This is a genomic window from Arthrobacter oryzae, from assembly GCF_030812315.1.
GTDB classification, from domain to species: Bacteria; Actinomycetota; Actinomycetes; order Actinomycetales; family Micrococcaceae; genus Arthrobacter; species Arthrobacter oryzae_B.
The window spans coordinates 1-55851 of record NZ_JAUSSM010000017.1; the positions used below are offsets into that span (position 1 = coordinate 1).

Consider the following 55851-nt stretch of genomic DNA (forward strand, 5'->3'; position numbering starts at 1 on the left):
CGCCCCCGCGGGCGCCCACCCCCCGCCCCCCCCCCCCAGCCAAAACCCCCCCCCCGCGGGCCCACACCCCCCGGGGGGGGCCCGCCGGCGGCCATTCCCCCCCGCCGGGCCCCTCTCCTTTTGTGCACTGCTGTTTTGTGCGCCCGGCTTTTGTGCTGCCGGCTAGGCCGTCTGGCCGGCGTGCTCGCCTTCTTCGATCTCTTCGAGCAGTTTGTCGTTGAAGGCCTTGAGATCGCCGGGGTGCCTGCTGGTCACGAAGCCCTGGTCCACCACCACTTCCTCGTCACGCCAGTCCGCGCCCGCATTCTTCAGGTCGGTCTGGAGCGTGTGGTACGAGGTCAGCTTGCGGCCGCGGACCACACCGGCATCGATGAGGATCCAGGGCCCATGGCAGATGGACGCCACCGGCTTGTGCTGTTCGAAAAAGCTGCGGGCGAACGCCTGGGCGTCCTTGTCCACGCGCAGGTGGTCGGCATTGACCACTCCGCCGGGGATGACCAGCGCGTGGAAATCGGAGGCGTCGGCCTCAGCCGCAGTGATGTCGACGTCGAACTTCTCGCCCTTTTCGGTGCCGTCGTAGCCCTGCAGTTTGCCGGCCTTGGGCGCCACCAGGGTGGGCTCACCGCCAGCTTCCTTGACGGCGTTCCAGGGGCTGGTCAGCTCCACCTGCTCCACGCCGTTGGTCAGCAGGAACGCAACCTTCTTGCCTGCAATATTGTGCGCTGACATGTGTCCTCCTCATACCGGAGCGGGGTGCGTGTAGAGCCGTTACGCCGGCCGCGTATCCCCGCCGAGAGTTGATGCCTTACGCATTCAACACTATGAAGCCCGGAAATAATAAGCAAGCTGATTATGCCTGACGGATGCTCGAAGCCGTGCCGCTGCAAACCACGCCGCTACAAACCGGACCGCCGCAAACAGTGCTAGCACGGAAGTCACGGGCAGGACCCCGCGCGCACCATGGAGACACCGGATCAGGAGAGCATTCCGGAACCGGAAACCACCCACCCCAATAGGAGCAAAAACCCATGTCCATGACCGCCGGAACAAAGAAGTCCCGTCCTTCCCGTGCGAAGATCGCGCTCGTCTCAGCTATGACGCTGGGGCTTGCGGCGGGTGGCGTGGCCCTGGCCGCACCGGCCCAGGCCGCCGCCACCAACTATGCCTGCACCGTGGTGCCCCTGAAGCCCATCTTTGCGGGCTTCAACTCGTCAGGCACCAAGCTGGTGGATTACCGGATCAATGTCTACTGCGGAGCCAACCGTTCCGTCTACATCGAGCAGCAGCGCTGGGAGAGCGACGACTGGCCCAACGGCGATGACCACCTTGGCAACTCGGCGTTCAGCCGCTACCTCGGCCCCACCAACGGCTGGCACACCATCCACAATGTCCGCACACTGACCAACACCGAGATCGGCAACGAGGAGGTTTACCACAAGGTCCGCCACCAGGAGGGGGCAGCCGGCGTCTGGTCACCGTTCACCGGCTGGACAGGCAGCGGCACCACCTCGATGTCCAACTAGCTCCGTCCAACTAGGCAGTTGTCCAACTTAGCCGGCATCCGGCTAGCCAGTAATAGCGAACCGGCGGCAGCCCCGAAAGGGGTCTGCCGCCGGTTCGCTATTGCTGCCGCAGATAGGTGAGCACGGCAAGGACCCGGCGGTGGTCCTCGGGTTCCGGCCGCAGCCCGAGCTTTAGGAAGATGCTCCGGATGTGGGCTTCCACCGTCCGCTCCCCCAGGAACAGGGTCTTGCCGATTGCCTGGTTGGTGCGCCCTTCGGCCATCAGCTCCAGGACGTCCCGCTCCCGGCTGCTGAGCTCGTCCTCCCGCTGCCGGCCGTTGTGCGGCCGGGCCACCATACGGGCCACGAGTTCAGGATCGACGGCGGTGCCGCCGGCCGCCACGCGGTGCAGGGCGTCAATGAAGTCGTCGATGTCGGACACACGCTCCTTGAGGAGGTAACCCAGCCCTTTCGCTCCGTTCCCGAAGAGCGACATGGCGTTTTCCGTTTCGACGTATTGGGACAGCAGCAGGACCCCCGTTTCAGGCTGGTCGCGCCGGATGGCCGTGGCGGCCTGGATGCCTTCAGTGGTGAAGGTGGGCGGCATGCGGATGTCGACGACGGCGACATCCGGCCGCGCGGCCGCAACGCACTCCAGCAGTTCCCGGGCATCCGCGGCCTCGCAGACCACCTCCAGCCCCTCGGAACTGAGCAGGGCGGCGAGTCCGCGTCGCAGCAGCGCCGAGTCGTCCGCGATGGCTACGCGAAGTGTCATGGCATGTCCTCCGTTGGATCTGCCGAGAAGGGCAGCGTTGCGGCCACGGTGGTGCCGCGGCCTTCCGGGCTGGTGACGGTAAGGGAGCCGCCCAGCGCCGCGGCCCGGTCGGCCAGCCCCACCAGTCCGCCGTCGGCGCCGGCGCTGGCTCCGCCAATCCCGTTGTCCGTGACGTGCAGGGCGAGTTCGGCGTTCGTGCCTTTGACGCCCATGAGCAGGGTAGAGGCACGGGCGTGTTTGGCCGCATTGGTCACGGCCTCGGCGCAGATGAAGTAGGCCGCGAGTTCCACCTGCGGCGGAGGCCTGTGCGGCAGGTCGATTTCCAGCTGGATGGGCAGTGCGGAGCGCTCCGCGAGTGCCGTGAGCGAGCCGGCCAGGCCCCTTTCCCGCAGAGACGGCGGATAAACGCCCCTGGCCAGTTCGCGGAGTTCAGCGAGGGCAACGCCAAGCTCGTCACTGGCGTGGTCCACCAGCTCCTTCATCTCCGCAGGGCTCGCGGCACGCCGCGCCCTTGCCAGCTCCATGGACACGGCGACCAAACGCTGCTGCGCACCGTCGTGGAGGTCCCGTTCCAGCTCCCGACGCCGGGCGTCCCCGGCAGTGACGATCCGCTCCCGGGAGCGGCGGACTTCGACCAGCTGGTCCCGCAGCTGCTGCTCCATGTTCTGGTTGTCCAGGGCCAGCGACGTGGCGCTCCGCACGGCGGCCAGCAGCTGCGGCTGGTCCCTCAGGGCTTCGTCGAAGACCAGGGCCCCGACGGGCGTTCCGTTGCGTTCCAGCACCATGGCCGCCCGCCCGGAACCGTCCTCCGGGACGGCGCGGGGCACGCCGTCGTCGTCCACGAATCCCGACAACGCCGGCGACCACCGCCACAGGCTGAGGGTGGGGTCGCGGACCGATCTGCGCAGGGCGCGGATGAGCCGGTCGCTGACCGGCGCCATGCCGATCTCCACCATCAGCTCACTCAGGGCGCCGCGGGCGAACCGGTAACGCCACAGGCCGAGCAGGACGGCGAGGGGGACGATGGCGGTCGCCGGGTACTGCCAGAGCAGGGCCTCGTTGGAGAGTGAGCCGGTCAGCTGGACCACGGCAAGGGACACCCAGACGGTGGAGGCCGTTTTGATGATCACGGCCAGCCACAGTGGCAGGAACGCGGCCCGGTACGCGGACGAACCGGACCGCCAGCGGGATACCAGGACGGCCACAATGGCCAGGCCGACGCCCACCTGGACGATCCTGGCCATGTCCCCGATGACGTTGGTGAGCTGCGGGCTGTCCCACAGGAGCAGCAGGTTTTGGGACGTGGACTGCCCGGCGGCGATGTGCAGCCGCGGATCAAAAAACGCCCAGCTCGCGGCTGCGATGACTGCCCAGGCAGCAAAGAAGAAGACCACTGCACCGCGTTCCGCCCGCGAGCGCAGCACTCCCGACGGGAAGCTCAGGGCCAGCTGCAGCAGCGGCGGCTGGTACATCAGCGTCAGCCCCACGCCCACCGTAAACAGGACCGGATCACTGGACCGCCGCACGCCGGCCGCCAGCCACAGCAGCCCGGCGACCACCAGGAGCAGGCCAGGATTCCGGTTAGGCCGGGTCTGCCACGCCGTCACTCCCGCCAGGACAAAGGCCAGCCCCACTGCGATGAACAGGGAGAGCTCGAAGACGGAGAAGGGCGCCCGGTCCGGATTCTCGCCCCAGCGGATGACACCCTGGGCGTTGAGGACTCCCAGCGTCCGGGCGGGATCCTGCAGGGCCACCGGCCGCCAGTCAATCGAGATCAGCACCAGGGCCAGGACGCCCCCGGTGGCAGTCATTACAAGTACCAGTTGCTTGGGAGTCACGGTGCTTCCCTCCGCCAAGCTTAAGAATCCCACTTCGACCGGCGGCGGGCCATAGCGGGAGTGCTACCCCAGCAGCCGCCTTTCGTAGGCAAAGGCAACAAGCTGAAGCCTGGTGCGGAGCCCCAGCTTGTCCAGCACGCTGCGCAGATGCGTCTTGATGGTGGCCTCGGAGACGAACAGGCTGTCGGCCATTTCGGCGTTGGCCAGCCCCTTGGCCGCCAGGAGGAAGACGTCGCGTTCACGCGCTGACAGCACCTCGAGGACGGAGAGGTCCGGCCCCGCGGAGGGCAACGTGCGGGCGGCATGCCGGAACAGCTCATGGACGGAGCCGGGCGCAATCACGGAGTAGCCGGAATGGACCGTGCGGATGGCCGCCAGGAGGAATTCAGGTTCCGCGCTCTTGAGCAGGTATCCGCTGGCCCCGGCCTGGACGGCCTCCACCACCGCCTGGTCGCGGTTGAAGGTGGTCAGGGCGATGATCTTTGGTTTGCTCCCGCCCTCGGGGTCCGCCTGCTGCAGGATGCGCTCCGTGGCGGTGACCCCGTCGAGCACCGGCATCCGGAGGTCCATCAGCATCACGTCAGGGTTCCGTTCCGAGGCGAGCGCCACTGCCTGTTCGCCGTCGCCCGCCTCCCACGAAAGCTCCATGTCTGACTGGCTCTCGATGAGCATCCGGATCCCTGCACGGAAGAGCGGTTGGTCGTCTACCAGCGCCACCGAGATGCGCCCTGCGGCATCAGCCACGGACGGCCGCTTCCGGCCGGGCGCCTTCGGGTTCCGCCGCTTCGAGTGGCGCTGCTTCCAGTGCCGCTGCTTCCAGTGGCGCTGCTTCCAGTGGCTCCGCCGACGGTTCCACGTTCTCCACCGCGCCTGCTGCGCCTGCCTCTGTTCCGCCTGCCGCTGTTCCGCCGGCCTCGGCGTGCAGCCCGTACGGGACGAAGGCTGTCACCCGGAACTGCTCGCCGTCCGGCCCGGCCGTTAACCAGCCCCCGGCCAAGTGCGCCCGCTCCCGCATACCGGGTATACCCCTACCCACCCGCTCGGGGCCGCCGGCTTCACCTGGCGCCCCGGCGTCCGCCAACGCTGACGCCGCATGCAGCGCCAGCCCGGGGCCGCTCCAGTCAAAATGAAGCCGGACAGCGGTGCCGCGGCCGCCGTGCTTCAGTGCGTTGGTGAGGCACTCCTGGACGATGCGGAACACGGCAAGCTCCTGGCCGGCGGTCAGCTCAACCGGCGTGCCCGATTCGCTGCGGCGGATCGCCAGGCTGCCTTGCCGCATCCTGTCCACCAGTGGGCCCACATCACTGAGCCGCGGCTGCGGCGCAACCATTCCGTCGTCGCGCACTCCTTCGATGACGCGCTGCGCGTCCACGAGGGCACGTCGGGCGGAGCCGGCGATATTCTCGAGGGCGTTGAGCACGGCCCTGGGCTGGTCCGAACTCAGGTAGCGCGTGCCGTCAGCCTGCGCCGCGATGACTGCCAGGGAGTGGGCCAGGACATCATGGAGGTCCCGGGCAATGCGCGTCCGTTCCTGCTCCACGATGAGGTCGATTTCCGCTTCCTTCAGGCCCGCCTGCGCAATGTTCCGGGCGTGGAACAGGCTGCCGCGTTCCTGGTAGAGCTTCAGCGCGAGGCCGACGGCGGCGCAGCCCGCCGCGATGAGCGTCAGGACGGAGAAGAGCTGCCAGCCGTGGACCTGCAGGGCCATTCGGTCACCGCCGTACAAGGGATAGAACCAGCCCACCCCGTGGCTGTACCGCCAGGAGATCATCAGGAAGGTCATGGCCACGATAAAGACCGCGTTGGCCGAAACGGCCACTACTGCCGTCCGCTTGGCCGCGGTCCACAGGATGAACGCCAGCGCGATGAACGATCCGATGTAGATGGCCCAGTGGTTCGCGTACATCGCCGGGATGACGTAGAAGAACTGGCCAATCAGCAGGACGGCCGTCAGGGCGAGTGAAACGATGGGCTGCCACACCGAGACGGCGATGGCAACCGTCATCAGCACGAGCGGCACCGTTCCCGACCACACGTTGAGTCCGGGCCACGGACCCATCCTTCCTGCTTCGCCCACGCACCACAGTGCGAAGAAAAGAACGGCCGCCACAGGGGCGCCCCAATGCCGCATGAATTTCAGAAGTGGTTCCATGCCTGTCACCCTATCCACGCGCCGCGGCGCACCAGTGCCAACGGCGCCATTTCCGCCTGAGCTCAACCTCAAAGCCAGCAGATTCATCCTTCGGGCCAGTGCCCATGCAACCTGAGCGAAAGGGAACTTGAGCCAAAATTGCGCCAACCCCGCGGCGTCCCTGATTCTTTCATTCCACCCTTGAGTCATAACATCCAGGCGGGAACCCAGCACCCGTGAGAAGAAAGCATCACAGGCTGCAAGGAAGCAGGACTAGCCATGAAAAAGGCTCCAGCTGATAACGAGGTCACCGCCATCCACGGCGTCATCACCGATCAGAGTCCGGTGGATTTCCACGCCCTCGGGCTCGCCGGCTGCATAGACCGTCTCGCCGCTCCGCTCCGGGAACAAGGCACCACTGTCCGGTGGGAGACACCGCACCACGGTGTTGAGATACCGGCCGGCAGTGCCGTGCTGCTCTATCACGTTGCCCAGGAGGCCCTGAGCAACGCCTTCAAATACGCCGGCGCCACTGAACTGACCGTCCGGCTCGCGGCAGTGCATCACGGCATCCGGCTGACAGTGGCCGACAACGGCGCCGGTTTCGACAGCAACGACCACGCCGGCAACCGGCCGCAGGGCTTCGGACTGTTCCTGATGTCGATCGCGGTCCACGAAGCCGGCGGCACCGCAACCGTCGACACAGCCCCCGGCAAGGGCACCTGCGTCACTGTCACGCTTCCGCTGGACTAACCACACGATTCTCTGGGGGGATCACAATGCATCTCAGCCCGGGCCGCTGCGCCCACGGAACCAACTACCGGCTCCAGTATCATTTTGCTCATGACCAGGCCTGCGGTGAAGGTCCCTGTCGCGGGCGTAGCGCGCACCGCACTGGATACCGTATGGGACAGGATCTTCTTCCTGGTCGGTGGTGTCGCCGCCGTCTGGTTGACCTATCTTCTCGTTGAGCTCAGCTTCCAGTGGGGCTGGGGCCAGATCTGGTTCACGTTCATCTTCTGGGCGATGCTCGCCTACCTCGTCCTGCCCCGGCTCCACTCAATCCTGACCCGCGTCTATGTGCCCGATTACTTCATCGGACGCGCCCGCACCAGCGACGGCCTGCTCGGGGATCCCGTCAACGTTGCCCTGCTCGGTTCCGAAGGACAGCTCCACCGGGTCATGCGGCTGGCGGGCTGGACCGTTGCCGATGACGTGACCCTGGCAAGCAGCTGGCGGATCATCACGTCCACCGTCCTGCGTCGCAGCTACCTCGAGGCCCCGGTCAGCCCCCTCTTCCTGTTCGGCCGCCAGCAGGACTTCGCGTACCAGCAGGAAGTGGACGGAAGCCCCGGCAAGCGCCACCATGTCCGCTTCTGGCACTGCCCGCCCGGCTGGCTGCTCCCCGGCGGGGTCGCCGTGGACTGGCTGGCCGCCGGCACCTACGACCGCAGCGTCGGCTTCTCGCTGTTCACGCTCCAGATCACCCACAAAATAGACGAACACACGGACGACGAGCGGGACCATATCGTCAAGTCCATTTCCGACGCCGACCCGTCGGCATCCGTCCGGGTGGTCCGGGACTTCTCCACCGGCTACCACACCCGCAACGGCGGCGGTGATGAAATTGCCACGGACGGCGACCTGCCCATCGTTGACCTGCGCGGAACACCGGCGCCCGGCGTGGCCGTTCCGCGGCTCCCTAGCGACAGCCGGAACAGGCGCCCCGCACCCACCATCATCGGCGCGGCCCTCGTCGCCGGCCGCGCACTGGCGGCGGCCGCCCTGGCCATGTCCATCGTGCTCTTCCCCGCCGAACACCTGGAACCGCTCCTGCAGCCCGGTGGCGGCTCCGGCAACGGTTCCGGCGCCCGGCTGACCGCCGACCAGGCGCAGCTGGTGCTCTATGCCGGCCTGGCGGTGGTGGTGCTCTTTGCGCTCGCCGAACTGCTACTGGCCTGGCTCGTTTTCCTGGGACGCAACTGGGCGCGCACGCTCACCATGGCCGTGAGCACCGCCGCGATCGGCCTGCAGGTCATTGACGTGGCGAACGGAGGTCCCGGCATCACCCTGCAGACCAACCTCCCCGGCCTGACACTGGACATTTTGCTCATCCTCGCCCTGTCCAGCCAGCGGTCCCGCATTTACGCCCGGAGGCAACGCAAGGAACCGAAGCGGATCTCGGCCCGGCCCGGGGGCCGCGCAGCGATCTGACCGCCCAGGTTGGAGTTGGGAGGTCAGACGGTGGACGGGTCAGTGTTGGCCCCGCACAGGATCACGGCAACGCGTTCTCCGTCTGCCGGGACATAGGCCCCCGAGGTCAGGGCGGCAAAAGCGGCCGCCGCGCCGTGCTCCACGACCATCCGGTAGTCGGCCCACAACAGCGAGCGCGCGGCGACAATCTCGTCGTCGGACACCAGCACGCTCTTCACGCCGGTCCTGACCGCGACCTCAAAGCCGATCTGTCCGATCCGCCGCGCCCCGAGTGAGTCCGCGGCAACCCCGGCAACAGCAACATCCACCGGTTCTCCCGCCTTCAGCGCGGCGTGGAGCGTGGGAGCCGCGGCGGGCTCCACGCCCACCACATGGGCCAGGCCTTCGACGGCGGCCGCGATCCCGGCCATCAGTCCCCCGCCGCCCACGGCCACCAGCACGGTGTCCACGCCTTCCAGCTGTTCCAGCAGTTCCGAACCGACGGTGCCGGCACCTGCGGCGATTTCCGGCTGGTCGTAGGCGTGGCAGTACACGGCTCCGGTTTCGGCGGCATAGGCGATGGCGGCGTCGTAGGCGACGGCATATTCGGCGCCGCGCTGGATGACGGAGGCCCCGGATTCCTGGAGCTTCTTCACCTTCATGGCGGGGGCGGTCTCGGGGACAAAGACGGCGGCCGGCACCCCGGCCCGGGCCGCGGCGTAAGCGTTGGCGAGGCCGGCGTTGCCGCCGGAGGCCACCACGATGCCCACGTCCTCCTTCAGCTCCCCCCGCTCGCGGCAGGCAAGCACGCGGTTGAACGCACCCCTGGCCTTGAAGGTTCCGGTGTGCTGCATGAACTCGCACTTCAGCCAGACGTTCCCTGGAAAGCTTCCCTGGTCCGCTTCGATGACGGGTGTGCGGCGCACCAGCCCGGCAATCCTGGCAGCAGCTTCATCGACGTCAGTGCGTGTGATCATTTCATCCCCGGGTAGCGGTGTTGCGTGGTTCGGTGGAGCGGCCGCCGTAGTCATGGCCGATCTGCCGCGCGGCGTCCTGCAGGAGCGGCACCACCGTTTTTTCGATGGCTTCCGCGGGCGCCCTGTGGGTCTGCAGGGAAACGTTGACCGCGGCGACAACGTCGTTTCCGCGCCGGACCGGGACAGCGACGCCTCGAAGGCCTTCCTCCAGCTCCTGCGAAACCATGGACCATCCCTTTGCCCGGGCCTGTTCCACTTCGGTCTGCAGCTGCTCGAGGCTTCCGATTGAGCGCTCAGTGAACCGCTGCAATTGGACGGAATTGAAGTAGGTTTTCAGCTCGGCGTCGGACAGTGCACCCAGCAGCACCCGCCCCATGGACGTTGCCCAGGCGGGGAACCTGGTGCCCACGCTGATGGAGACGCTCAGGAGACGTGGTGACGGGACGCACGCGACGTAGACAATGTCCGTGCCGTCGAGGATGCACAGCGACGTTGTCTCGTTGAGGTCAGCGGCAAGCGACTTGAGGTGCGGCTCCGCGATCCTGGGGAGCGCCAGGTTTGCCAGGAAGGACTGTCCGATGTCCAGCGACCTGGGCGTCAGTTCGAAATAGGTGCCGTCGGCGCGAAGGTAGCCCAGGTCCGTCAGCGTCAGCAGGAACCTCCGTGCGGAGGCCCTGGTCATGTCCGACTTTGCGGCGACCCGGGAGACGGTCAGGCGCGGTTCGTCCGGGGCGAAGGCGCGCAGCACGTCAAAGGTCTTCTCCACCGACTTCACGAAGTACGCGGGTTGCTCCGCCATGGAATCGCTTGCCCTCCCTGAAGCTCACTTCCGGCTCCCGCAGGCGCTCGGCCGCAGGCTTATTCCGATCATATCCGGATAACCGCGACGGAATCGGCGGCACCCTGAAAGACCGGAAGCGGCGTGGGTCAGTTCCCCGCCCGCGTTCGGTCTTTCAGGGTGCCGCCCTTCAGCCGGGAGGCATTGTGAGACACCTCACGCTGGGGTACGCTGTTCCTTAGTCGCATATCGCACAGCTGTTCGTAATGCGCACAAATTTCATCGCATCAATGCACCGGAGCAACTGTCTTTCAGTGTGGAAGGACCATCAGAATGACCAACCTTGCAACCACGGCCGAGACCGCAGAGGCGCAGCGCCGGCTCAAGCGGGCCAAGAAGGCCGCGCTGGCCGCATTCCTCGGCGGCGCCCTTGAGTACTACGACTTCTTCATCTACGCCACGGCAGCATCGCTGATCTTTTCGAAGATCTTCTTCCCGTCGGGTGACGCCACCGTGGCGCTGCTCGCTTCCTTCGCCACCTTCGGCGTGGCCTATGTAGCCCGCCCCTTTGGCGCAGTCTTCTTTGGCCACCTCGGCGACAAGATCGGCCGCAAGGCAACCCTGGTCCTCACCCTCGTTCTCATGGGTGCTGCCACGTTCCTGATCGGTGTCCTGCCGGACTTCAACACCGCCGGTTACTGGGCGCCTGCCCTGCTGGTGCTGCTCCGCCTCATGCAGGGCCTCTCGGCGGGCGCAGAAACCGCGGGAGCCTCGGCCCTGACCACGGAGGAAGCCCCCGCCGGCCGGCGCGGCTTCTTTGCCAGCTTTGCCATGAGCGGCATTTCCTTCGGCATCGTGCTGGCCTCCCTGGCCTTCCTGCCGGTGGCCGCCATGAACGAGGCCGATCGGCTCGCATGGGGCTGGCGCATTCCGTTCTGGCTCTCCGTCATCGTGCTCTTCGTGGCGTACATGGTCCGCCGTTCACTCGAGGAACCAGAGGTCTTCGAGGAGAAGCACGATCACGGTGAACTCGTGAAGCTGCCCTTCGCCAAAATGTTCAAGACGCACCCTGCCCAGTTCTTCCAGGTGGCCCTGATGTCCTTCGAAACCGTCACCAACACCTTTATGCAGTCCTTCGGCCTGGCCTACGCCGTCTCAGTCGGCGTCCCTGCCTCCACCATGCTCTGGGTCAGCATCCTCGGCAACGTCATCGCCATCGCCACCCAGCCCCTCATGGCTGCACTGTCGGATAAGTTCGGCCGGCGTCCTGTCTTTATCGCCGGAGTCCTCGGATCCGGTGCCATGATCTTCGTGTACTTCTCGGTCATCTCCACCGGCAACATTCCCATGATCTTCCTGGCCAGCACCCTGATCACCGCCGGCACCTACGCCATGTCCAACGCGATCTACCCTGCGTGGTTCTCCGAGCTGTTCAACGTGAAGGTCCGCTATTCGGGCATGGCCATCGGGCTGCAGGTCGGCATCCTGTGCGCCGGTTTCACACCGTTGCTGGGAACCGCCCTTGTGGGTGCCGCCAAGGCCAACTGGGGCCCGGCGGCGTGGATCGTCGCGGCGTCGTCACTGCTGGCAGTCGCCGGTGCACTGTGGGCCCGCGAAACCCACAAGACGCCGCTGCGCGAACTGGGCAACCCAGTCCCCTAAGTCACCGCCGCCTGAGCCGGGCCAGCAGCGTGGCGGCGAGCAGCGCCGTCGTAATTTCCAGGGCAATGACGGCCAGCAGCCCGCCGGCGGCAGAATTGGCCGCGGATCCGGCAACTGCCGCCGGAAGCGCGGCCGCCCCGTGGCTGTGGCCGGATGCCCCGCTCCCGGAACCGGCCGATCCCAGCAGCAGGACGGCGTGCAGCACCGTCATCCCCAGCCCGCCTGCCATCACCTGCCGCAGGGAACCAACCCGGCCGTCGCGCCAGATATGCACGGCACACGGCAGGCAGACTCCCACCATCGCGAGCATCAGCAGGTTCAGCCAGGACCCGTGGTGGTTGCCCGCGACGAGCCAGAGATGCACCAGGCAGGAGGCAGCAGTCGCCGCGGCAACCATGCGCGGATGGAAGACGGGCCGCGGCCGGAGGACAGGTTTTGGCCGGAGGGGCGGCCCGGGGATGGGGCGGGCAGCGTCCCATCCCCGCAGGGCTGTCATGTCGCCGGCCTATCCGTGGCAGTGTCCGCCGGCGGCCGGCTGCGAACCCGCCGGTACATCCAGCACGGGGCTGCGGTCGAAGAAGCCTTCCGGGCGCAGCTTGAAGCCGACGGTGTCCACCGGCATGATGGGCCAGTCCTCGATCCGCGGGAAGTGGGTCAGCCCGAAGGTGTGCCACACCACGATGTCCTGGCCGTCAATCTCCCGGTCCTGGGCGATGTACGCCGGCAGGCCGGCACCGCCGGAGTGCTGGTTCACGAAATCCCCGGTGGGGTAACGCTCGTCCTCCGCAAACCGGGTGACCCACAGGTCCTTGGTTGCGAACGCCGCCCGGCGGGCGATGGAGGACTCCGGATCGGCAAGGAGCGTGGGCTGGCCCTGCGCATGCAGCTTGTAGCCCACGGGTTCGCCCAGCCTGTTGCGCGATTCCGGGTTGGAAATGATCCAGGTCCGGCCGCTCCGCGCGTCGGCTTCCCGGGCGGCTTCGGACTCGCGGGCCAGGACAGTCCGCTTCCGTGAGAACGCGTTGCCGCGTTCGTTCCCTTCTCCCATGGGCTGCCGGACCACGTCCTCCTCCTCAACCCGGTTGGTGAAGCCGTCGATGGCCATGTCCAGCCGCGCGCTGAACAGGTGCTGGTGGAACGGCGCCCCCAGCCCGGGGGCGAGCTGGGAAATATTGTCTGAACCGCCTTCGGGGAAGGCGCTGGTGAACACGACACCGGTGGCTTTGGCTTCGAACTCGATGGTGCCGTCGAGGTAGAGGTACCAGTAGAAGCCGTAGTCGTAGTTGCCGATGGTGGTGAAGAAGGAGATTACGAGGCGGCGGTTGCGGCGGGTGTAGTTGACGCCGGACCAGAGGTCGCTGTGCTTGGCCAGGATGCCCCAGTCCTCTTCGTGCATGCAGATGCCGTTGCGGATTTCACGCGGATTGCCGAAGGCGTCGCTGATCACCGGGCTGAGGTAGGTGATCTCGCCGAGGCAGTCGCAGCCCAGTTCGAGCGAGTTGGCGTACTGGCCCACCAGGTACTCGCCGGTGTCGAAGTAGTTTTGCCAGGACCGGACCGGAGACGGGTCGCCGTAGGGAACCACCATTTCCGCAATGGAAGCGCGGTTGATGATGGGGCGCTTCCGCTCGCCGTCCTGGAAGGCGAGATTGTGCAGCACCACGCCCTCACGCACGTCGAAGCCGACGTCCACGCTCCACTTTTCCCACTCAACGCGGTTGCCGCCCGTCACCGTGAAGCTGGGTCCTTCGGGCTGGGTGATGCTGATGGGCTTCTGGGTGGTGCGCAGCGGGCCGGTGAGCTCCGGATCAGTGTAGTTGCCGTGCTCCGCGGGGACCGGGACGGCCCCCAGGTCCAGGACCTGCGTGACTTCCTTGCTGACGACGTCGACGTACGCCACGAGGCCGTCCACCGGGTGCGCCCAGGCGCTGTCCTCGGGAAACTCCTGCACGAAGGCCAGTCCGCGGAGGATGCGGCGGCCCTTCTCCTCGGGGTATTCGAAGACACCGGCGGACAGCGGCGCAACGCGGACCTTGCCGACGTCCAGCCCGCGGTCCGCGAGGGCCTTGAGCCAGCGTTCGTCGCACGCCAGCAGTGTCTCGACGACTTCAAATTCCTCTTCCAGGACGGGCAGCTCGCCGGTGGCGGCGGTGTCGAGTTCGACGGCGGAAGTCACCGCGCCGCTCGTGGCGGAGACAGTCACGTCCAGGGGGCGACCGCCGGACACGTCGTGGATGAACACCCGGAAGCGCCGGTCTTCGCCATCCGCTGCGGCGTCCCGGGCCGGGTCCAGCAGGCCGAGGTAGGCGATCCGCTTGTCCGGGCCAAGCAATCCTGCGGCGCGAAGAACGCCCTGGACGTCGGTGATTTCAGCGCCCGTTGCAAGGCGGTACGGCGTAAGCGTGTCAGTTATGGAGGGTGTCATGACGGCCTTTTGTCCGGGACCTTGGCAGGTCGGATTTTTATTTTCTATAGTTGTAGAGAATAAACCGTCCGTAAGATGGATCACAAGGGTTCGACACAAAAAGTTCCGGGGGGAGCGCCAGCGTGCCAAAGATTGTTGACCATGACGAGCGTCGACTGGAACTGGTGGATGCGACCTGGCGGATCATCGCCAGGCTGGGTATCGAGGGCGCCACGATGCGGGAGATCGCACTCGAGGCCGGCTTCGCCAACGGCGCCCTGAAGCCGTACTTCCCCACCAAGGACACGCTGCTGACGTTTGCCTTCGGGCACGTCTTCAACCGGACCAACGAGCGCATCAGGGAAGTGACTGCGGGCAAGGCCGGGATTCCGGCACTGAAGGCGTTTTGCGTCGAGGTGCTGCCGCTGGACTCCGAGCGCGTCAATGAAGCGCGGATAGTCGTTCCGTTCTGGCAGAAGGCCATCAACGATCCGGGGAAGGCTGCCATCCACCGCGAGTCCATGGAACAGTGGCACGCCTCCATCCTCGGGTACCTGACCGAGGCAAGGGAGCACGGGACCGTCCGCGCCGAGGTGGACGACTCCGCCGTCGCCGGCCACCTGCTGAACATGCTGCTCGGCGCGCAGATTGCCGCAGCCCTCGCCCCCGAGGGCCAGGCAGATCCAGGCCTGGGCGATCAGCTGGACGCGTTCCTGACGCTGCTCGCAACCGGTAGCTGATCTTTTTTCGACATCTGTGGAAAAAAGATGACACCGCGAAAGTTCGGCGCTAACCTGAAATGACTGTGTCCCAGGACACATCCTGGGGGACTACGTACAGATGGCCGTCCGGCGTCAGGAACATCCATGTCTGCAATTACCGCCCCCCCGCGGGCCAGGACCTCACCTCCAACGTGGCCACCTCATTTGACCACTGGAGGCACCTCGTGGCGGAGTCCTTTGTGCCGCTGGCGGCGGAGACCGACCACCCGGACACTTTCCGTGGCCGGATGCGGTCCAGGGTGCTTGACCGGATGTGCATCGTGGAGGTCTCGGCCACGTCCCACAGCGTCCACCGCACACCGGCCCTGCTTGCGCAATCGGACCAGCGCTATTTCAAGCTCAATCTTCAGCTGGAGGGCACCGGGCTCCTCATCCAGGACCACCGCGAGGCCGTGCTGCGCCCCGGCGATCTCGCCATCTACGACACCAACAGGCCGTACACGCTCGCCTTCGAAGAGCAGGCCCGGATGATGGTGGTGATGTTTCCGCACGACGCACTGACCCTGCCGCCGGACTATGTGGGCCAGCTTTCCGCGGTCTGCCTGGCAGGCGGCAGTGGCCTGACCGGCATCGTTGGCCCGTTCATTTCACAGCTTGCGGCCAATCCCGAGCTACTCAGCGGCCCCAGCGGATCCCGGCTGGCCGCCAACGCCCTTGATCTTGTCTCAACAATGCTGCACGCGGAACTGGACATGGCGCCGGACAGCATGAAGCCCCAGGTGCTACTTGCAACATCGGTCCGCGAATACATCGAGGCCAACCTGGCCGATCCGCAGCTCTCACCCGCCAGCATTGCGGCTGCCCACTTCATCTCCACGCGGCACCTGCACAACGTCTTCCATGAGTCCGGCGCCACCGTGGCCAGCTGGATCCGGACCCAGCGGCTCGAACGCATCCGGCGGGACCTGCGGGACCCGCTGCACACCGGCACGTCCGTCGGTGCCGTCGCCGCCCGCTGGGGATTTTTGGACGCGGCGCATTTCAGCCGCTCTTTCCGGGACGCTTTCGGCGAATCCCCCAGCGACTGGCGGCGCGGCGCCTAAGTTCAGGTCCGGGATCAGGGCGCCTGGGCGCGGCGCCTAGATCAGGCCCTGGGCGAGCATGGCGTCGGCAACCTTGACGAAGCCGCCGATGTTGGCGCCCAGCACGTAGTTGCCGGGCTCGCCGTATTCGTCGGCGGTCTGGGCGCAGAGGTCGTGGATGCCCACCATGATGTCCGTGAGCCGCTGTTCCGTGTGCTCGAATGACCAGGAGTCCCGGCTCGCGTTCTGCTGCATCTCGAGGGCTGATGTGGCCACCCCGCCGGCGTTCGCGGCCTTGCCCGGGGCGAACAGCACACCGGCATCCTGGAACACCGCCACGGCTTCCCGGGTGGACGGCATGTTCGCACCTTCACCGACAGCGAGCAGGCCGTTGCGGACCAGCCGGGCGGCAGCATCGCCGTCGAGCTCGTTCTGCGTGGCGCACGGCAGCGCCACTGCGGCGTCGACGTCCCACACCGAGCCGCCGTCGACATAGGAGACGCCGGGGCGGCGGACCCCATAGTCCTTGAGGCGTCCGCGTTCCACTTCCTTGATCCGGCGAAGCAGGCCGACGTCGATTCCCGCCTCGTCCACGATGTAGCCGGAGGAATCGGAGCAGGCCACTACGGTGGCGCCGAGCGCCTGGGCTTTCGCAATGGCGTTGATGGCCACATTGCCGGAACCGGAGACCACCACGCGCTGCCCGTCGAAGGATGAGCCCCTGGTCTTCAGCATCTCCTCGGTGAAGATCACCGTGCCGAAGCCGGTGGCTTCGGGTCGCACCAGCGAGCCGCCCCAGGAGATGCCCTTGCCTGTCAGGACGCCGGATTCGTAACGGTTGGTGATGCGCTTGTACTGGCCAAAGAGGTAGCCGATTTCGCGGCCACCCACCCCGATGTCGCCCGCCGGCACGTCAGTGTATTCGCCGATGTGGCGGTAGAGCTCGGTCATGAACGACTGGCAGAAACGCATCACCTCGGCGTCGCTGCGGCCGCGGGGATCGAAGTCGGAGCCGCCCTTGCCGCCGCCGATAGGCATGCCGGTGAGGGCGTTCTTGAAGATCTGCTCGAAGCCGAGGAATTTCACGATGCCCAGGTACACGGACGGGTGGAACCGCAAGCCGCCCTTGTAGGGGCCCAGGGCTGAGTTGAACTCCACCCGGAAGCCGCGGTTGATCTGCACCCGGCCGGAATCGTCCGTCCAGGGCACCCGGAAGATGATTTGCCGTTCGGGCTCGCACAGCCGCTCCAGCACGGCACCTTCAAGGAATTCGGGGTGCCGGTCGTGGACAGGGCCGAGGCTTTCGAACACCTCGGTCACAGCCTGGTGGAACTCGGCCTCTCCCGGATTCCGCGCCAGCACCGTGTTCCGGATAGCTTCCAGCCGTGCGTCCATGATGATTCCTTACGTCGAACCGGGCGCGCAAAGTCTCCGGCAATACACCGCACCGGCACCCTTTTATTGAAACTTCAACTTACCCAATTGTGACTGCGCGGGTCACGCATGGCCAATCGGCCTTCCGCTAACCTCCGTATTGTGACATTTAATTTCCATGAAACGAAAGTTACGGCCTCGGTTCCGGCTCCGGCGAGGGACTCCTGATGGCCTACATTTGCCTGCTTCTCTCCGGAGCTGCGCTCCTGCTCAACGGCCTCGCGGCGCTGGACCTCCTCCCCCGCAAGGATGCGGCCGTGTTCAGCCTGGTTATCGGCAGCATCCAGCTGGCCCTTGGTGTCACGTATCTGAGTGTCAGTTCTCCGGGCGTTGGCGGCGGCCCGCAGCTGCTCCTCGGGGCCTCGGGGATGTTCCTGTTTGGCCTGACCTATGTCTATGTGGGGCTGGATTACCTGCTGGCACTCGGTTCCAGGGGACTCGGCTGGTTCTGCGGACTGGTGGGCGCGTGCGGAGTCCTGCTCGCTGTGGCCTGGTCCGGGGAGGATCCGCTCCTGGCCGTCCTTTGGCTCTGCTGGACGTACCTGTGGATGCTGTTCTTCTTTCAGCTGGCCTTGGGCTTCGCGCGCCTGGCGCCGCTGGTCGGCTGGTCCCTTGTCCTCACCAGCCAGGCCTCGGCCACGGTGCCGGCGTTTCTGGGATTGACCGGCCGGTGGCCCGGCGAACCGGAGATCGCCGCGGCAGCCGCGGTAGCCCTGCTGGCACTGTTGCTGGTCGCCGGCAGCCTCGCCTGGCGCGGGCGGCACCAGACCGCCCGCGCCGCCACGGTCGCCGCCGCCTCAGGCGGCGCCGTCGAAAGCCCGTTACCCGGCGAACTCAGGGTCTAGGATCCGGGCCCGCTTCTCCACCCGCATCTCCACCAGCACACCGGCCAGGAAAATCACGGGGACGGCCACCAGCAGCCCCACGGCCGTTTCGGCGCTTCCGCCGATGAGGGACGTGAAGTTGCTGACCACCAGGAAGAGAACCCACGCCAGCAGCACGGCGGCCAGCACCGGGGCGATGAAGGTCTGCCACTGCTGCCCCGTCACCCGTTCCCTGCGGAAATAGCCGACGACGGCGAGGGAGGACAGCATGTACAGGACCAGCAGTGCCGCGACGGCAAGGCCGCTGAACCAGGAGAAGAGCGTCAGCACCGGGTCCAGTCCCAGCACCGCAAACGGCGCCACGAGCAGGACGGCGACCGCCGTCTGGATCCAGGCCGCGGCGGCCGGGGCGCGGTGCTTGTTGGTCCGGGCGACGACGGCGGGCAGGGAGCCACGCAGCGCCAGTGAGTGAAGGTAGCGGTTGATGCCGTTGTGGAACGCAATGATGCCGGCCAGCAGGGACGTCACGAGGAGGACGCCGGCGGTGACCCCTGCCCATGGTCCGAACATCTCAACGATCGGGCCGATGACGAACGAGGTCGCGTCGCCGGATTCGAGGGCTGCCCCTGCGGCATCGACGACGTGGGACGGACCGTAGAAGCTGACCAGCATCCAGGTGATGAAGGAGAAGAAGACGGCGATGATGCCCACGGAGAGATAGGTGGCCCGCGCAACGGTCCGGTGCGGGTCCTTGGCCTCGGCGGAGTAGATCGCCGTCGATTCGAAACCGAACATGGAGGCCACCGCGAACATGATGGCAACGCCGGGGGCTCCGCTGGCGATGGCTTCCGGTGCGAACGAGGCGGCGAAGTCCAGCCCTTCGGGGCCACCGCCCTTGAGCAGGACCGAGAAACCGAACATCAGGAGAATGGCCACTTCGAGGCCCACCAGGACCGCAAGGACGCGGGCGCCGAGCTCGATGTTCATGGAACCCAGGATTTGGACACCGGCCATGGTGACCAGCGCGAGCAGCCACCACGGAACCGTCAGTCCGGCGGATGCCAGCAGGCCGGAGAACGCGGCACCGTACAGGCCGTACATTGCCGCCTGCACCGTGCTGTAGGCGAGCAGGGCAAGCCACGCCGCCCCGGCGCCGACCTTCCGTCCGAACGCTGCCGTGACGTAGGCGTAAAAGGCGCCGTTGGTCTGCACCTTCCGGCTCATCGCCACAAAGCCGACGGCGAAGATCACGATGATGATGCCTACGACGAGGTATGCGCCCGGGGCGCCGGCACCGTTGCCGAGCGCGGCCGCCAGGGGTGCTGCTCCGACGATTCCGGTCAGCGGCGCCTGCGCGGACAGGACAAAGAACAGGATGCCCAGGACTCCGATGCTGCCTGCGCGCAGTGCAGTGGAGTGTTCCTGGCGGGAACCGGGTTCTGCGGTCCGGGATTCGGGATTCGAAATACTCATTGGGTCCTTCTTAACGGTCATGAGTGCTGGGAAATGTGCTGGGGAGAAGTGCGTGAAATCCAGCATGGCAGCGGCCTCCGGATGCGCTTTGTCGTACAGCGATCAGTTGTTGTTCCTGAGCGCAGTCACCCCCGCAGGCTCCGGTTCCGTTCGCTCCCGCACAACAGCTCTTCACGGAAAGACAAGACCCGGGACGCCCGCCGGAGCACGCTTGAAGCAGTGCTGTTGGGCCACACCGGCCTGCGGTCCCTGACCTACTCGAAGTGGAGTACCCCATGGAAACTTACGACGCCCTGCTGGCCTCGATCACCCCGGACACCGGCGATACCCGGACCATCTTTGACCCCGCCACCGGGACCGCCGTCGGCGAAGCACCCGTGCACACCGTTGCGGACCTGGAAGAGGCCATTGCCGCCGCGGCGGCCGCGCAGCCGGCGTGGGCTGCCCTGGGCCACGACGCCCGGTCCGCTGCACTCCTCAAGGCGGCCGACGCCGTCGAACGCTCCGCCGAGGAACTCGCCCGGCTGCTCTCCCGCGAGCAGGGCAAACCGCTCAACGGCCCCAACGCCCGCTTCGAAGTCGGCGCTTGCGCCGCCTGGCTCCGCGCCGCCGCCACCACGCCCCTGGAGCCGGAAGTCGTGGTGGACGACGGTGAAACCTACGCCGAACTGCACTACAAGCCCATCGGCGTCGTCGGCGCCATCGGCCCCTGGAACTGGCCCATGATGATCACCATCTGGCAGATCGCCCCCGCCCTCCGGATGGGCAACGCCGTGGTGGTCAAACCCTCCAAGATGACCCCGCTGTCCGTCCTGGCCCTCGCCAAGGTCCTCAACGAGGAACTCCCCGAGGGCCTCCTGACCGTCGTCTCCGGGGACCGCGAGGTCGGTGCCCGCCTGGCCGAACACCCCGGGATCGGCAAGGTCATGTTCACCGGGTCCACCGCTGCCGGCCGGTCCATCATCAAGTCCTCCGCGGACACCATCAAACGGCTGACCTTGGAACTGGGCGGGAACGACGCCGGCATCGTCCTGCCCGACGCCGACCCGAAGGCGATCGCCGAGGGCCTCTTCTGGGGCGCCTTCATCAACACCGGCCAGACTTGCGCTGCGCTCAAGCGCCTCTACGTCCACGACGACATCTACGACGCCGTCTGCACCGAACTCACCGCCGTCGCTGGCTCGATGCCCATGGGCGTCGGACTCGACGAGAACAACGTCCTGGGCCCGCTGCAGAACAGGGCGCAGTACGACATCGTGGCCGGGCTCGTGGACGCAGCCAGGGAATCCGGCGCCCGGATCCTGATCGGCGGCAACCCGGATTTGGATCAGCCCGGCCACTTCTACCCCGCCACCCTCGTGGCCGACATTGACAACGGCAACCCGCTGGTGGCCGAGGAACAGTTCGGCCCCGCCCTGCCGATCATCCGCTACAGCACCATCGACGAGGCGGTCGCCATGGCGAACGCGCTCGACGTCGGACTCGGCGCCTCCGTCTGGTCCCCCGACCTCGCCGCAGCCCGCAAGGTCGCCGCCCGGATCGAAGCCGGCACCGTCTGGATCAACAAGCACGGCGCCGTGGACCCCCGCGTCCCGTTCGGCGGCGCCAAGCAGTCCGGCTACGGCCTGGAATTCGGCGTCGAAGGCCTTAAGGCCGTGGGAGTTCCGCAGGTCATCAACGGCTAGGCGGAACCCCGCGCGGATCTGGCCGACGGCGCCCCGGCCATGACGCACAAAATCCGAGGCTTGTCCGCTGCACCGCACCTTGTAGGTACGGAATCGCGGACAAGCCTCGGATTCGTTGGTGTCCTGCCGGCTCAGCCCTGCTGGACCAGCGGCTGCCGCAGCCAGGGCCGGGTGGGCGTTTGGCCCAGCCGGTCGTTGAATTCCTGGGCGTCCCGGTAATAGTCCAGCAGGCTCAGGCCGGATGCGGCGGCGGGGTCCAGGATGACCACGGCCCGGCGGTGCATCTGCAGCACCGAGGCAGGGCAGTGTGCGCTGACCGGTCCTTCCACCATGGCCTGGACAGCGTCAGCTTTGTTCTCCCCCATCGCCACGAGCACCGCCAGTTTGGCTTCGCGGATGGTCCCCAGTCCCTGAGTCAGGCATAGCCGCGGAACGTCGTCCTCCGGGAAGAAACGGGCGTTGTCCGCCCGGGTGGCCCCGGCCAGGGTCTTCACCCTGGTGCGCGAGACCAGGGATGAGGTGGGTTCATTGAAGCCGATATGGCCGTTGGCACCGATGCCGAGGATCTGGATGTCCACGCCGCCGGCGGCCGTGATGGCCTCGTCGTAGCGGTCGGCCTCGGCCACGAGGTCCGCGGCGTCCCCGTGAGGGGTCATGAGCTGCCCCAGCGGCAGGTCCACGTGGTCGGCAAATTCCCGCCGGATAGTGGAGTAGTAGCTCTGCTCGTGCTCCGGCGGCAGCCCGGCATATTCGTCCAGGGTGAAGGCCGTGACCTGGCTGAAGCTGAGGTGCTCTTCGCGGTGCCGCCGGATGAGTTCCTGGTACGTCGATTTCGGCGAACCTCCCGTGGCCAGCCCCAGGACGGCCGGGCCCTGCCGCACCCGGGCGTCGATGATGTCGGCGGCTCTGCCCCCTACCTGTTCGGCGGACTCACACAGAATAATCTGCACGCGCATTCCTTTCCTGCGTTAGTGGTGTGCCTGCCCGGTAGGCCTGCAACAGTTCAAGTTCTTCAGTAGTGACGAGCACGTCCGCGCGGTACCCCGCAGCCAGCACCCCGACTTTGTCGGAATCCGGCTTGTCCAGGCCCATGAGCCTGGCCGGGGCGGCCGAAGCTGCGGTGACGGCGTCAGCCAGTGGTATGCCCCAGTCGACGCAGCGGCGGACGTTTTCCAGCAGCAGGCTCGTTGCCCCGGCGATCGCCCCGGGCTGGGCATCCTGCCCTGCGGGGACAAGCCGGGCCACGCGGTCCTGGACCAGCACGTCCAAACTGCCCAGCGTGTACTGGCCGTCGGACATCCCTGCCGCGGCCATGGCATCCGTGATCAGGGCAATCGAGTCCGGCCCCACCAGGCTGAAGACCATGCGGACGATCTCCGGGTCTAGGTGCACACCGTCGGCAATCAGTTCCAGGACCATCCGGTCCGGTGACTGCCGGGCGGCCTGCAGCAGGACAGGGATTGGTCCCGGCGTCCGATGGCCCAGCGCCGGCATCCTGTTGAACAGGTGCGTGGCCGACCACGGAGCCCCGCCGGCACTCGTCCCTGCCGTACCGCCGGCCCCTCCCGTCAGGGCTTCCCGCGTCACGGCCGCCGTGGCGTCGGTGTGGCCGAGCGACGGGACCACGCGGTAGTCCCGGCACAGGGCAACCAGCTCCGCAAAGTAGGCGGTTTCCGGTGCCAGCGTGATGGACCGGACCGTGCCCTGTCCCGCCTCGAACCACTGCTTCAGGAGTTCCGGGTCGCCGTCGATGATGGCCGCCGGGTCCTGCGCCCCGCACATGCTCTCGGTGATGAACGGTCCTTCCAGGTGCAGGCCGGCCAGTGTGCCGTCCTGCACCAGCTCCCGCAGCACCGCGATCTGCTCCAGCAGCACATCCGACGGCGCCGAAACGAGCGAGGCGAGGACCGACGTCGTGCCCTGCACTGCGTGGTAACCCGCAGCCCGGCGGGCTCCCTCCGCGTCCGCGGAGAAGGTGTGCCCCACTGCGCCGTGGCAGTGCACGTCCACCAGCCCGGGCAGAATGAGCGGCACTTGTGTTGTTTCGACGTCGACGCCGGCGGGCAGCTCCGCCGTCGGGCCGCACCAAAGGATGCTGCTCCCGGCGATCACTACGGTTCCGTCGTCGATTACGCCGTCGCCGGTCCGGCCGGTGACGAGGCGCCCCCGCAGCCCCAACCCGCCGCCGTCGCTGTTTCCCAAGGGCTGGGCAGGCCCATTCACGCCGGGATTAGCTCGCATCGGCTTTGGCCATCGAACCGTTCTCGTCAGTCTCGTCTTCGCGTCCCATGGTCCGCAGGTTCCAGCGCCGGATCACGAAGCGGAACACCACGTAGTACACCGCTGCGTAGCCCAGCCCGATGGGAATCAGCCACAGCGGATTTTGGGCGATGCCAAAGTTGAGGACGTAGTCAATGGCACCTGCGGAAAAGCCGAAGCCGTGGTGGATGCCCAGGAAGTTGACCAGCATCATGGACGTGCCTGTCAGGACGGCGTGGACGACGTACAGCGGCCAGGCCACGAACATGAACGAGAATTCCAGCGGTTCGGTGATTCCCGTGAGGAAGGCGGTGAGGCCGGTGGAGAGCATGACGCCGCCGACGATCTTCTTCTGGGAAGGCTTGGCTTCATGCCAGATGGCAAGGGCGGCCGCGGGCAGGGCGAACATCATGATGGGGAAGAATCCCGTCATGAACACACCCGCTGAGGGGTCGCCGGCGAAGAACCGGTTCAGGTCGCCGTGGGCGCCGTTGTAGTCGCCGATGATGAACCAGACGATGGAGTTCAGGATGTGGTGCAGGCCCAGCGGAATGAGCAGCCGGTTGAGGGTGCCGTAGATTCCGCTGCCCACAACGGTGTTATCCGCGACGGCATTGCCCACGGCCGTCAGACCGGTGTTGAAGAAGGGGTAGATGAGGGCCATGACCACGCCAATGACTATCGCGGCGAAGGAAGTCAGGATGGGCACCAGCCGGCGGCCGGCGAAGAATCCGAGCCAGTCCGGCAGGGTGGTCCGGTGGAATTTCTGCCACAGCCACGCGGTGGTCAGGCCCATCACGATGCCAGCGAGCACGCCGTAGTTGATGACGGGATCCTCGCCGCCTTCCGGGGCGGCGCCCAGCACCAGTGGTGCCATGACCTTGAAGACGTTGATCAGGACCAGGAAGCCGACGACGGCGGCCAGCGCCGTGGACCCGTCCCCCTTCTTGGCAAAGCCAAAGGAAATACCGACGGCGAAGAGCAGCGGGAGGTTTTCAAACAGGGCACCGCCGGCCGCGCCGATCACCTGGGCAACGGTGGTCAGGCCTTCGAACCTGCCCAGCAGGTCGTCCTGGCCGAGCCGCAGGAGGAGCGCCGCCGCGGGAAGGGCGGCGATGGGGAGCATGAGGCTGCGCCCGAAGCGCTGCATGTTCTGCAGCGCTTTGCCGCTGCCCTTGGTCTTTCCCGGGGACGGTGCGGCCAGCGGGCCGGCCCCGGCGGAAGCGGACGGGTTTTCCGTGGACATGTTGTTCCTCGTTTCGAAGGGGGTGCTTGTGCGGGGATGCGGGATTCAGTATTGTTTTGCTAACTGGTTATAACCAGTGACAATCATCACTGTGAAGTGCGTCGGCCTCAGTTGTCAACCTCGGGCAGGAAAAAAGGCCTCCAGAGCCGGCAAACCCATGCGTGAACCATCAACAGGAGTGGACATGTCCAAAGCAGAAATCATCCTCGCCGCCCTGGGCGGCGCCGCTAACGTCGAAGAGATCGAGGGGTGCATCACCCGCCTTCGCACCGAAGTGGTGGACGCCGGCAAGATTGACGAGGCCGCCCTCAAGGCCGCAGGCGCCCACGGCGTCATGGTGGCCGGCACGGTGGTCCAGGTGGTTGTGGGCCCTGAAGCCGAGAGCCTCGCCGAAGACATCCAGGACCTCATGTGAGCACTCCCGACGTAAGCGCTCCTGACGTACGCACGCCTGACGTAAACCCCGCAGCACCGGCCGTGGCCATCAGCGTGGCCTCCCCTCTGCCTGGCCGGCTCATCCCGCTGGGCGAAGTGCCGGACCCGGTGTTCGCCAAAGGGCTGGTCGGCGGCGGCGCCGCCGTTATCCCCGATGACGACGCCGGCGTGCTCACCGCCGTCGCTCCACTGGACGGCAAGGTCATCAAGGTCATGCCGCACGCATACATCGTCCAGCACGCCTCCGGGCCCGCAGTGCTGGTCCATGTGGGAATCGATACGGTCGGCCTGAAGGGCGAGGGGTTCAGCGTGCTGGCACAGAAAGGCGACCAGGTCCGCGCCGGCGATCCCATGATCAGCGTTGACGTCACGTTTGTCCGTTCGAAAAACCTCAGCATGTGCAGCCCCGTGGTGATCCTGGACAGCGCACCGGACGCCATCAAGCCGCCGGAAAGCGGAGCACGCGTCGAAGCCGGCGGGCACCTGTTCAACCTGCCCGGACAATAGACCTATGGATACGGCAGGGGAACTAAAGCACGTCTGGGTGCGCCGGCAGCTCCAGGACCTGGTCGCCTCCACGTTGCGGCCCGGGGACGCGCTGCTGGGCGAACGCCAGCTGGAGGAGCAGTTCGGGGTCTCGCGGATCACGGTGCGCCGGGCCATCTCGGACCTCGTCCAGGACGGGGCACTGGTGCGGATCAAAGGCAAGGGGACCTTCGTCTCGCACGGGCTGGTGCGCTCCACCCTGCACCTGGCCTCCTTCAACGAGGACATGCGGCAGGCCGGCTTCGAACCCAGCACCCGGGTCATCACCGCGTCCATCGCGGAGCCGCCCGCCGCCGCTGCCGAGCACCTGGGACTTGCCGGCGGCGAGGAGGCGTACCAGGTCCGCAGGCTGCGCCTGGCCAACGGGGCGCCCGTCAGCGTGGACGAATCCTGGCTGCCGCCCCGGCTCCTGCCGGACCTGCTTTCGGAGGACCTGACGGGGTCCCTCTACCGGGTCCTCGCAGCATCCGGGCATCCGGTGCAGCACGTGGAACAGACCGTGGAGGCCGCTGCCGCACCGGAGGAAACCGCAGCCTTGCTGGACATCGAACCGGGCGCCCCCGTGCTGCTCTTCCGGCGCCGGTCATTTACCGGACAGGACGATCCGGGAACGCCCATCGAATACTCCATCTCGACGTACCGTTCGGACCGGTACCAGGTGTCGATGCGGCTCGCGCTTGGCTGAGCCGGGATTGTCCGCGCCTCATCCCAACTGACTCGCATTTAACGTCGCGAAACCCCCGAATGGCGACGTTAAATGCGAGTCACTTGGGCGGGCGGGCGCGTGTCGTGAAACCATACGGATCGTGACCCAGAAAATTGCGTACCAGGGTGAGCCCGGCGCCAACTCCAATATCGCGTGCCAGCAGATGTTCCCCGAGCTGGTAAGCGTCCCGTGCGCCAGCTTCGAGGACGTGTTTGAACTCGTGTCCAGCGGCGAGGCTGAGCTGGCCATGATTCCGATCGAGAACTCGATCGCCGGCAGGGTGGCGGACATCCACATCCTGCTCCCGCAGTCGCATCTTCAGATCGTGGGCGAGTTCTTCCTGCCCATCCACTTCGACCTGCTGGGCATCCCCGGCAGCACCATCGAAGGGGCCACCGAGGTCCACAGCCACATCCATGCCTTGGGCCAGTGCCGGCGCCTGATCCGGGAAGCAGGGTTGCGCCCCGTCATCGCCGGGGACACTGCCGGGTCGGCCCGCGAAGTGCGGGAATGGAACGATCCCGCCAAACTCTCCCTCGCTCCCCCGCTCGCAGCCCGGATCTACGGCCTCGAAGTGCTGGCCTCACGGGTCGAGGACGACCCGTCCAACACCACGCGCTTTGTGGTCCTGGCACGGGAAAAGGAACTGCCGACCCGGGATGAGTTGCCCGGGCCGGCAGTGACCAGTTTCGTGTTCCGCGTCCGGAACGTCCCGTCCGCGCTCTACAAGGCGCTGGGCGGGTTCGCCACCAACGGCGTGAATATGACCCGGCTGGAGAGCTACATGGTGGGCGACGAGTTTGCCGCCACCATGTTCATGGCCGACGTCGAGGGCCACCCCGAGGACCTGCCGCTGAAGCTCGCCCTCGAGGAACTGGACTTCTTCACCGCCGAGGTGCGGATCCTGGGTGTCTATGCAGCCGCGGAGTACCGGACAGCTCAGGCAGTCACCGGCTGACAGCCGTCTGACGCCCCTGCAGGATCGGTGCGAAGAACGCGGCGAGCTCCGCCGTCGCCGTCAAGGGCAGGACGTTCGCCACGTACTGGTCCGGGCGCACCACGACGACGGCGCCGCCGCGGTCGATGCCGCGCAGGTCAAAAATGTCCGCCGCCGGATCGGTGCCGTAGACATTTTCCAGGTAGGTGAGTTTGAACGGTCCCACCTCCGGCTTAAACACGGCCGGCACTGCGTTGATGTCAATGCTGGTGTGGTCCTGCTGATAGATGACCTTGACGTCAAACCAGGCATCGGCGTCGGCACCTTCCGGTGTTGCGGCGAGCGGCGAGTCCGGCGCGTTGGCAAGCCATCCGGCGAGGTCGGCGGCCGGTGACGCGGCACCCTCCTTTCCCATGACGGGGGTTACCGCGTCCGCGAAAACGTAGATGCGCCATCGACCGTCAGCCTTGGCCTGGTGGCCGAGGTGCAGCGGGTTCGTGTCGCAGACCCGCACGACCGGCGCGGACTTGAACCGCTTGCCGATGGTGAAGCCGGTGGCAAGCTCCTGGTGGGCCGGGCTGCCGACGAGCATGGACGGGGTGTACTGGGTCATGAAGCCGGCTGGGAATTCGGCGGTGCTGACGTAGAAGTCCTCGAGCTCCGAGGGGGAGGCGAACTCCTCGGGCTTCTTCGCCATCAGCGTGGACCACTCCTTGTCAAAGTCGATGAGGTTCTTTGCGATGACCTGGCGTTCGGCCGAGTAGGTGGACAGGAGGCTCTCCGGGCTGCGGCCTTCGAGGACGTGGCCGAGTTTCCAGCCGATATTGAAGCCGTCCTGCATGGACACGTTCATGCCCTGGCCTGCCTTGGCGCTGTGCGTGTGGCAGGCGTCGCCGGTGATGAATACTCGCGGCGTGCGGGTGCCCATCTCTTCCGGGCGCACGTCGTCAAACCTGTCCGTAAGGCGGTGGCCCACCTCATAAACGCTGTGCCAGGCCACATTGCGCACGTCCACGGTGTAGGGGTGGACGATCGCGTTGGCCTTGGCGATGATCTGCTCGATGGTGGTTTTGCGGACCGCACCGTGATCGTCCGCGGGCACTTCGCCGAGGTCCACGTACATGCGGAAGAGGTGCCCGCCTTCACGCGGGATCAGCAGGATGCTGCCGCCGTCGTTGGACTGGATGGCGCACTTGAGGCGGATGTCCGGGAAATCGGTATTGGCGAGCACGTCCATAACGCCCCAGGCGTGGTTGGCCTGGTCCCCGGCCAGGGTGCAGCCAATCGATTCCCGGACCTTGCTGCGCGCACCATCGGCGCCCACCACGTACTTGGCCCGGACAATACGTTCCAGGCCTTCATCGGGGCCGCTGGTGTGGACGAGCGTAACGGTAACCGGGTACTCCCCCTCGCCGACTTCGAGACTGCGGAACTCATAGCCATAGTCCGGCGACATGCGCGTAGAGGCGTTGGCCATAACCTCGGCGAAATAGTCCAGCACGCGGGCCTGGTTGACGATCAGGTGCGGGAATTCGCTGATCCCGTGCGCGTCGTCGAGCGTGCGCGCGGCGCGGACAATGTTCGCAGGGTTCAGGGGGTCGGGCTTCCAGAATGCCATTTCGGTGATCCGGTAGGCCTCGGCGATGATCCGCTCGGCGAAGCCGAAGGCCTGGAAGGTTTCGACGCTGCGGGCCTGGATGCCGTCCGCCTGGCCGATGGCAAGCCTGCCGTCACGGCGCTCCACGATGCGGGTGGTGATGCCCGGGAACTGGGACAGCTGGGCAGCGGTGAGCATACCTGCAGGGCCGGTGCCCACAATGAGCACGTCCACTTCGTCGGGAAGCTGGGCGGGCCGGTTGACGCCGACGCCGGCGACGGGCTGAACTCGCGGGTCACCGGATACGTAGCCGTGATGATGGAAATGCACGGGATTCCTCACTTCGTTGTGTGGCGGTCTAGGGCCGTCTGGTGTTCGATATCAGAACTGAACGTTCGATAATAGAAATATGGCTGCTGATTCAGAACTGTACGCAGGTATGACCTGCGTTACAAGCACCTCTCAAAACTCCCGAAAAATCAGGGGTTGACGTCCGGAAGCTCCTAGGTAATAGTTATCGTATACGATTTCGTACTCGATGAGGAGTAACTCTTGGAACAGGTCACCGACCACATCCTGGCCGCGGCCCGCAAGGTCATCGCGGTGCACATCAACTACCCCAGCCGGGCGGCCCAGCGCGGCCGTACCCCGGAGCAACCCTCGTACTTCCTGAAGCCTTCTTCGTCCCTGGCCCTTGGCCCGGCGGACGCTCCGTCCACCGTGGAACGCCCGGCCGGCTGCGAACTCCTCGGCTATGAAGGCGAGATCGCCCTGATCATCGGCAAACCGGCCCGCCGCGTCGGCATCGAGGACGCCTGGAGCCACGTCGAGTGGGTTACCGCCAGCAATGACCTCGGCGTCTACGACCTCCGCTACGCGGACAAGGGCTCCAACCTCCGGTCCAAGGGCGGCGACGGCTTCACCCCCGTGGGCCCGGGTCTGATCGCCGCGGACGCCGTTGACCCCGCAAGGCTCCGGATCCGCACCTGGCACAACGGCGAACTGGTCCAGGACGACACCACCGAGGACCTGCTGTTCCCGTTCGCCCGGCTCGTCGCCGACCTGTCCCAGCTCCTCACCCTCGAAGAGGGCGACATCATCCTGACCGGCACCCCCGCCGGCGCCTCCGTCGCCCAGCCGGGAGACGTCGTCGAGGTTGAAGTTAGCACCGCCGAATTCAGCACCAGTACGACGACGGCGGGCGGCGCCGCGTCCGGCTTCTCCACCGGCCGCCTGGTCACTCGGGTGACGGAAGGTACGACGCCGTTCGCGGACTTCGGTGCCTTGCCCAAGACCGATGATGTGCAGCGGGAGGAGGCGTACGGTTCGCGGGAAGCCGCCGGTCTCGCGGCGCAGTCAGCAGAGGCGCCGGCCGCCGCCGTCGGACCTGTCCTGACCGCGGAACTGAAGGCCAAACTGGAAAGCGTCTGCACGGCAACCCTGTCCTCCCAGCTGCGCAAGCGCGGCCTGAACAACGTCAGCATTGACGGGCTCAGCTCCACCCGTCCGGAGAAACGGATCGTGGGCCTGGCCCGGACCCTGCGCTACGTCCCAAACCGCGAGGACCTCTTCAAGACCCACGGCGGGGGCTTCAACGCCCAGAAGAAGGCCATCGACTCCGTCAACGAGGGCGAGATCCTGGTCATGGAGGCCCGCGGCGAAAAGGGCACCGGCACTATCGGCGACATCCTGGCCCTGCGTGCCCAGGTCCGCGGCGCCGCAGCCATCATCACCGACGGCGGCGTGCGCGACTTCGCCGCCGTGGCCGCCATGGACATGCCCACGTACTATTCCAACCCGCACCCCGCGGTGCTCGGGCGCCGGCACATCCCGTGGGACACGGATGTCACCATCGCCTGCGGCGGCACCACCGTCCAGCCGGGCGACATCATCGTGGCCGACTCCGACGGCATCCTGGTCATCCCGCCGGCCCTGGCCGAAGAGCTCGCGGACGATTCCATCGCCCAGGAGCGCGAGGAAGCCTTCATCGCCGAGATGGTGCAGCAGGGCCACAGCGTGGACGGCCTCTACCCGCTGAACACCGAATGGCGCCTCAAGTATTTGGAATGGGAAGCAGGCACCAATGACTGAAACTGCCACCGCCACAGGCACAAGCACAGGGGCTGCCACCCGGATCGGAACCGGCGCCACCGGCAGCAAATCCGAGCAGGCCTACGCCGCCGTCAAAGCCCGGATCGTGGACGGCACCTACACGCCCGGTTACCGGCTGGTGCTCGCCAAGATCGCCGAGGACCTGGGCGTCAGCGTGGTTCCGGTCCGCGAAGCCATCCGCCGGCTCGAAGCCGAAGGACTGGTCAAGTTCGAACGGAACGTCGGCGCCACCGTGTCCGGGATCGACCCCACCGAGTACCTCTACACGATGCAGACCCTCAGCATTGTCGAAGGCGCCGCCACGGCACTGTCCGCACCCCTGATCGGCGAAGCCGATGTTGCCCGGGCGCGTGCCGTGAACGAGGAAATGCGCGAATGCCTGCAGCACTTCGACCCCGTCCGCTTCACCCGGCTGAACCAGGACTTCCACAGCGTCCTGTTCGAGCACTGCCCCAACCCGCACATCCTGGACCTCGTCCACCGGGGCTGGAACCGGCTCGCGTCACTGCGGTCCTCCACCTTCCGTTTTGTGCCGGGCCGCGCCCATGACTCGGTGGATGAACACGAAGCGCTGCTCCGGCTGATTGAAACCGGAGCCGGCGCCGACGACATCGAAAAGGCAGCCCGACTCCACCGCTCCGCCACTTTGGACGCCTACCTTGCCCACACTCCGGCAGCGGTACAGGCGGCCGCAACAGACCACACGGCCCCGCAGACCCCACAGCAGTAAAGGAAGAAAACAATGACGTTCACTGCCGAAGACACCAAAACCCATTACGTCCCGCAGGACCTTCCCACCCATATCCAGCACTACATCAACGGCGAATTCGTTGATTCCGTGGGCGGCAAGACCTTCGACGTCCTGGACCCGGTCTCCAACACCAACTACGCCACCGCCGCGGCCGGCCAGAAAGAGGACATCGACCTCGCCGTCGCCGCCGCCCGCGAAGCCTTCACCAACGGCCCTTGGCCGAAAATGAAGCCGCGGGAACGTGCCAGCGTCCTCAACAAAATTGCCGACGCCGTCGAAGCCCAGGAGGCCCGGCTCGCTGAACTCGAAACCTTCGACACCGGCCTGCCGATCACCCAGGCCAAGGGCCAGGCCCTGCGGGCGGCGGAGAACTTCCGCTTCTTCGCGGACCTGATCGTGGCCCAGTTCGACGACGCCATGAAGGTCCCCGGCGCGCAGATCAACTACGTGAACCGCAAGCCGATCGGCGTCGCCGGCCTCATCACGCCCTGGAACACACCCTTCATGCTGGAGTCCTGGAAGCTCGCCCCGGCACTGGCCACCGGCAACACCGTGGTCCTCAAGCCGGCCGAGTTCACCCCGCTCTCCGCCTCGCTGTGGGCGCAGATCTTCAAGGACGCCGGCCTTCCGGACGGCGTGTTCAACCTGGTCAACGGCCTCGGTGAGGAAGCTGGCGACGCGCTCGTCAAGCACCCGGACGTGCCGCTGATCTCATTCACCGGCGAGACCACCACCGGGCAGACGATCTTCCGCAACGCCGCCGCCAACCTCAAGGGCCTGTCCATGGAGCTCGGCGGCAAGTCCCCCTGCGTGGTGTTCGCCGACGCCGACCTCGACGCCGCGATCGACTCAGCGCTGTTCGGGGTGTTCTCCCTGAACGGCGAACGCTGCACGGCAGGCTCCCGCATCCTGGTGGAACGCGCCATCTACGACGAATTCTGCGAGAAGTACGCCGCCCGCGCGAAGAAAATCGTCGTCGGCGACCCGCACGACCCCAAGACCCAGGTCGGTGCCTTGGTCCACCCGGAGCACTACGAAAAGGTGGCCTCCTATGTGGAGATCGGCAAGTCCGAAGGCCGGCTGCTGGCCGGCGGCGGGCGGCCGGAGCACCTGCCGGAGGGCAACTACATCGCCCCCACCGTGTTCGCCGACGTCGCCCCGGACGCGCGGATCTTCCAGGAGGAGATCTTCGGCCCCGTCGTCGCCATCACCCCGTTCGAGAACGACGACGAAGCCCTCGCCCTGGCCAACAACACCAAGTACGGCCTGGCGGCCTACATCTGGACCCAGAACCTCACCCGGGCGCACAACTTCTCGCAGAACGTCGAGGCCGGCATGGTGTGGCTCAACAGCCACAACGTCCGCGACCTCCGCACCCCGTTCGGCGGCGTCAAGGCGTCCGGCCTGGGCCACGAGGGCGGCTACCGCTCCATCGATTTCTACACCGACCAGCAGGCCGTGCACATCACCCTCGGCCCTGTACATACCCCTAAATTCGGCGCCTAGGCTTCCAGCCAGCGCCAGCCCGAACCCCCTTTCAACGAAGAGAGAACATGATGACTAACTTTGTACCCACCCCCTCCGTCCCGGCCCCGGACATCGTCCGCTGCGCGTACCTGGAACTGGTGGTCACGGACCTCGCCAAGTCCCGCGCGTTCTATGTGGACCTCCTCGGCCTGCACGTCACCGAGGAGGACGAGAACGCGATCTACCTGCGCTCCTTCGAGGAGTTCATCCACCACAACCTGGTCCTGCGCAAGGGCCCGGTGGCCGCCGCCGCGGCCTTCGCCTACCGGGTGAAGTCCCCCGCGGAAGTGGACGCCGCGGAGGCCTACTACAAGGAACTGGGCTGCCGCACTGAACGCCGCAAGGACGGCTTCACCAAGGGCGTCGGCGACTCCGTCCGCGTCGAGGACCCGCTGGGCTTCCCCTACGAGTTCTTCTACGACGTGGAGCACGTGGAACGCCTCACCCAGCGCTACGACCTCTACTCGGCCGGCGAGCTGGTCCGCCTGGACCACTTCAACCAGGTCACCCCGGACGTTCCCCGCGGCCGCAAGTACCTCGAGGACCTCGGCTTCCGCGTCTCCGAGGACATCAAGGACTCCGACGGTGTCACGTACGCCGCGTGGATGCACCGCAAGCAGACCGTGCACGACACTGCCCTGACCGGCGGCAACGGCCCGCGCCTGCACCACATCGCGTTCTCCACCCACGAGAAGCACAACATCATCCAGATCTGCGACAAGATGGGCGCTTTGCGAATCTCGGACCGGATCGAGCGCGGTCCCGGCCGGCACGGCGTGTCCAACGCCTTCTACCTCTACATCCTGGACCCGGACGGCCACCGCGTGGAGATCTACACCCAGGACTACTACACCGGTGACCCGGACAACCCCATCGTGACCTGGGACGTGCACGACAACCAGCGCCGCGACTGGTGGGGCAACCCCGTGGTCCCGTCCTGGTACACCGAGGCTTCCCTGGTCCTGGACCTGGACGGCAACCCGCAGCCCGTCATCGTCCGTGAGGAAAAGAGCGAAATGGCCGTCACCGTCGGCGCCGACGGCTTCTCGTACACCCGCAAGGAAGGAACGGATGCTTCTACCGAGGGCTTCAAGCTCGGGGCCCAGGTCTAAGCCATGATGGACTCGAAGACGATCGAAGCCATTGCCGACGAACTGCTCGAAGCGGGCCGGAACCGCAAGCCGGTGCCGCGCCTGACTGCCCGCTACCCCGACATGACGGTGGAGGACTCCTACGCCGTGCAGCAGTTGTGGCGGCGCCGGAACGAGGAAGCCGGCCGGACGTTGGTGGGGCGCAAGATCGGCCTCACGTCCAGGGCCATGCAGGCCGCCACGGGCATCACGGAACCGGACTACGGTGCGATTTTCGATGACATGGTGCTCGAAACCGGCTGCTCGGTGCAGTGGGACAAGTACACCCACCCCCGGGTGGAGGTGGAGCTCGCGTTTGTCCTGAAGGATGCGCTCAAAGGTCCGGGCTGCACGATTTTCGACGTCCTGAACGCTACCGACTACGTGGTTCCGGCCCTCGAGATCCTGGACTCCCGGATCGAAATGGAGGGCCGGACCATCGTGGACACCATCGCGGACAACGCCGCGATGGGCGCCATGGTGGTGGGCGGCCGCCCGGTGAAGCCGGACGCCGTCGACCTCCGCTGGGTCTCTGCCATCCTCTACAAGAACCAGACCGTGGAGGAGACCGGCGTCGCTGCCGGTGTGCTGGACCATCCGGCGAACGGGGTGCACTGGCTGGCCAATAAGATCGCCGCGCACGGGGACGGCATGAAGGCCGGAGACATCATTCTGGCCGGCTCGTTCACGCGCCCGCTGTGGGTGTACAAAGGCGACACGGTCCACGCCGACTACGGACCCCTGGGAGTTGTCACATGCCGCTTCGAGTAGAACCCGACGCCACGTTCCGCGACGCCCTGCGCAACCAAACCGGCGCTGCCGGCCGCCCCCTGGCGGGGATGTGGGTGTGCTCCGGTAGCCCGCTGGTGGCCGAGCTGTGCGCCGGGGCCGGCCTGGACTGGCTGCTGATCGACGCCGAACACAGCCCCAACGGGCTTGAATCCGTCCTCGCCCAGCTGCAGGCCGTCCGCGGCTATCCCGTCCAGGTGCTGGTCCGCCCGCCGGTCAACGACACCGTGCTCATCAAGCAGTACCTGGACCTCGGGGTCCAGAATCTGCTCATCCCCATGGTGAATTCAGTGGCGGACGCGGAAGCCGCGGTGGCGGCTACCCGGTACCCGCCGCAGGGCGTCCGGGGCGTTGGTTCGGCCCTCGCCCGGGCGTCGCGTTGGAACCGCATACCGGATTACCTCGCCCGCGCCGGCGAGACGGTCAGCCTCACCGTCCAGATCGAATCCGAAGCGGCTGTCGCCGCTGTGGACAAGATCCTGGCGGTCGACGGCGTGGACGCCATTTTCCTGGGCCCCTCCGACCTCGCGGCGTCCATGGGCCTGCTGGGACAGCAGGAACACCCGAAGGTGCGCGCCGCCGTCGAACAGTGCCTCGCCGCCGCCACAACGGCCGGGAAGCCCGCGGGCGTGAACGCCTTCAACAAGGACACAGCCCGCAGCTACCTGACAGCCGGTGCCTCGTTTGTGCTGGTGGGCGCCGACGTGGCCATCCTGGCCCGCGGCTCAGAAGCCCTCGCGGCCGAATACATTCCGCACACCCCCGTGGCTGAGCCCGGCAAAGCACTCGCCAGCTACTGACAACCTTTCTAAGGACCTTCTTGATGACAGCTTCATCAGCGCTTTCGCCTGCCGTGACCTCCGCCCGTGAGGCCGCGCTTCTCGCTTCCGTCCCCACCGGCCTGCTGATTGGCGGGCAATGGCGGGAGGCGTCCGACGGCGCACGTTTGACGTGCACGATCCCGCCAACGGGGAGGTACTCGCCACCCTCGCCTCCGCCACCAGCGAGGACGCCGTGGCGGCACTCGATGCAGCCGACAAGGTACAGGCGTCCTGGGCACGGACCGCGCCCCGGGAACGGGCCGAAATCCTTCGCCGCGCCTTTGACCTGGTCACCGAACGGGCCGAGGACTTTGCCTTGCTGATGACCCTGGAAATGGGCAAGCCCCTGGCCGAAGCCCGCGGTGAAGTGACCTACGGTGCCGAGTTCCTGCGCTGGTTCTCCGAGGAAACCGTCCGCGATTACGGCCGCTACCTCACCACCCCCGAGGGCAAGAACAAGATCCTGGTGCAGAAGAAGCCCGTGGGTCCGTGCCTGCTGATCACCCCGTGGAACTTCCCGCTCGCCATGGCCACCCGCAAGGTCGCCCCGGCCGTCGCCGCCGGCTGCACCATGGTCCTCAAACCGGCCAAACTCACCCCGCTGACCGCGCAGCTGTTCGCCCAGACCATGCTCGACGCCGGCCTGCCCGCCGGAGTCCTGAACGTCGTCTCTTCTTCGTCGGCGTCCGGGATCTCCGGCCCGCTGCTCGCGGACCCAAGGCTGCGCAAGGTTTCCTTCACCGGCTCCACCCCGGTGGGCAAGCGCCTCATGGCCGACGCCGCCCGGAACGTCCTGCGCACCTCCATGGAGCTCGGCGGGAACGCACCGTTTATCGTGTTCGAGGACGCGGACCTGGACAAGGCGGTCGACGGGGCCATGGCCGCCAAGATGCGGAACATGGGCGAGGCCTGCACTGCCGCCAACCGGTTCCTGGTCCAGGAAACCGTCGCCGCCGAGTTCACGGCCAAGTTCGCCGCCGCCATGGGAGCCCTCACCACCGGCCGCGGCACCGAACCCGCCACCAAGGTGGGACCCCTGATCGACGCCGGCGCCCGGGATGACGTGCACGCCCTGGTGGCGGCCGCCGTCGGCGCCGGCGCCACCGCCGTAACCGGAGGCTCACCCGTTGACGGACCCGGCTACTTCTACCGGCCCACCGTGCTCGCCAACGTCCCGTACGATGCGGAGATCCTGCGCCAGGAAATCTTCGGACCCGTCGCCCCGGTCACCACCTTCGCCACCGAGGAGGACGCGATCCGCCTCGCCAACGCCAGCGAATACGGCCTCGCCTCCTACGTGTACAGCCGGGACTTCAACCGGCTCCTCCGCGTGGCCGAACAGATCGAATTCGGCATGGTGGGCTTCAACGCCGGCGTCATCTCCAACGCCGCCGCACCCTTCGGAGGCGTCAAACAGTCCGGCCTGGGCCGCGAAGGCGGCTCCGAGGGCATCGCCGAATACACCACCACCCAATACATCGGCATCGCCGACCCGTACGCAGGCTGAAAGGCCGCCCGCCGGCCGGGGATCGCCGTCGGGCTCTGGCTGGCGGGTACCGTCGGGCGTATTCTTGACGCACTGGCACGCTCGATAGCTGGACAAAAAATGGCGCCGAAGAAGCGATGGGGTCCCCGTCTAACCGCAGCCTTGGGAAGGCTCGTCGGATTTATTGCCGTGAGCGCGCTCTGCGGCGTCCTGGCCGCCGGCCTGGTCGGTCCCACCGTGGCGGCCGGCGCGGTGACAGTCAACAACTCGATCACGTACTTCAACGGCCTGCCCGGGGACCTGACGGTCGATGTCCCGTCGCAGTCCACCAAGATGGTGACCGCCGACGGCCAGACCATCGCCACGTTCTACGCGGAGAACCGCGTGCGGGTCACCCTCGACCAGATGTCGCCGTTCATCAAGGACGCGATCATCGCCATTGAGGACAGCCGCTTCTACGAGCACGCCGGCATTGACCCGCAGGGCATCCTCCGGGCGCTGACGTACAACTTCACCCAGGGCGACCGTCAGGGTGCGTCCACGCTCACCCAGCAGTACGTCACCAACGTCATCAATGAGTCGCATCTTTCTGCGGAACAAGGCGAGCAGGTCATCCTCAGCGGCCAGAAGACGGTGGGCGACAAGCTGCGGGAGATGAAACTCGCCATTGAGCTGGAAAAGAAGTTCACCAAGGACCAGATTCTTGAGGGGTACCTGAATATCGTGTTCTTCAACCGGGACGCCTACGGCATCGAGGCTGCAGCCCGGCACTTTTTCAGCACCTCCGCCAAGGAACTCACCCTGCCCCAGGCCGCGCTGCTGGCAGGCCTGGTCAACAGCCCCAGCTTTTACGATCCCGCCGCCAACCCGGAGAACTCGCTGCAACGCCGCAACCAGGTGCTCGGCAGCATGCTGGAACTGGGGAAAATCACCCAGGCCGAGCATGATGCCGCCGTCGCCACCGGGGTGGACCTGAAGATCACTCCGGGCAGGCAGGGCTGCGCGGCCGCCGTCATAGCACCGTACTTCTGCGACTACGTGTCCCATCTGATCCTCAACAACCCGGCCTACGGCGCGGAACTCAAGGACCGGGAGAGGCTGCTGTACCGTGGCGGCCTGACTATCATCACCACGCTGGACAGCAGGCTTCAGGCCGCTGCCCAGTCCCAGGTGGATGCCACCGCCGGAGCGAATCCGGACAAATGGGGCGCCGCCCTGGTTACTATCCAGCCCGGGTCCGGCCGGATCCTGGCCATGGCACAGAACACCGTGTTCCTGCCGGCGGAAGGGAAATTTGACACCCAGCTGAACTTCAACGTCGATTCCAGGGACGCCAACGGCAATGACCTCAACGGGGCCGGCGGATTCCAGCCGGGATCCACCATGAAGCCGTTCACCTTCGCGGAATGGCTGAACCAGGGCAAACCGCTGAATGCGATGATCGATGCGTCCCGGCGGACCTATCCGCTGAACTTTCCGTGGCGGTCCGGCTGCGGCAAGGTGCTCGGCGCCTACAGCACGGCCGAGAAGAACGCCGGGCTGGGTGCGGCGGACGATCTCCAGAACAACGACCCGGGCTACTACCGGCCCATGCCCGTCAACTACGGCCTGTACAACTCCATCAATACGGCAACCTTCGCCGCCGCAGCGCAGCTGGACTTCTGCGGGATCCAGAAGATGGTGGATGCGGTGGGGATCCACAGCGGGCTGGACGGCGCCCAGGTGAACATGCATCAGCTCGGCAACCTGCTGGGTGCCATCGGGGTGGCTCCCCTGCACTTGGCGAACGCCTTTGCCACGTTCGCCAATGACGGCCGGTACTGCAGCCCGATCGCGGTCGCGGACGTCAGTGACCTTACGGGGCGGCATTTGCCGGCCGAGGCCACGCAGTGCCGCGCCGCCGTCAAGCCCGAGGTGGCCCGCGGCGTCAACGCGGTGCTGCAGGACGTACTGAAAATGGGGTCCGGGGTCTACATCAACCCCAAGGTCCAGAGCCGGGTTCCGGTAGCGGCCAAGACGGGAACGTCCAACAACAACGGCGCCACCTGGGTGGCGGGTTACACTTCGGGCCTGGCCACGGTGTCCTTCTTTGGCGACACCCTGGAGGGCCAGAAACGTGCCGGCCAGAACGTCACCATCAACGGCACCTTCTACAAGAACATCGACGGCTACATGCTCGCCGGGCCGCAGTGGGCCAACTACATGATGGCAGTGGCCGGGCTGTACCCGGCCGACGCCTTCCCGCCGCCCCCTCCGTCCATGAGCACCCCGCAAGGCCCGACGCCGACACCCTCCCGGTAGCCGCATCCCCGCACTGGGCGCCTCGCCGTCGGGCGCAGTGCACCTTCTTATGAGCTAGGGCAGCCCCATCGCAGTCCGGACCTCATCAAGGATGTGGTGCATGGCCGTCTCTGCGGTACCGGCATCGCCCGCAGCAACCGCCGCCGCCACGGCTTCGTGCGCCTCCAGTGCTTCAGGACGCGGCTTGAAGGGCATCAATCCCTGTTGGGTCCGGCTGGACAGGACTTCGGCCACCATGCCGTCCAAGGCCTTGAACATTTCGTTCCCGCTGCTGTGCAGGAGCAGGCTGTGAAAGGCGATGTCCGCTTTGAGGAACGCTTCGAGCTCGCCGGCTTCGCCAAGCCGCCGCAGTTCGGCAGCCAACGCCGTGAGCTGGCGGCGCTCCGCCGCGCCCGCACGGCGGGCGGCACCCGCCGCGGCGATGGGTTCGACGGCGATCCGGAGCTCCGTGAGGCTGCTGTACTGCTCGGCCCGGCGGCTGGACGCGAGCCGCCACCGCACCAGCTTGGGATCGAACACGTTCCAGAGTTCGGGGTCCTGCACCACGATGCCCACCCGCCGGCGGGAGTACACCAGGTTCATCGACTCCAGGACCCGCATGGTGTCCCGGGCCAGGGTGCGGGAAATGTTGTAGCGCTGCTGCAGATCGTCCAGGGTCAGCCGCCGGCCCGGGGCCAGCTCACCGGAAACAATCGCCTCTCCAAGGGCATCCAGTACCCGCAGGTGCAAGGCCTGAGCCCCCGGCTCACCGTCAGTTGTCCCCGCGGGGTTCTCTGTCGCCGTCGACATTCTTGAAGCCTCCCTCTGCGCCTTCGCGCCTGGCTTCCAGTTTAGGCCACGAAATGACAAAGGTATGACCTATGTTACATAAAGATGCTACTAATACGATTTAATGGTGCTATCTTATTTTTCTAACCAGCGCCTTTTGCTGGCCTGAGCTTCATCCGAAGCCAACGACGTCTTCTACGGAGGTAGAACAATGAAGTTTCCTGCCATGCACTTGGTAGTCATGGGTGTAGCCGGAGCCGGCAAGTCCACCATCGCCGGGGCCCTCTCCAAGGATCTCGGGTGGGACATGGCCGAGGCGGATCAGTTCCATCCCGAGTCCAACATCGCCAAGATGAACGCCGGCACCCCGCTCCAGGACGAGGACCGTTGGCCCTGGCTGCAGTCCATCCGCGACTGGATGACCGCCCAGGCCGCCGAAGGCAAGAGCACCGTGTTGACCTGTTCCGCCCTCAAGCACAGCTACCGCCAATTGCTTTCCGAGGCAGAGGGCACGGTGGTGTTCATCCACCTCGATGGCGATCCCGCCCTGCTCGGCGAGCGCATGCGCGGACGCGAGGGCCACTTCATGCCGGTGACGCTCCTGCCCAGCCAGCTGGCCACGCTGGAACCACTGACGCCGGAGGAACTCGCCGCCGGAAGCGTGCGGCTGGACATCACCCGCACGCCTGAGGACCTGGTCCAGGCCATCGAGGCCCATCTTCACCTGCCCGCAGGCCACGCCCCCTGCACTCCCTGATCCCCCAAGCTCCACCGCTCCAACACATCTGTTTCAAAGGAGAACCATGACCATCGAAGGATGGACTCAAACCCTCGGCGCGGGCCCCCTGCTGCTGATTGCCGGCGCCGCCATTTTGGTGCTGCTGTTCCTCATCATCAAGCTGCGCATGCACGCACTGCTCGCCCTGATCCTCATCAGCCTGGCAACCGCCTTCGCCACCGGGATCCCGGCGGACAAGGTAGTTCCGGTGCTGGTCAGCGGATTCGGCAGCACGCTGGGCACGGTGGCGCTCCTGGTCGGCCTGGGCGCCATGCTCGGCCGCATCGTAGAAACCAGTGGCGGCGCCAAAGCCCTGGCGGACTATCTCATCAACCTGTTTGGAGAAAAGCGGGCACCCTTTGCCCTTGGCCTGGCCTCGCTGATCTTCGGCTTCCCCATTTTCTTCGACGCTGGCCTGGTGGTCATGCTGCCCGTGGTCTTCGCGGTGGCCCATCGTCTCGGCGGTGGCGTGCTGCGCTACGGCCTGCCCGCTGCAGGCGCGTTCTCGGTGATGCACATCTTCCTGCCCCCGCATCCCGGCCCGGTCTCCGCGGCAACGTTCTTCGAGGCCAATGTGGGCCTGGTGATGATCGCCGGCCTCATCACCGCGATCCCCACCTGGTACATCACCGCGTACCTGTTCGGCCTCTGGACCGGCAAAAAGCTGGTGCTTCCTGTCCCGGAACTGCTGGGCCACGCTGATCGCGCCGCCGAAGAGAACCCGCCGCGTTTCCGCACCATCGTGGGCGTGCTGCTCCTTCCGCTGGTTCTCATCTTCCTCAACACAGGCCTGAGCACGCTAGCTTCCGCCGGCGTCCTTCCCGCCTCGGCCAAGGACGAAGCCTGGTTCCAGATCCTGCGCACCCTCGGTGAAACGCCGGTGGCCCTGCTGATCGCCGTGCTCGTGGCCATGTTCGTCCTGGGCAGGCTTCGCGGCTCCCGCGGCGCCACGCTGGAGAAGCTGCTCGAATCCTCCCTCGGCCCCGTCTGCTCCGTCATCCTCATCACCGGTGCGGGCGGTATGTTCGGCGGCGTGCTCCGCACCTCCGGGATCGGCTCCGCCCTGGCCGACGTGCTGGGCGACGTCGGCATTCCCCTGCTGCTTGCCGGCTTCCTGATCTCGGCCATCCTGCGCATCGCCCAGGGTTCCGCAACGGTGGCGCTGACCACCACGGCCGGGCTGATCGCTCCCGCCGTGGCCCTCGCGGGCATGAACGGCATGCAGGTGGCCGCCCTGGTCATCGCAGTGGCCGCCGGTTCCGTAGTGGTCTCCCACGTCAACGACTCCGGCTTCTGGCTGGTGGGCCGTTTCTTCGGCATGGACGTCAAGACCACGCTGAAGACCTGGACCGTGATGGAAACGCTCATCGGCGTCATGGGCTTCGCTATCGCTGCGGCCATCTTCGGCGTGGCGGGCCTGGCCGGCTAACCTGGCGGTCCCTGGCTGAGCCACCCCAGTCAAACAGGACGAAACGACGGCGGGACATCCCGCCGTCGTTCTTGTTTTAAGCGGCTGCTTGGAGGCCAACGCCACTCCGGCCACGGTGAGCCTCCGGTCATCTTGCCGAAACGTGGACCGTCAACCGCCCCCATCACCCCCTCCCAGGGCAGTTGTTAACATGCCCGAAACAAGGAGGTCACGTGATCTTCACGCAGGCCCCGTTCCTGTAACTTTCCCGCAACTTAGCGCCCCATTGCCGGAAACACGCAACGTGAACTATTGACCGGGGGCGTGGCCCGGATTCACACGAGGTCCCGTACGGAAGACTGATGAGAAGGGACACGCAGGTGCAAATCACTGCGGAAAACGTCTGGCTGATGTTGTCGTCGGCAATGGTGCTGTTCATGACCCCGGGCCTCGGCCTTTTCTACGGCGGAATGACCCGCGCCAAGGCTGCGCTGAACATGATCATGATGAGCTTCATCTCGGCCGGCATCGTTGGCGTCGTGTGGGTCCTGTGGGGCTACTCCATGACCACGGGTGAGGGCTTCCTCGGTCTCTTCGGCAACCCCTTCGCCAACTTCGGCCTGCAGAACCTGATGGGCTCGCCGGACCTCATCAAAGCGGGATTCAGCGCCACCTTCGCCATCATCACAGTGGCCCTCATCAGCGGCGCCATCGCGGACCGCGCCAAGTTCAGCGCCTGGGCGCTCTTCGTCCCCATCTGGGTCACCGTGGTCTACTGCCCGCTGGCCTACATGATCTGGGGCGGTGGCCTCATGAGCGCTGGCGGCGCCCTCACCGCAGTCTTTGGCCAGGTGATCGACTTTGCCGGCGGCGCCGTCGTCGAGGTCAGCTCCGGAACCGCCGCTTTCGTCCTCGCACTGATCGTGGGAAAGCGCCAGGGATTCGCCAAGGACCCCAACCACCGGCCGCACAACGTTCCCTTCATCATGATCGGCGCAGCCATCCTCTGGTTCGGCTGGTTCGGCTTCAACGGCGGTGCTGCCACAACAGCAGAGCAGGCCGGCCTCATCTGGGTCAACACCTTGGTCACCCCGGCTGCGGCCATGCTGAGCTGGCTCATCACCGAGAAGATCCGCCACGGGCACCCCACCTCCCTGGGGGCAGCATCCGGTGTGGTCGCAGGTCTCGTGGCAATCACCCCGTCCTGCGCCAACATCAGCCCGCTCGCAGCCCTGTGCCTGGGCCTCGTGGCCGGTGCGGCCTGCGCGGTCTTCGTGGACCAGAAATACAGGTTCGGCTTCGACGACTCGCTGGACGTGGTGGGTGTCCACTTCGGCGCCGGCGTCATCGGCACGCTCTCACTTGGCTTCATCGCCCTGCCGGTGGACGGCGTGGGCGGCGGCCTCCTGTACGGCGGCGGCACACAGCAGCTCGTGGCCCAGACGGTCGCAGTCCTGGTCACCATCGCCCTGTCCGGCCTGGGCACGTTGGTCATCGGCCGCACCATCCACAGGACCATCGGCTTCCGCGTCAGCGAGGAAGCCGAAACCGCTGGCGTGGACCTGTCCGAGCACGCCGAGACAGCCTATGCCTTCGGCGAACTGGCCCGCAGCCGGTTCAATCCCTTCCACCACGCGCCCGCTCCGGCAACTGCTCCGGAAGGCCCGGCAGAGCAAGGCGCCGCGCGGCAGAGCGTTGAGACACTGCGCGAGAAGGAAGACAGCTTCGCCTAGCGCTTCAGCGCGGGCACCGGGTACGCAGCTCAGGGCCGACGTTGCGGCCCTGAGTTGAGGGGCCGGCGGCGGTTTGGGAAGGCCCCCCGGACGTGCCGGGAGTCGTGCCGTCGGCCCTACCTACATTCTAGGAAGCCGAGCACTGGGAGGACATAGGCCGTAATGCCCTAACCGACAGCTGAATAATTAGGTCACACGATTGGGTCTTTTTGATCGGGCATAACAGGCCTACCGTGGACACAGGGAGCAGCCCGCACGGGGCAGCCGAACCACGGAGGATCTTCCCATGACAACGCATGTTGCAGACTGCAGCGTTTCCAACTGTTCCTTCAACGACCATTCGAATTGCAACGCCGCCGCCATCACGGTGGGCGGGACCACAGACCATGCATCCTGCGCCACCTTCATCGATACCGGCACCCACGGCGGCCTGCCCAAGGTCCTGGCCGACGTCGGAGCCTGCCAGCGTTCCGAATGCATCCACAATGACCATCTGATGTGCAAGGCTCCCGAAGTCCACGTGGGACCCGGCGCCGACAACGCGGACTGCCTCACCTACTCGCACGCATAGCAGCCGCCAACAACTGAATGCGCAAGGACGGCGGCGGGACTTCCCGCCGTCGTCCTCTTCGTTTTCATGCTGCTTATCGGCGTGACTGCTTACCGGTCGGGCGGTGAGTCACTGCGGGGCGTCTCGGGCGCCGCCCGCTCGGACGTCTCAGCTTCGGGCGATTCCAGCCAGTCCACCACGCTGCTGCCGCCGTGCGCCCTGCTGAGTGTCTCTTGGAGGGCGTCGGCCTCCTGCGCCGCCAGGTCCAGCTCGGACACCGCGGTCATAACACCGCGCGCACTTTCGTTATGGGGGCGGGAGTAATGCGTGCCTGCCGCCGCCGCGCGGTGCCATTCGGCCAGTTCCCGGATTGTCTGGGCGATGGAGCCCTGCGTTTCCAATAGGCTGCGGAGGATTTCGTGGCTGTCCGAGGGCGCGTCCAGATTCCTCGAGGCACGGGCCAGGTAGCGGGCCGCCTCCTGCATCTGCTGCGCCGCGCGCCGTGGTCCGTTCGTGTCTGACACCGTGGTGCTCCTTCGCGTGGGCCGACATCATCCGATGGGACCTATTGTCCTCCACAGGGGAAGCACGGCGCGGGCCGAACAGTTCTTGGCAGACCGGTTCTTGACAGCCCTACAGCTTCGGGCGCTAGATGATCAGTAGTGGGGCGTCCACCATTCACGGCAGTACCACAGCAAAAGGAGCGGACATGAGCGAAAACCCACAGGCGTCGGAGCGTGTCCACAGTGAAGCTCCCGCCGAGGGCGACGAGAACGCTGATCCGAGGGATATCAGGGTGCACTCGCAGGACCCGGCCGAAGGCGCCGATATCACCGTCGCCGACATATCTGACGGGGCGGCCGCCGGCGCCTGAATGGTTGTGGATATTGTCGAATTCCTGACTGAGCGCATCAGGGAGGACGAGGCCGCGGCCCGCAAGATCCTAAGTGACCGTTCGGTCTCCGAGTCAGGCAGATGGTACGAACACCGCCTGCTGCTGGAGTGCGAAGCGAAGAAGAGGGTCATCCGCATTGTCGAATCGGCCCGGCAGACGGCGCTGGCCACCATGGTCAGCGACCCGTTCGAGGAGGAATCCCGCTGGATTCCGGAGGCCATCGAATGGACTACGCGTTCATTGAAGGCACTGGCCTTGCCCTATGCCGACCATCCGGACTTTGAGGAGGACTGGCTGTAGGCCGCTTGCGGCTAGCTGGCCGGCCGCAGTGACGTGATCATCCGCTTGATGTCGCGGTACTCGGCGGTCTCCATGTAGATCTTGGCTTTCTCCAGGTACGGCAGGGAGTCGTCCCCCGGGGTCTCATTGTTCTCCGGATTGTAGAACGCGCCGAACATGGCGGAGCTCGGGGGCCAGGTGAAGAAGTGGAGGATGGGGCACGCCGAGTCCCCGGATGGAGGCGGGCCTGACGCGATGCCGTAGGCCGCAGCCGGGGTATCTGCAGGCCCGGGAACCGTCGGGGTCCCACGCGTCTCAAACAAATACCGGGGCGTGGCCCCCTTCAGGGTCAGCGCCGTCAGGTCCTGCGAATCCAGCACGGAGTACGGGTACCGGTCCGTGCAGCTGGAACCTATTGCCATATTGGTCCGGAGTGTGGCCAGCGGTTTCCCGGCAGGGTTGGTGATCTCGGCGAAGGCGCCACCGCCCTCAGGCAACTCGCCCGCCGGGTCCTCCACGCTCCATGTGGCCGGAAGATCGAAGACCAGCTGGCCGTCCGCCGTGGTGTAGGTGGTCCAGGCCGCGGACGGAATGGAACCGCCGCTAGCCTCCGGCCCTTTCGTTTCGGCCGAGGTTTGCGTTGAGCCCGGCGGTGAGGTTGGCGTCACTGAGGCCGGCAGATCGCTAGCGGTTTCCGACGACGGCCCCGGCGGCCCGGCCTCCTGGCCGCAGCCAACCAGCAGACAGGCAGGAAGCAGACAGGCAAGAAGAAGGGCGGCAGGGGACATAGAACGGGAAAACACTGGCGTGCGCATGCCATCCTCCTAAGCCAAAACGCTGGTCTCTTCATTGTGGCGCTGCACCTGATTTTCGGGACCGCTGTTGGCGGGATTGGCGCCGAACTGTGGCCGGGCATAACGATTTATTACACGCCTGAAATATCCTCCGCGGGGGTGGTGTTGGCCCGGACATGACAACAATCGGAATCATCGGTGCAGGACACATTGGAAGCCAGATAGCCCGCAAGGCGGTGCAGCGCGGCTATGACGTGGTCATCAGCAACTCGCGGGGGCCGGAAACGCTAACGGGCCTGGTGGCGGAACTGGGACCCCGGACCCGGGCCGCTACTCCGGCGGAAGCGGCCGCAGCGGGCGATTTCGCCGTCGTGACCGTGCCGCTCCGGAGCATCGGAGACCTTCCCGTGCAGCCGCTGGAGGGCAAGATCGTGATTGACACGAACAACTACCACTGGGAGCGGGACGGTCGTTTCCCGGAGCTCGACAGCGGCCAGGCCACAACGTCCGGCTTGCTGCAGAAGCACCTTCCCACGTCCAAGGTGGCTAAGGGCTTCAACCACATCATGGCCAAGGAAATCGGCACTGACGGAGCGCCCGCCGGCACGGCAAACCGCCGCGCCCTTGCCACGGCCAGCGACTATCCCGAAGCGGCTGAACTGGTGACCAGGTTCTACGACGAGGTCGGCTTCGACACGGTCAACATCGGCCCGCTGTCCGAAAGCTGGCGTGTGGAACGCGACCGCCCGGCGTACGTCGTGCGCCAGAATGCGGCCGAGCTCACCGAGAACCTGGCCCGGGCTCCCCGCACCATCTGACGCCCGGGCCTGACGCTTGGGCGCGGTGCGGCCCACATGCAAGTTCACGTCGGGCCCTGCCGGTTCCGCCGCCACCAGGAGCGCTTCGTTTCAGGTTCCGGTGGCGGCGTGGCGGCCGCGGCGGCGGCCGCCCGGCGTTCACGCCAGCGGTCCACTTCTGCCTCTACGTCACGGGTCTTGGTAATGACGGGAGGTCCGCCTTGGAGCTGTCGTCGGGCATCGATAACGCGCCTGTTGAAGTCCTGCAGGATGTCACGGACCTGCTTCTCGGAATACTGGGCGTCGAGCCTGCCATCCAATTCGGCGTCCTCGGTGCGCAGGAGGATGGCTTTCGGCCCTATGCCCGTGATGTTTTCACGCTGGATCAGTCCCTTGACCCACCAGTCCGGATCGTAGCCCTCCCCCAGCCCGGGGATGGGTTTTCCGGCGTACTTCAGGTTGTCGAACTTCCCCTGCGCCATGGCGTCCCGGATCAGGTATTCGGCCCGCCTGGCGTCATCCACCTTCCGGCGCTTTTCCCGTTCCATTTCCTCGGCAGCAGTGAGCTCAGCTTCCTCCTGGGCCGTCATGCCGGTGGCACGCACAGCGCGCAGTTCGGCGGCACGTTCCACGCGGCGCCCGAACGCGCCACCAGCTCCCTCACTCGGCATGTTCCCACCGTCCCTGGGCCGAATTCTGAATAACTTGCCTTCCAGTATTCAGAGGCCCCGGACGATTTAATACGTCTCCCGCACGGCATTGGAGGCACTCAGCACCAGGTTCTTAACGAACCCGCCGGACCTAAAATTGTTCTATTGGGGCAGTCAGGAAAGGGTGTGAGACCGATGGCAGAGCATTACGCCTCCGGGGTCTGGCATGTAGGGCAAGGGAACGACGAACAATTCGTGCAAAAGTGGACGGAATTTCTTCAGTGGTCGCGGGAGAACTACCCGTCGATGGTGGTGGCCAAACTCCTGCATGACAAGGGTGTCCCCGGACGCTACATGTCGTATTCGGAGTGGGCTGACGAATCGTCCCGGGACGCCTGGAAGCAGGATCCAGAGTTCAGGACCCGCATCGGCGCGTGCGTTGCACTGTGCGAGGACATGCACGGGGCTGACTACGACGTCGCGGCGAGCGTCAGCGCGCAGCACCATGTCGTGAAATAGCAAGGCACAGCGGACGACGGCGGGACGTCCCGCCGTCGTCCGCTTTCGTCTGCCTAAACTGGGTCAACACGCATCCCTGCCTTGGGCAGCCTGCCGGCCGCGCAGCGGACAACGAAAAGGTGAGCAGTGGCCGCGTTAAACATGGAACGGACCGGAACCGGAAAGCCGCTGGTACTGGTCCACGGACTGGGGTCCAGCATCCGCAACTGGGATCCGGTGGTGCCTGCATTGAGCGCTGAGCGCGAGGTAATCGCGGTCGATCTCCCCGGTTTCGGGGCGAGCGCCCCGTTGGCCGGCGAGGTCACGATCGGAACACTGACCGACGCACTGCAGCACTTCCTTCGCGACACGGGCCTCGAGAATGCCGACGTGGTGGGCAGTTCCATGGGCGCCCGGATCGTGATTGAACTTGCCCGCCGCGGGCATGCCGGTACTGTGGTGGCGCTCGACCCCGGCGGGTTCTGGAATGACCGCCAATTGGCCGTCTTCAATGCGAGCATCACGGCGTCCATTGCGCTGGTCCGGCGCCTCCAGCCGGTATTGCCGTTCCTCACCAGGCACGCCGCGGGACGGACTGCGCTGCTGTCGCAGTTCTCCGTCAGGCCCTGGAAGCTGGATCCGGAGCAGGTGATGACCGAACTTCGCGGCTTTAAGACGTCACCGAGCGTGGACGATGCGCGCAAGTCGTTGGCGCACGGGCCAAAGCAGCCTGGCGCCCCGCGCGGCTCGCTCAAGGGCCGGCTGGCCATCGGTTGGGGCAGGCAGGACAAAGTCACCCCGGCCAGTCAGGCGGCGGTTGCCGCGGAACTGTACCCGGACGCCACTCTTCACTGGTTCGAGAGCTGCGGCCACTTCCCACATTGGGACCAGCCGGAAGCCACCGTGACGTTCATCCTCGAGCAGACTGCCTAAGACTTAGCGGGAGAGCTTGGCGGCGTCCGGTTTGAGGTCGCCGATGTGGCCCGGAGCGTTGGCGGCCAGCACCCGTTCCACAAACGCGCCGTATTCCTCCATGTAGTGGCGCAGGAAGTCCGCGGTGCCCTCGTCGGTGACGGTTCCGTCGTCGGCGAATACGGCAGGGTTGAATTTCACGTAGGCCTCGGGGGCATTGAGCTGGGGCGCGTCGAGGAAGCTGAGGACGGCCCGCATCGAGGACTGCATCACGGCTGTGCCGATGCTGCCCGGCGAGGCGCCGATGATGCCGGTGGGCTTGCGTGCGAAGGAGTTGGTGCCCCAGGGGCGTGAGCCCCAGTCGATGGCGTTCTTGAGCGCTCCGGGGATGGATCGGTTGTATTCCGGCGACACGAACAGGATGCCGTCCGAGCCCTCGATGGCTTCCTTCAGCGCCCGGCCGGCCGGCGGGAAATCGGCGTCGTAGTCATAGCTGTACAGCGGGAGGTCCTTGATGGGGATCTCGGTGAACTCGAGGTCCTCGGGAGCCAGATTGATCAAGGCGTTGGCGAGGGTGCGGTTGATGGAGCCGCGGGCCAGGCTTCCAACGAAGTAGCCGATCTTGAACGTTGCCATGAGGCAGATCCCTTCCTTTGGGCCGGCCGGGCCGGCGGGCCAAACGGTGGGCGGCGCCTGTCTCAGGCTCAGCCCACCAGACAGTCCAGCACAGAACGCGGATGTCGGCCAGAGGTGCGAAGCCGTATTGACGTTCCCCGCCCTTATGTCGCAGCTGTAAGCCGGTCCTCCCCGTCCGGCGGGATACTATTGCCCTTCACGAGAGCCTGAGGGGGCAGCGCCATCAAGAACACTTCACCACCGGCCAAGCCGGCTCACCGGCGTGGTCGCCGGGGTTCCGGAACCGGGTATCTGAAGCCCCTTCCCGTTCCGAAGGCAAAGCTCGTGTGGCGGCTGATCCTGCGGCTTCTCACTGCTTTTCCGGTGGGGCTGCTTTTCGGCGCTGCCGTGATCGCCGCTCTGAGGCTTGAGGACTCCGCGGCCCGGGCGGCCACGTTCTCCGGAGTCGCCCTTTCTTATGCCGTATTCATTTTCACCATCTGGCGAGCCGGCAAAAAGCGGCGAGGCGCCTTTGCCGCCGCCGGCGGCGATCCCCAGGCGGCCGGCGTGCTGCTGTTCGGGGTCATGACGCCACGCAAACGCTCCGGCGGCTCAGACGGCTCGGGCGCCGGCGGTTACTACGGCGACGGCGACAACTCAAGTGACGGCGGTGGGGACGGCGGCGGCGGTGGGGACGGCGGCGGTGGCGGCGGGGACTGACCCCGCGCGGCCGCCGGCAAATCCACCCTCGCGGCCGGCAGCGTTCGACGGCGGGAAGAACCCGCCGTCGTCCGTTTTGTGTTTGCCTGCTGAGGCGAACTAGCCGATCGGTTCGGCCATCTGCTCCACCACATACTGCGCGTCCACCGAGGCGCCGGTAACCGGGTCCGCCATTTCCACCTTCCAACTGCGGGCGAACTGGTTCACGCCGTGTGTCATAGCCACGGTGCCGGAAATGAGGACGGTTCCCGGCGCGTTCAGGCCACGTTCCGTGAGGACGTCCAGCCAGTAGTCCGGCGTCAGCAGGGCCGCCAGCGAGCTGTCCTGGATCAGCGTGTCCGGCGTTTCGCCCTCCCCCACCCAGCCTTTCAGCGTGATCTGGTCCAGATGGTCGCGCACGTCGTCGAGGCGCCAGGCCTTGCGGCCCAGAACATCAGGGCTCGCGTTCTTGCTCCAGGCCACCCCGTGGACCTCAAGCTCGCGGTCCGTGTGGTCGCAGGCGACCGTGAGCAGCACACCGTCTTCGGTGATCACCAGCGCCCACTCGGCTTCCCCGGAGGTCCGCCCATGCTGCACGCGGACTTCCGATACCTGCTGAGCAAGGTAGGGGGACACTGGGTATAGGGCCGGAGTGGTGGTGGGGCCCGGAACGCCGAGTTCGGCCAGTTCGGCGATGTGGGCCTGAACTTCGTCCTGCTCCCGCCCTGCGTAGCCTGCGTTCAGGAGGTGCTTTACCTGTACGTCCTTAGTGCTGCCGTCGGGAAGTTCGAAGGTCAGAGTCGTCATGGTGGTCCATCCTTTGCGTGTGCTGCTGGAGAAGTTTTTACAAACCAGAAAACGGAAACGGTCGCCAATGTACATCCAGTATGCGTAATGTATACATTTAACGCCAGCGTGACAGGCGTCACTATATAAATCTCGTGGAGGACAACACCATGGCAAACGTCCCAGCCCCGGCGTCCGGCGCAACGCCGGGTCCGCATAAGCCGATTCACCCCAAAGGCCTGTACAAGGCCTTCGCAGCCAGCCTCACTGGCACCGCGCTCGAGTGGTACGACTTCGCCGTCTACTCGGCGGCGGCCGCCGTCGTATTTCCCGTCGTCTTCTTCCCGACGTCCGATCCCCTGACGGGCACCATCCTGGCCTTCTCCACCTATGCGGTGGGCTACGTGTCCCGGCCGGTCGGCGGCATCATCTTCGGCCGGCTCGGCGACCGGATCGGCCGCAAGAAGGTCCTTGTAGCAACCCTGATGATCATCGGTGTGGCCACCGTGCTGATCGGTGTGCTGCCGGGTTACGCGACCATCGGCATCGCCGCCCCCATCATCCTGGTCCTGCTGCGCTTCGCCCAGGGCGTGGGCGTGGGCGGCGAATGGGGCGGGGCCGTCCTGCTCTCCAGCGAATACGGCGATCCCCACCGGCGCGGCTTCTGGGCGTCCGCGGCCCAGGTGGGCCCGCCCGCGGGCAACCTGATGGCAAACGGCGCCCTGGCGGTCCTCACGCTGGCCCTGACCGAGGAACAGTTCCTCTCCTTCGGCTGGCGCATCGCCTTCCTCGTCTCCGCCCTTCTGGTTGCATTCGGCCTCTGGATCAGGCTGAGGCTGGAAGACACCCCCGTCTTCAAGGCCATCCAGGCCCACGGCGAGCAGCCCCACGCCCCCATCTACGAGGTCTTCCGCAGGGAACTCCGCCCGCTGATCGCCGCAATCCTGTGCCGCGTGGGCCCGGATGTGCTGTATGCGCTGTTCACGGTCTTTACCCTCACGTACGGCATCCAGGTCCTTGGCTACGAACGCAACCAGGTGCTCACCGCCGTCCTGGTGGGCTCCGCATTCCAGCTCTTCATGATCCCGCTGGCCGGCGCCGTATCCGACCGCTTCAACCGCCGCCTGGTTTACGGGGTCGGCGCTGTGGTGGGAGCGGTGTGGACGTTCATCTTCTTCGGCATCCTGGGCGGAAACAACGAGCCGATGCTCGTCATTGGCATCGTCCTGGGCCTCATGGCCCACTCCTTCATGTACGGCCCCCAGGCCGCCTTCATCGTGGAACAGTTCTCCCCCCGGCTCCGCTCCACCGGCAGCTCGCTGGCCTACACGTTCGCCGGCGTGATCGGCGGCGCCATCGCCCCGCTGATGTTCACGCTTCTCCTGTCCCAGTTCGGCACCTGGATCCCGGTGGCCATCTACGTTGCCGTAGCCGCGGCCGTCACCTTAGTGGGACTGGCCCTCGGCCGGGACAACGACACCGTGGAGGACGCGGACTACCGCCTGCTGCTGGAAGGAGCCGGCGTGGCAGCCCAGCCGTCCGGCTCCATCGATTCCAAGTGACAGGCGCTTAGGTGCGGAGCAGGATGTCCCGGGTTACAGCCAGGTGATGGTCAATGGCTTCCTGCGCCTTAACGGCGTCGCCGGACATCAGGGCATCGAGGATGTCCTGGTGTTCGGCGCACACCTGCCCACGCCGGCCGCCTGTGCGAAACAGGGCGGAGACGCCCACCAGAATCTGCCGGACGTGGAGCTTGCTGTAGGTGCGGGAGATGAGCTCGTTGCCGGCAGCGTCAATCAGCTGCTGGTGGAAGAGGGTGTCCAGCCGGATGAACTCCTGAGCAGCCTCCGCATTCATCTGCTCGGGAAGCTGTGCCTGCTGGTCCAGGGTGTCCTGCATGGTCTGCGCCGGCACCCGGCTGTGTTCAATCACCAGGCGGGCTGCATGGCTTTCCAGCACACCCCGCAGCTCCATCAGCTCCGACATTTCACGGCCTGTCACGGGTGGAACATAGGCTCCGCGCTGCGGGATCAGTTCCACCAGGCCGTCGGAGACAAGCAGCAGGAGCGCCTCCCGGACCGGGGTGCGCGAGACGCCGATCTCGGCGGCCAGCTCCTGCTCGTTGAGGAACTTCCCCTGCACCTCCGGGTCTATCAGGATGTTTTCCCGCAGGTACGCGTACGCCTTCTCGCGGCCGGACGCCGCCGTCCCCGAACTTTTTCGCATACATTATGTATACAACAGTCTGGAGCAATTTCATGCGTTTAGCAGTGGCCCAAATCATCACCGGAGCCGATCCAGCCGCAAACCTGGAGCTGATTCGAGAATACGCCACGCGGGCCAAAGCCGCCGGAGCCGAGCTGGTGGTGTTCCCGGAGGCGGCGATGCGCGCCTTCGGCAATAGCCTGGCGGATGTCGCCGAGCCGCTGGACGGGCCGTGGGCATCCGCTGTCCGCGGCATCGCCCAAGAGCTGGACATCGCCGTCGTCGCGGGCATGTTCACCCCCGGCGACGGCGGCCGCGTGCGGAACACCCTGCTGGTCACCGGCCCTGGCATCGACACCTCCTACGACAAGATCCACCTCTTTGATGCGTTCGGTTTCGCCGAGTCCGATTCCGTGGACGCCGGCACCTCGCCGGTGACCTTTGAACTCAACGGCACGGTGATCGGCCTCGCGACCTGCTACGACGTGCGCTTCCCCGCGCTTTTCACGGCCAACGCCCGTGCCGGCGCCCAGGTCAACATCGTCTGTGCATCCTGGGGCGCCGGCGAAGGAAAGGCAGAGCAATGGGACCTGCTGGTCCGCGCCCGCGCCGTGGACAGCACCACATTCGTGGTGGCCTGCGGGCAAGGCGATCCCGCCAGCATCGGCCTGCCGTCCGCCGGCGCCGCGCCCACCGGGATCGGCCACAGCGCCGTGGTGTCCCCGCTGGGCTCCCCGCTGGTCACGTTGGGTGCCGAGCCCGAGCTGGCCGTGGTCGACATCGATCCGGCGGCCATCACCGACGTCCGCGGAAAATTGCCGGTGCTCGCGAACGCGCGGACTTTCTAGTCCGGACTTTCTAGTCCGGACTTTCTGGCGCACCACGCAGGTACAGGAGCGGACGACGGCGGGACCTCCCGCCGTCGTCCGCTTTCCTGGGTCGGGATTGGACAGCGATTGGACGGTGATTGGACCGGGGTGCAGCCACCGTCTAGCGTGAGTCCTATGTCGCTTCCCGAGTCCTCAGCGAAGTCCAACAGCAACACTTTGCTGGTCCTCGCAAAAATCTCATCCATCCTGGACGCCTTCTCGCTGTCCCGGCCGGTGCTCTCGCTGTCCGACATCCGCGAAGCCACCGGAATGCCCAACTCCACGGTCCAGCGCCTGGTCACCAACCTGACGTCCCAGGGCTTCCTGGACCGGGAGGAAGACGCCTACCGCATCGGGATGCGGATGGCATTTTGGGCAGCACCGGCCACCCGCGGAATGGAAGTCCTGGATGTGCTCAGCCCCGCGCTCAAGGCACTTCGGGACACCACAGGCGAGACCACGTGCTTCTTCAAGGCAGAGCAGCACTACCGC

Annotated in this window: 54 protein-coding genes and 1 pseudogene (1 of these 55 only partly in view); 33 read left to right on the forward strand and 22 right to left on the reverse strand. The window is 66.2% G+C overall.

Translation table 11 applies throughout. The annotated features are described in order from the left end of the window. Positions 1-162: 162 nt before the first annotated feature. Positions 163-729 carry a type 1 glutamine amidotransferase domain-containing protein gene (locus tag J2S97_RS21720; RefSeq protein ID WP_307052011.1) on the reverse strand — a complete coding sequence of 189 codons (567 nt, stop codon included), beginning with the start codon at positions 727-729 and terminating at the stop codon, positions 163-165. Positions 730-1028: 299 nt separating this feature from the next. On the opposite strand from J2S97_RS21720, the gene J2S97_RS21725 reads away from it, so the two are divergent. Continuing rightward, positions 1029-1523, forward strand: coding sequence for a hypothetical protein (locus J2S97_RS21725; protein ID WP_307052012.1), 495 nt, complete (start codon positions 1029-1031; stop codon positions 1521-1523). Positions 1524-1620: 97 nt separating this feature from the next. On the opposite strand, the gene J2S97_RS21730 is transcribed toward J2S97_RS21725, so the two are convergent. From J2S97_RS21730 to J2S97_RS21745, 4 genes are all read right to left on the reverse strand, one after another. Beyond that, entirely contained in the window at positions 1621-2277 is a 657-nt protein-coding gene (locus J2S97_RS21730) for a response regulator transcription factor (protein ID WP_307052013.1), read from the reverse strand. Beyond that, positions 2274-4115 (reverse strand): sensor histidine kinase, encoded by a 1842-nt coding sequence (locus J2S97_RS21735; RefSeq protein WP_307052014.1) that lies wholly within the window; start codon positions 4113-4115, stop codon positions 2274-2276. The genes J2S97_RS21730 and J2S97_RS21735 overlap by 4 nt, the downstream gene beginning before the upstream one ends. A gap of 63 nt (positions 4116-4178) precedes the next feature. After that, positions 4179-4859: a response regulator gene (locus J2S97_RS21740; protein WP_307052015.1), complete on the reverse strand. Its 681-nt coding sequence runs from the start codon at positions 4857-4859 to the stop codon at positions 4179-4181. Then, entirely contained in the window at positions 4852-6267 is a 1416-nt protein-coding gene (locus tag J2S97_RS21745) for a sensor histidine kinase (protein ID WP_307052016.1), read from the reverse strand. The genes J2S97_RS21740 and J2S97_RS21745 overlap by 8 nt, the downstream gene beginning before the upstream one ends. Positions 6268-6525: 258 nt before the next feature. Between J2S97_RS21745 and J2S97_RS21750 the strand changes: the two genes are divergently transcribed. After that, positions 6526-6999 carry a sensor histidine kinase gene (locus J2S97_RS21750; protein WP_307052017.1) on the forward strand — a complete coding sequence of 158 codons (474 nt, stop codon included), beginning with the start codon at positions 6526-6528 and terminating at the stop codon, positions 6997-6999. Between the two features lie 90 nt (positions 7000-7089). Then, a complete protein-coding gene (locus J2S97_RS21755) occupies positions 7090-8460 on the forward strand; it encodes an LssY C-terminal domain-containing protein (protein WP_307052018.1) in 1371 nt (456 codons plus the stop codon). A gap of 23 nt (positions 8461-8483) precedes the next feature. Here J2S97_RS21755 and J2S97_RS21760 read toward each other — a convergent pair whose 3' ends face one another. Together J2S97_RS21760 and J2S97_RS21765 are read right to left on the reverse strand one after the other, a co-directional pair. After that, positions 8484-9416 carry a threonine/serine dehydratase gene (locus J2S97_RS21760; protein ID WP_307052019.1) on the reverse strand — a complete coding sequence of 311 codons (933 nt, stop codon included), beginning with the start codon at positions 9414-9416 and terminating at the stop codon, positions 8484-8486. Between the two features lies 1 nt (position 9417). Then, on the reverse strand, positions 9418-10215 hold the full coding sequence (locus J2S97_RS21765) for an IclR family transcriptional regulator domain-containing protein (protein WP_307052020.1): 798 nt from the start codon (positions 10213-10215) through the stop codon (positions 9418-9420). A gap of 312 nt (positions 10216-10527) precedes the next feature. Between J2S97_RS21765 and J2S97_RS21770 the strand changes: the two genes are divergently transcribed. Continuing rightward, the gene (locus J2S97_RS21770; RefSeq protein ID WP_307052021.1) at positions 10528-11856 is read left to right on the forward strand and encodes an MFS transporter; all 1329 of its coding nucleotides are present in this window, start codon (positions 10528-10530) and stop codon (positions 11854-11856) included. 1 nt (position 11857) lies between these two features. On the opposite strand, the gene J2S97_RS21775 is transcribed toward J2S97_RS21770, so the two are convergent. Together J2S97_RS21775 and J2S97_RS21780 are read right to left on the reverse strand one after the other, a co-directional pair. Then, the gene (locus J2S97_RS21775) at positions 11858-12352 is read right to left on the reverse strand and encodes a hypothetical protein (RefSeq protein WP_373460633.1); all 495 of its coding nucleotides are present in this window, start codon (positions 12350-12352) and stop codon (positions 11858-11860) included. 9 nt (positions 12353-12361) lie between these two features. After that, positions 12362-14281, reverse strand: coding sequence for a primary-amine oxidase (locus J2S97_RS21780; protein ID WP_307052022.1), 1920 nt, complete (start codon positions 14279-14281; stop codon positions 12362-12364). A 122-nt stretch (positions 14282-14403) separates the two neighbouring features. Between J2S97_RS21780 and J2S97_RS21785 the strand changes: the two genes are divergently transcribed. Together J2S97_RS21785 and J2S97_RS21790 are read left to right on the forward strand one after the other, a co-directional pair. Continuing rightward, positions 14404-15000, forward strand: a complete 597-nt coding sequence (locus J2S97_RS21785) for a TetR/AcrR family transcriptional regulator (protein WP_307052023.1) — start codon at positions 14404-14406, stop codon at positions 14998-15000. A gap of 122 nt (positions 15001-15122) precedes the next feature. Further along, the gene (locus J2S97_RS21790) at positions 15123-16085 is read left to right on the forward strand and encodes a helix-turn-helix domain-containing protein (RefSeq protein ID WP_444875943.1); all 963 of its coding nucleotides are present in this window, start codon (positions 15123-15125) and stop codon (positions 16083-16085) included. Positions 16086-16121: 36 nt separating this feature from the next. Here the strand turns inward: J2S97_RS21790 and gdhA are convergent, their stop codons facing one another. Beyond that, the gene (gene gdhA / locus J2S97_RS21795; RefSeq protein WP_307052025.1) at positions 16122-17459 is read right to left on the reverse strand and encodes an NADP-specific glutamate dehydrogenase; all 1338 of its coding nucleotides are present in this window, start codon (positions 17457-17459) and stop codon (positions 16122-16124) included. 206 nt (positions 17460-17665) lie between these two features. Between gdhA and J2S97_RS21800 the strand changes: the two genes are divergently transcribed. Next, complete coding sequence (locus J2S97_RS21800) at positions 17666-18343, forward strand: AmiS/UreI family transporter (protein WP_307052026.1); 678 nt, start codon at positions 17666-17668, stop codon at positions 18341-18343. On the opposite strand, the gene J2S97_RS21805 is transcribed toward J2S97_RS21800, so the two are convergent. Next, a complete protein-coding gene (locus tag J2S97_RS21805) occupies positions 18320-19795 on the reverse strand; it encodes an APC family permease (protein WP_307052027.1) in 1476 nt (491 codons plus the stop codon). The two genes, J2S97_RS21800 and J2S97_RS21805, sit on opposite strands and share 24 nt — an antisense overlap. Positions 19796-20070: 275 nt before the next feature. On the opposite strand from J2S97_RS21805, the gene J2S97_RS21810 reads away from it, so the two are divergent. Next, a complete protein-coding gene (locus tag J2S97_RS21810; RefSeq protein ID WP_307052028.1) occupies positions 20071-21480 on the forward strand; it encodes an aldehyde dehydrogenase family protein in 1410 nt (469 codons plus the stop codon). Positions 21481-21611: 131 nt separating this feature from the next. On the opposite strand, the gene nagB is transcribed toward J2S97_RS21810, so the two are convergent. Genes nagB through J2S97_RS21825 form a run of 3 tightly spaced genes read right to left on the reverse strand, consistent with a single transcriptional unit; the run spans position 21612 to position 24985 of the window. After that, positions 21612-22430: a glucosamine-6-phosphate deaminase gene (gene nagB / locus J2S97_RS21815; RefSeq protein WP_307052029.1), complete on the reverse strand. Its 819-nt coding sequence runs from the start codon at positions 22428-22430 to the stop codon at positions 21612-21614. Further along, positions 22411-23703, reverse strand: a complete 1293-nt coding sequence (locus J2S97_RS21820) for an N-acetylglucosamine-6-phosphate deacetylase (protein WP_307052030.1) — start codon at positions 23701-23703, stop codon at positions 22411-22413. The genes nagB and J2S97_RS21820 overlap by 20 nt, the downstream gene beginning before the upstream one ends. 7 nt (positions 23704-23710) lie before the next feature. Then, positions 23711-24985 carry a PTS transporter subunit EIIC gene (locus J2S97_RS21825; protein ID WP_307052031.1) on the reverse strand — a complete coding sequence of 425 codons (1275 nt, stop codon included), beginning with the start codon at positions 24983-24985 and terminating at the stop codon, positions 23711-23713. A 184-nt stretch (positions 24986-25169) separates the two neighbouring features. Here J2S97_RS21825 and J2S97_RS21830 point away from each other — a divergent pair, with 184 nt between their 5' ends. The 4 genes from J2S97_RS21830 (at position 25170) to J2S97_RS21845 (ending at position 27630) form a co-directional block, all read left to right on the forward strand. Then, positions 25170-25400, forward strand: coding sequence for a glucose PTS transporter subunit EIIB (locus tag J2S97_RS21830; RefSeq protein WP_307052032.1), 231 nt, complete (start codon positions 25170-25172; stop codon positions 25398-25400). Continuing rightward, positions 25397-25927 carry a PTS sugar transporter subunit IIA gene (locus J2S97_RS21835; protein ID WP_307052033.1) on the forward strand — a complete coding sequence of 177 codons (531 nt, stop codon included), beginning with the start codon at positions 25397-25399 and terminating at the stop codon, positions 25925-25927. The genes J2S97_RS21830 and J2S97_RS21835 overlap by 4 nt, the downstream gene beginning before the upstream one ends. Before the next feature lie 4 nt (positions 25928-25931). Beyond that, a complete protein-coding gene (locus tag J2S97_RS21840; protein ID WP_307052034.1) occupies positions 25932-26651 on the forward strand; it encodes a GntR family transcriptional regulator in 720 nt (239 codons plus the stop codon). Positions 26652-26772: 121 nt separating this feature from the next. Next, positions 26773-27630 (forward strand): prephenate dehydratase, encoded by an 858-nt coding sequence (locus tag J2S97_RS21845; RefSeq protein ID WP_307052035.1) that lies wholly within the window; start codon positions 26773-26775, stop codon positions 27628-27630. On the opposite strand, the gene J2S97_RS21850 is transcribed toward J2S97_RS21845, so the two are convergent. Then, positions 27620-29536: an FAD-binding monooxygenase gene (locus tag J2S97_RS21850; RefSeq protein ID WP_307052036.1), complete on the reverse strand. Its 1917-nt coding sequence runs from the start codon at positions 29534-29536 to the stop codon at positions 27620-27622. The genes J2S97_RS21845 and J2S97_RS21850 overlap by 11 nt on opposite strands. A gap of 222 nt (positions 29537-29758) precedes the next feature. Here J2S97_RS21850 and J2S97_RS21855 point away from each other — a divergent pair, with 222 nt between their 5' ends. From J2S97_RS21855 to J2S97_RS21890, 8 genes and pseudogenes are all read left to right on the forward strand, one after another. Next, the gene (locus J2S97_RS21855) at positions 29759-31297 is read left to right on the forward strand and encodes a fumarylacetoacetate hydrolase family protein (RefSeq protein ID WP_307052037.1); all 1539 of its coding nucleotides are present in this window, start codon (positions 29759-29761) and stop codon (positions 31295-31297) included. Continuing rightward, positions 31290-32048, forward strand: a complete 759-nt coding sequence (locus J2S97_RS21860; protein ID WP_307052038.1) for a GntR family transcriptional regulator — start codon at positions 31290-31292, stop codon at positions 32046-32048. Before J2S97_RS21855 ends, J2S97_RS21860 begins: the two co-directional genes overlap by 8 nt. Before the next feature lie 12 nt (positions 32049-32060). After that, on the forward strand, positions 32061-33575 hold the full coding sequence (gene hpaE, locus J2S97_RS21865; RefSeq protein ID WP_307052039.1) for a 5-carboxymethyl-2-hydroxymuconate semialdehyde dehydrogenase: 1515 nt from the start codon (positions 32061-32063) through the stop codon (positions 33573-33575). A 50-nt stretch (positions 33576-33625) separates the two neighbouring features. Then, positions 33626-34708 (forward strand): 3,4-dihydroxyphenylacetate 2,3-dioxygenase, encoded by a 1083-nt coding sequence (hpaD, locus tag J2S97_RS21870; protein WP_307052040.1) that lies wholly within the window; start codon positions 33626-33628, stop codon positions 34706-34708. 3 nt (positions 34709-34711) lie between these two features. Next, positions 34712-35497: a 2-oxo-hept-4-ene-1,7-dioate hydratase gene (hpaH, locus tag J2S97_RS21875; RefSeq protein WP_307052041.1), complete on the forward strand. Its 786-nt coding sequence runs from the start codon at positions 34712-34714 to the stop codon at positions 35495-35497. Further along, positions 35482-36315 (forward strand): HpcH/HpaI aldolase family protein, encoded by an 834-nt coding sequence (locus J2S97_RS21880; RefSeq protein WP_307052042.1) that lies wholly within the window; start codon positions 35482-35484, stop codon positions 36313-36315. Before hpaH ends, J2S97_RS21880 begins: the two co-directional genes overlap by 16 nt. Before the next feature lie 23 nt (positions 36316-36338). Then, positions 36339-37843, forward strand: a pseudogene (locus J2S97_RS21885) (NAD-dependent succinate-semialdehyde dehydrogenase). 99 nt (positions 37844-37942) lie between these two features. After that, entirely contained in the window at positions 37943-40123 is a 2181-nt protein-coding gene (locus J2S97_RS21890; RefSeq protein WP_307052043.1) for a transglycosylase domain-containing protein, read from the forward strand. 54 nt (positions 40124-40177) lie between these two features. Here J2S97_RS21890 and J2S97_RS21895 read toward each other — a convergent pair whose 3' ends face one another. Then, positions 40178-40912, reverse strand: a complete 735-nt coding sequence (locus J2S97_RS21895) for a FadR/GntR family transcriptional regulator (protein ID WP_307052044.1) — start codon at positions 40910-40912, stop codon at positions 40178-40180. Positions 40913-41102: 190 nt separating this feature from the next. Here J2S97_RS21895 and J2S97_RS21900 point away from each other — a divergent pair, with 190 nt between their 5' ends. The 4 genes from J2S97_RS21900 to J2S97_RS21915 all read left to right on the forward strand — a co-directional run bounded on the left by J2S97_RS21900 (position 41103) and on the right by J2S97_RS21915 (position 45381). Beyond that, on the forward strand, positions 41103-41648 hold the full coding sequence (locus J2S97_RS21900) for a gluconokinase (RefSeq protein WP_307052045.1): 546 nt from the start codon (positions 41103-41105) through the stop codon (positions 41646-41648). 46 nt (positions 41649-41694) lie between these two features. Then, a complete protein-coding gene (locus tag J2S97_RS21905; protein WP_307052046.1) occupies positions 41695-43098 on the forward strand; it encodes a GntP family permease in 1404 nt (467 codons plus the stop codon). A gap of 341 nt (positions 43099-43439) precedes the next feature. Continuing rightward, positions 43440-44810 (forward strand): ammonium transporter, encoded by a 1371-nt coding sequence (locus J2S97_RS21910; protein ID WP_307052047.1) that lies wholly within the window; start codon positions 43440-43442, stop codon positions 44808-44810. 286 nt (positions 44811-45096) lie between these two features. Further along, positions 45097-45381, forward strand: a complete 285-nt coding sequence (locus J2S97_RS21915) for a DUF1540 domain-containing protein (protein ID WP_307052048.1) — start codon at positions 45097-45099, stop codon at positions 45379-45381. 89 nt (positions 45382-45470) lie between these two features. On the opposite strand, the gene J2S97_RS21920 is transcribed toward J2S97_RS21915, so the two are convergent. Then, complete coding sequence (locus tag J2S97_RS21920; protein ID WP_307052049.1) at positions 45471-45884, reverse strand: hypothetical protein; 414 nt, start codon at positions 45882-45884, stop codon at positions 45471-45473. Between the two features lie 185 nt (positions 45885-46069). Here J2S97_RS21920 and J2S97_RS21925 point away from each other — a divergent pair, with 185 nt between their 5' ends. Both J2S97_RS21925 and J2S97_RS21930 read left to right on the forward strand, forming a co-directional pair. After that, positions 46070-46234, forward strand: a complete 165-nt coding sequence (locus J2S97_RS21925) for a hypothetical protein (protein ID WP_307052050.1) — start codon at positions 46070-46072, stop codon at positions 46232-46234. Then, entirely contained in the window at positions 46235-46555 is a 321-nt protein-coding gene (locus J2S97_RS21930) for a DUF6221 family protein (protein ID WP_307052051.1), read from the forward strand. 11 nt (positions 46556-46566) lie between these two features. Here J2S97_RS21930 and J2S97_RS21935 read toward each other — a convergent pair whose 3' ends face one another. Continuing rightward, positions 46567-47202, reverse strand: coding sequence for a hypothetical protein (locus J2S97_RS21935; protein ID WP_307052052.1), 636 nt, complete (start codon positions 47200-47202; stop codon positions 46567-46569). Between the two features lie 302 nt (positions 47203-47504). On the opposite strand from J2S97_RS21935, the gene J2S97_RS21940 reads away from it, so the two are divergent. Next, complete coding sequence (locus J2S97_RS21940; RefSeq protein ID WP_307052053.1) at positions 47505-48146, forward strand: NADPH-dependent F420 reductase; 642 nt, start codon at positions 47505-47507, stop codon at positions 48144-48146. Between the two features lie 44 nt (positions 48147-48190). On the opposite strand, the gene J2S97_RS21945 is transcribed toward J2S97_RS21940, so the two are convergent. Continuing rightward, complete coding sequence (locus J2S97_RS21945; RefSeq protein WP_307052054.1) at positions 48191-48796, reverse strand: DnaJ family domain-containing protein; 606 nt, start codon at positions 48794-48796, stop codon at positions 48191-48193. Between the two features lie 174 nt (positions 48797-48970). Here J2S97_RS21945 and J2S97_RS21950 point away from each other — a divergent pair, with 174 nt between their 5' ends. Both J2S97_RS21950 and J2S97_RS21955 read left to right on the forward strand, forming a co-directional pair. Beyond that, positions 48971-49294 carry an antibiotic biosynthesis monooxygenase family protein gene (locus J2S97_RS21950; RefSeq protein ID WP_307052055.1) on the forward strand — a complete coding sequence of 108 codons (324 nt, stop codon included), beginning with the start codon at positions 48971-48973 and terminating at the stop codon, positions 49292-49294. Between the two features lie 126 nt (positions 49295-49420). Beyond that, positions 49421-50206, forward strand: a complete 786-nt coding sequence (locus J2S97_RS21955; protein WP_307052056.1) for an alpha/beta fold hydrolase — start codon at positions 49421-49423, stop codon at positions 50204-50206. A gap of 3 nt (positions 50207-50209) precedes the next feature. Here J2S97_RS21955 and J2S97_RS21960 read toward each other — a convergent pair whose 3' ends face one another. Further along, positions 50210-50821, reverse strand: coding sequence for an NADPH-dependent FMN reductase (locus tag J2S97_RS21960; protein WP_307052057.1), 612 nt, complete (start codon positions 50819-50821; stop codon positions 50210-50212). A 324-nt stretch (positions 50822-51145) separates the two neighbouring features. On the opposite strand from J2S97_RS21960, the gene J2S97_RS21965 reads away from it, so the two are divergent. Continuing rightward, complete coding sequence (locus tag J2S97_RS21965; RefSeq protein WP_307052058.1) at positions 51146-51520, forward strand: hypothetical protein; 375 nt, start codon at positions 51146-51148, stop codon at positions 51518-51520. 99 nt (positions 51521-51619) lie between these two features. Here the strand turns inward: J2S97_RS21965 and J2S97_RS21970 are convergent, their stop codons facing one another. Further along, entirely contained in the window at positions 51620-52306 is a 687-nt protein-coding gene (locus tag J2S97_RS21970) for a DUF2848 domain-containing protein (RefSeq protein ID WP_307052059.1), read from the reverse strand. A gap of 149 nt (positions 52307-52455) precedes the next feature. Between J2S97_RS21970 and J2S97_RS21975 the strand changes: the two genes are divergently transcribed. Further along, entirely contained in the window at positions 52456-53847 is a 1392-nt protein-coding gene (locus J2S97_RS21975) for an MFS transporter (protein WP_307052060.1), read from the forward strand. A 7-nt stretch (positions 53848-53854) separates the two neighbouring features. Here J2S97_RS21975 and J2S97_RS21980 read toward each other — a convergent pair whose 3' ends face one another. Further along, positions 53855-54511 (reverse strand): GntR family transcriptional regulator, encoded by a 657-nt coding sequence (locus J2S97_RS21980; protein ID WP_307052061.1) that lies wholly within the window; start codon positions 54509-54511, stop codon positions 53855-53857. Positions 54512-54543: 32 nt separating this feature from the next. On the opposite strand from J2S97_RS21980, the gene J2S97_RS21985 reads away from it, so the two are divergent. Together J2S97_RS21985 and J2S97_RS21990 are read left to right on the forward strand one after the other, a co-directional pair. Further along, complete coding sequence (locus J2S97_RS21985) at positions 54544-55338, forward strand: carbon-nitrogen hydrolase family protein (protein ID WP_307052062.1); 795 nt, start codon at positions 54544-54546, stop codon at positions 55336-55338. A gap of 156 nt (positions 55339-55494) precedes the next feature. Beyond that, positions 55495-55851, forward strand: partial view of an IclR family transcriptional regulator gene (locus J2S97_RS21990; RefSeq protein ID WP_307052063.1) — the beginning only. 435 nt of this gene lie beyond the right edge of the window; 357 of the gene's 792 nt are visible here — the first part of the coding sequence; its start codon is at positions 55495-55497; its stop codon lies beyond the right edge, outside the window.

Excerpts from the sequence above, each read along its gene's own strand:
- J2S97_RS21825 (WP_307052031.1), bottom strand. The coding sequence starts at position 24,985 with ATGTCCACGGAAAACCCGTCCGCTTCCGCCGGGGCCGGCCCGCTGGCC.
- J2S97_RS21930 (WP_307052051.1), top strand. The coding sequence starts at position 46,235 with ATGGTTGTGGATATTGTCGAATTCCTGACTGAGCGCATCAGGGAGGAC.
- J2S97_RS21940 (WP_307052053.1), top strand. The coding sequence starts at position 47,505 with ATGACAACAATCGGAATCATCGGTGCAGGACACATTGGAAGCCAGATA.
- hpaH (WP_307052041.1), top strand. The coding sequence starts at position 34,712 with ATGATGGACTCGAAGACGATCGAAGCCATTGCCGACGAACTGCTCGAA.
- J2S97_RS21830 (WP_307052032.1), top strand. The coding sequence starts at position 25,170 with ATGTCCAAAGCAGAAATCATCCTCGCCGCCCTGGGCGGCGCCGCTAAC.
- J2S97_RS21860 (WP_307052038.1), top strand. The coding sequence starts at position 31,290 with ATGACTGAAACTGCCACCGCCACAGGCACAAGCACAGGGGCTGCCACC.
- J2S97_RS21810 (WP_307052028.1), top strand. The coding sequence starts at position 20,071 with ATGGAAACTTACGACGCCCTGCTGGCCTCGATCACCCCGGACACCGGC.
- J2S97_RS21950 (WP_307052055.1), top strand. The coding sequence starts at position 48,971 with ATGGCAGAGCATTACGCCTCCGGGGTCTGGCATGTAGGGCAAGGGAAC.
- J2S97_RS21770 (WP_307052021.1), top strand. The coding sequence starts at position 10,528 with ATGACCAACCTTGCAACCACGGCCGAGACCGCAGAGGCGCAGCGCCGG.
- J2S97_RS21925 (WP_307052050.1), top strand. The coding sequence starts at position 46,070 with ATGAGCGAAAACCCACAGGCGTCGGAGCGTGTCCACAGTGAAGCTCCC.
- J2S97_RS21895 (WP_307052044.1), bottom strand. The coding sequence starts at position 40,912 with ATGTCGACGGCGACAGAGAACCCCGCGGGGACAACTGACGGTGAGCCG.
- J2S97_RS21720 (WP_307052011.1), bottom strand. The coding sequence starts at position 729 with ATGTCAGCGCACAATATTGCAGGCAAGAAGGTTGCGTTCCTGCTGACC.
- J2S97_RS21905 (WP_307052046.1), top strand. The coding sequence starts at position 41,695 with ATGACCATCGAAGGATGGACTCAAACCCTCGGCGCGGGCCCCCTGCTG.
- J2S97_RS21765 (WP_307052020.1), bottom strand. The coding sequence starts at position 10,215 with ATGGCGGAGCAACCCGCGTACTTCGTGAAGTCGGTGGAGAAGACCTTT.
- J2S97_RS21840 (WP_307052034.1), top strand. The coding sequence starts at position 25,932 with ATGGATACGGCAGGGGAACTAAAGCACGTCTGGGTGCGCCGGCAGCTC.
- J2S97_RS21890 (WP_307052043.1), top strand. The coding sequence starts at position 37,943 with ATGGCGCCGAAGAAGCGATGGGGTCCCCGTCTAACCGCAGCCTTGGGA.
- gdhA (WP_307052025.1), bottom strand. The coding sequence starts at position 17,459 with ATGGACGCACGGCTGGAAGCTATCCGGAACACGGTGCTGGCGCGGAAT.
- J2S97_RS21975 (WP_307052060.1), top strand. The coding sequence starts at position 52,456 with ATGGCAAACGTCCCAGCCCCGGCGTCCGGCGCAACGCCGGGTCCGCAT.
- J2S97_RS21755 (WP_307052018.1), top strand. The coding sequence starts at position 7,090 with ATGACCAGGCCTGCGGTGAAGGTCCCTGTCGCGGGCGTAGCGCGCACC.
- J2S97_RS21745 (WP_307052016.1), bottom strand. The coding sequence starts at position 6,267 with ATGGAACCACTTCTGAAATTCATGCGGCATTGGGGCGCCCCTGTGGCG.
- J2S97_RS21945 (WP_307052054.1), bottom strand. The coding sequence starts at position 48,796 with ATGCCGAGTGAGGGAGCTGGTGGCGCGTTCGGGCGCCGCGTGGAACGT.
- J2S97_RS21960 (WP_307052057.1), bottom strand. The coding sequence starts at position 50,821 with ATGGCAACGTTCAAGATCGGCTACTTCGTTGGAAGCCTGGCCCGCGGC.
- J2S97_RS21730 (WP_307052013.1), bottom strand. The coding sequence starts at position 2,277 with ATGACACTTCGCGTAGCCATCGCGGACGACTCGGCGCTGCTGCGACGC.
- J2S97_RS21980 (WP_307052061.1), bottom strand. The coding sequence starts at position 54,511 with ATGCGAAAAAGTTCGGGGACGGCGGCGTCCGGCCGCGAGAAGGCGTAC.
- J2S97_RS21725 (WP_307052012.1), top strand. The coding sequence starts at position 1,029 with ATGTCCATGACCGCCGGAACAAAGAAGTCCCGTCCTTCCCGTGCGAAG.
- J2S97_RS21880 (WP_307052042.1), top strand. The coding sequence starts at position 35,482 with ATGCCGCTTCGAGTAGAACCCGACGCCACGTTCCGCGACGCCCTGCGC.
- J2S97_RS21750 (WP_307052017.1), top strand. The coding sequence starts at position 6,526 with ATGAAAAAGGCTCCAGCTGATAACGAGGTCACCGCCATCCACGGCGTC.
- J2S97_RS21915 (WP_307052048.1), top strand. The coding sequence starts at position 45,097 with ATGACAACGCATGTTGCAGACTGCAGCGTTTCCAACTGTTCCTTCAAC.
- hpaE (WP_307052039.1), top strand. The coding sequence starts at position 32,061 with ATGACGTTCACTGCCGAAGACACCAAAACCCATTACGTCCCGCAGGAC.
- J2S97_RS21900 (WP_307052045.1), top strand. The coding sequence starts at position 41,103 with ATGAAGTTTCCTGCCATGCACTTGGTAGTCATGGGTGTAGCCGGAGCC.
- J2S97_RS21970 (WP_307052059.1), bottom strand. The coding sequence starts at position 52,306 with ATGACGACTCTGACCTTCGAACTTCCCGACGGCAGCACTAAGGACGTA.
- J2S97_RS21800 (WP_307052026.1), top strand. The coding sequence starts at position 17,666 with ATGGCCTACATTTGCCTGCTTCTCTCCGGAGCTGCGCTCCTGCTCAAC.
- hpaD (WP_307052040.1), top strand. The coding sequence starts at position 33,626 with ATGACTAACTTTGTACCCACCCCCTCCGTCCCGGCCCCGGACATCGTC.
- J2S97_RS21780 (WP_307052022.1), bottom strand. The coding sequence starts at position 14,281 with ATGACACCCTCCATAACTGACACGCTTACGCCGTACCGCCTTGCAACG.
- J2S97_RS21985 (WP_307052062.1), top strand. The coding sequence starts at position 54,544 with ATGCGTTTAGCAGTGGCCCAAATCATCACCGGAGCCGATCCAGCCGCA.
- J2S97_RS21805 (WP_307052027.1), bottom strand. The coding sequence starts at position 19,795 with ATGAGTATTTCGAATCCCGAATCCCGGACCGCAGAACCCGGTTCCCGC.
- J2S97_RS21910 (WP_307052047.1), top strand. The coding sequence starts at position 43,440 with ATGAGAAGGGACACGCAGGTGCAAATCACTGCGGAAAACGTCTGGCTG.
- J2S97_RS21760 (WP_307052019.1), bottom strand. The coding sequence starts at position 9,416 with ATGATCACACGCACTGACGTCGATGAAGCTGCTGCCAGGATTGCCGGG.
- J2S97_RS21775 (WP_373460633.1), bottom strand. The coding sequence starts at position 12,352 with ATGACAGCCCTGCGGGGATGGGACGCTGCCCGCCCCATCCCCGGGCCG.